The organism is Streptomyces sp. NPDC052496 (assembly GCF_040679095.1).
GTDB lineage: Bacteria > Actinomycetota > Actinomycetes > Streptomycetales > Streptomycetaceae > Streptomyces.
Genome location: NZ_JBFAUH010000042.1, coordinates 1 through 51,657, shown reverse-complemented (window position 1 = coordinate 51,657; position 51,657 = coordinate 1). Strand labels below are relative to the sequence as shown.

The following is a 51,657-nucleotide window of genomic DNA, read 5'->3' as shown; positions in this document are numbered from 1 at the left end:
ACGTGTTCGTGCACGTGACCCCGGCCGCCGACCGTGGCGGTCCGGCACCGGTGCCGGACCGTTTCCCCCGTACTAGCCCAGACGGCGTACGAGCGCGTGGTACTCGTCCCACAGCTCCTTCGGCGTGTGGTCACCGAAGGTGTTCAGGTGGTCGGGGATGAGCGCCGCCTCCTCGCGCCACACGTCCTTGTCGACGGTGAGCAGGAAGTCGAGGTCCGCGTCGGCCAGGTCGAGGCCGTCGGTGTCCAGCGACTCCTTCGTCGGCAGCACGCCGATCGGCGTCTCGACGCCCTCGGCCTTGCCGTCCAGGCGTTCGACGATCCACTTCAGCACCCGGCTGTTCTCGCCGAAGCCCGGCCACACGAAGCGGCCCGACTCGTCCTTGCGGAACCAGTTGACGTAGTAGATCTTCGGCAGCTTGGCCTGGTCCTTGTCGGCGCCGACCTTGATCCAGTGGCCCATGTAGTCGCCCATGTTGTAGCCGCAGAACGGCAGCATGGCGAACGGGTCGCGGCGCAGCTCGCCGACCTTGCCCTCGGCCGCCGCGGTCTTCTCGCTCGCCACGTTCGCGCCGAGGAAGACACCGTGCTGCCAGGTCAGCGACTCGGTCACCAGCGGTACGGCGCTGGCGCGGCGGCCGCCGAAGAGGATGGCCGAGATCGGCACGCCCTTCGGGTCCTCCCACTCGGGCGCGATGATCGGGCACTGGCCGGCCGGGACGGTGAAGCGGGCGTTGGGGTGGGCCGCCGGGGTGCCGGACTCCGGCGTCCAGTCGTTGCCCTTCCAGTCGGTCAGGTGCGCGGGCAGCTCCTCGGTCATGCCCTCCCACCACACGTCGCCGTCGTCGGTCAGCGCGACGTTGGTGAAGACCGAGTTGCCCCACATCGTCTTCATGGCGTTGGCGTTGGTGTGCTCGCCGGTGCCGGGCGCGACGCCGAAGAAGCCGGCCTCGGGGTTGATCGCGTACAGCCGGCCGTCCTCACCGAAGCGCATCCAGGCGATGTCGTCACCGATGGTCTCGACGGTCCAGCCGGAGATCGTGGGCTCCAGCATGGCCAGGTTCGTCTTGCCGCAGGCGCTCGGGAACGCGGCGGCGACGTACTTGGCCTCGCCCTGCGGCGGGGTGAGCTTGAGGATGAGCATGTGCTCGGCCAGCCAGCCCTCGTCGCGGGCCATGACGGAGGCGATGCGCAGCGCGTAACACTTCTTGCCCAGCAGGGCGTTGCCGCCGTAGCCGGAGCCGAAGGACCAGATCTCGCGGTCCTCGGGGAAGTGCGAGATGTACTTCGTGGGGTTGCACGGCCACGGCACGTCGGCCTCACCATCGGCCAGCGGGGCGCCGAGGGTGTGCACGGCCTTCACGAAGAAGCCGTCCTCGCCCAGCTCGTCCAGGACGGCCTGGCCCATCCGGGTCATGGTGCGCATCGAGACGGCGACGTACGCCGAGTCGGTGATCTCCACGCCGAGCGCGGACAGCGGGGAGCCCAGCGGGCCCATGCAGAACGGGACGACGTACATCGTCCGGCCGCGCATCGCGCCGCGGAAGATGCCCTGCTCACCGGTGAAGATGTCGCGCATCTCCGCCGGGGCCTTCCAGTGGTTGGTCGGGCCCGCGTCCTCCTCCTTCTCGGAGCAGATGAACGTGCGGTCCTCCACCCGGGCCACGTCCGAGGGGTCGGACGCGGCGTAGTACGAGTTGGGGCGCTTGATCGGGTCCAGCTTCGTGAAGGTGCCCTTCGCGACGAGCTCCTCGCACAGGCGCTCGTACTCCGCCTCCGAGCCGTCGCACCACACGACGCGGTCCGGCTGGGTGATGGCTGCGATCTCGTCGACCCAGGAGATCAGTTCCTGGTGGTTGGTCGGTACGGGGGAGGGAGCCGCGTTGTCGCGCGCCACGATCGCTCCTAGATGAGGGTTTGGTCGGACCACTGTCCGCTCGCATGCCGGCAGAGCCCGCTTGATGAAGTTGCCTGCCCCTTGGGGGCTGCGACCCGGATGCTTCGCGACCGCTCATCCGGTGCCGACCGCACTCATTTGATCATCCGGTCCCGATCGGCATCTGTCCAGAGGAGGTTCTCGTGACCGTCACCACTTCCGGACCAATCCGTAACTTACGGTCGCGTAGGTAGCATTGCGGCCATGACTTCCGCGCCCGACGCCGCCGAAAGCCGCACTTCCTCCGTGACCAGCGCGGCCGCCGACGCAGTCTCCGCGGTCGCCGCGGTGGCCGCACCACTCAAGCCCAAGCTGCGGGGCTGGCTGCACGCGGGAATGTTTCCCGCCGTCCTCATCTCCGGTGTGGTGCTCACGGCACTGGCCGACAGCACCCGCGGCCGGATCGCCTGCGCCGTCTACACCCTCTCCGCCTGCCTGCTCTTCGGCATCAGCGCCCTCTACCACCGCGGCAATTGGGGCCCGCGCACCAGCGCCCTGCTGCGGCGGCTGGATCACGCCAACATCTTCCTGATCATCGCGGGCACCTACACCCCGCTGACCATGCTGCTGGTGCCCGGCAGCCGCGGCCAGACGCTCCTGTGGGCCGTCTGGGCGGCCGCCCTCGCCGGTATCGCCTTCCGCGTCTTCTGGGTGGGCGCGCCGCGCTGGCTCTACACACCCTGCTACATCGCGATGGGCTGGGCGGCCGTCTTCTTCCTGCCCGACTTCCTGCGCAAGGGCGGCATCGCCGTCCTCGTCCTCGTCATCGTCGGCGGCGTCCTCTACAGCGCCGGCGGCATCATCTACGGCATCAAGCGCCCCAACCCCTCACCGCGGTGGTTCGGTTTCCACGAGGTCTTCCACTCCCTGACCCTGGCGGCGTTCGTCGTGCACTACGTCGGCATCTCACTGGTTGCCTATTCGCACGCCTGAGGCGCCCGGCACGGCACCCGCACCACCGGGAACGCCCTTGCCGCCACGCGAGCCGGCACCCCCGCCCCGCCGGCGCGCACTCCCCGTGCCCGTCCGTGGCCGCGGCCTCGAAGCCGCGGCCACCTGCCATGTCAGGGCCGTCACCCCGGCCAGGACCAGCGCGACCACCGCGGCCGTGCCGCCGACGAGGAACCCTCCGACGCACAGCCCCGCCGCGAAGACGGCGGACACATCAATCGCGGTACGCATACCCGCAACACCCCCTCCAGGCATCACTGACAGTGACCTTGCCCTCGTTGAAGCGTTACACACACCACTGACAGACAAGGAGATATCAAGGAACACCGCCGGACTGACACCCCTCGTGCGCCCGGGGCCGGCCGCCTCCGGCCGACAATGGCGTCCATGGCCTCAGCACAGAAACCCGCCGCTCAGCCCGGCACCCCCAGGGTCGGGCTGCGGGAGCGGAAGAAGATCCAGACCCGGCGGGCGATCCGCCGGGCCGCCTACCGGCTCTTCGAGGAGCAGGGGTACGAGGCGACCCACGCCGACCGGATCGCCGAGGCCGCCGACGTCTCCCCCAGCACGCTCTTCCGTTACTTCCCCACCAAGGAAGACATCGTGCTCACCGACGAGTACGACGCGCTCCTGGAGGAGGGGCTGCGGGCCAGGCCCGCCGGCGAGCCGATGACCGAGTCGCTGCGGCACGTGGCCGTCGATGCACTGCGCCGGCTCTCGGCCGAGGAGCGCGCCGCGCTGGTCCAGCGCGTCCGGCTCATCCAGGAGGTGCCCGCGATCCGCGGCCGTACGGCCGAGAGCACCGCGCGGCACAGCGCGATGATCAGCGCCGTACTGGCGGAACGGACCGGCCGCCACCCCGACGACCTGGAGATCCGGGTGGTCGCCACGGCGGTCCTGGCCGCCCTCCACGAAGCGCTGACGCACTGGGTCGCGGAAGACCGGCGGGACGATCTGGGGAGTGTCGTGGGGCGGGCGATGGGGGTGTTGGGGAGGGGGCTGGTGTTGTGAGGGGGCGTGTCGGGGAGGGGTTACACCCCGTCTCACTCCCTCAAGGCCCGCCCGTACGGGGCCACGCGCCCCGGCTCCCGGGCCGGTTCCCCCAGCCGCCGGGCCAGCCGGCCGCGCAACCGCGTCAGCCGCTCGATCCGGGCGTCCAGGTCGGCCAGCCGGCGGCGGGCCACCTCCGCGGCCGTACGGCAGTGTTCCGGCCCACCGCCCGCCGGGCCGTCCCCCTCGCCGTCCTGGGCACCGTCCCGTCCGGCGTCCCGGTCGCCGTCCCGCGCGAAGAAGAGCTCCGGTATGCCGTCGGGCGGCAGCGTGTCGAGGAGCGGCGCGAACGACCGGATGTCGCCCACCGTCAGTCCGGCGTCGAGCAGTTCGCGTACCGTGCGCAGCCGCCGTACGTCCTCCGGCTCGTACACCCGGTGCCCCGACGGCGTACGCCGGGCGGTCACCAGCCCCTGCTCCTCGTAATAGCGCAGTGCCCTGGCCGTCATGCCCGCCGCGGCCGCGGCGTCCCCGATGCGCATCCGGTCCTCCCCCGCCGGGGCCCGGCCGGTGGCGCCCCGCTGCGTACGTCGACTCCCTCAGACCGTACGTCGTCGGCCGCGCGCACACCGGCGGGCCCCACCCGGGGAAGACGGCTCACAACTCCACGAGTACGGCCCCCAGGTGCTGCCCCTCGACCAGCTCCCGCAGGGCGCGCGGAGCCTCCTGGATGCCGTGCAGCCGCGCGTGCGGGAAGGTGAGTGTGCCGTCCCGGAGGCCGCGCCCGAAGACCTCGTTCCACTCGGCGATCAGGTGCGGGTGGTCGTACAGCGCGACGCCGCGCAGGGTGATGCCGCGCGCCAGGAGGGACAGCGTGTCGATCTCGGTGGTGTGCCCGCCGGAGTCGGAGAGCTGCTGGGACAGCGCGCCGACGAGCGCTATCCGGGCGCCTCGGTTGGCGACCGCGATGGCCGCCTTCAGCTGCTCCCCGCCCACGTTGTCGAAGACCGCGTCGACACCGTCCGGAGCGGCCTCGCGCAGCTGCTCCTCGATCGGCCCGGCACCGCGGATCACCGCCGCGTCGTATCCCAGCTCGCCGACCAGGTGATCGGCCTTGCGCTGCGACCCCGTACTGCCGATGACCCGTCCGGCGCCGCGCAGCCGGGCGATCTGGCCGGCCAGCGACCCCACCCCGCCGGCCGCGCCGGACACGAACACGGTGTCGCCCGCGCGCACCTCGGCGCCCCGGACGACGCCCATGTAGGCGGTCGGGCCCTGCGACAGGTAGGCGGCCGGGTCGGGCAGCAGGTCCCGGTCCCTGCGGTGCGCCCCGGCGGCGTCCACCAGGGCGTACTCCCGCCAGCCGAAGTGGTGTTCCACCAGGTCGCCGGGGGCGAAGTCGGTACCGGGCGCGTCGACCACCTCGCCGACGGCCGACCCGTACAGCGGCTCCCCCGGCACGAAGGACGGCATCGGGACGGTGGTGACCTCGTCCATGAGCGTCCGCATGACGGCGGCGACGGCCATGGTGGTGTTGCGTACGAGCACCTGCCCGGGCTTCGGCTCGGGCACCGGCACCTCGGCCACCTCGAACAGGTCGTCGGTCAGTGGGCCCTTCGGGCGCCGGGTCAGGCGGACTTCGTGGTGGGTGGCGGGGAGAGCGCCGCCGGTGTGGTTCGTGCGGTTCGTCATGCCGTCACGCTAGAAGTTGACGCCCGCGTGAAGTTCAAGTCGGCTTCTGGACCTAGGCCTTCAGGCGGAGGGCGGCGCGACGGCAAGGACGGCCGGCCGGAGGAACGCGGACCAGCGGGGCCCGCAACGGGCCGGCCGCCCCGCCTCCCCTCAGCCGCCGCTGACCTTCTCCCCCAGCTCCTCCGCGTCCGTCGTCGGGCGCTCGCACGTGAAGTGGCGGCACACGTACGCGGCGGCCCGGCCGTCGACCAGCGGCCGGTCCTTCAACAGGGGCACCTCCTCCGAACCGGGCTCCCCGAAGGCGACCACCGCGCCGGGCGCGGTGCCCAGAAGGGCGGCGCGGTGCAGCGCCCGGGTGGCCGGGTCGCCGTCCGGGCCGACGACCGCGATCTCGCGCGGACCGTCCAGCGCGGCCTCGGCGACGGCCAGGCCCCACCCGACGAAGCGCGGCGCGCGGCCGCTCAGCGCCTTGACGATGCCCAGGGCGCGTTCGGCGGCCTCCCGGTGCGGGGCGCTGCCGGTCAGCGCCGCGTACGACAGGAGCGCGCCGGCGGCCGCGGTCCAGCCGGACGGCGTGGCGTTGTCGGTGGGGTCCTGCGGGCGGCGGATCAGCTGCTCGGCGTCGTCGGCCGTGTCGTAGAGGGTGCCGTCCTCGGCGGTGAAGTGGACCAGGACGGTGTCCAGGAAGAGGCCCGCGAACTCCACCCAGACGCCTTCCCCGGTGACCGAGGAGAGCGTGACGAAGCCCTCGGCGACGTCCGCGTAGTCCTCCAGGACGCCGGTGTTGGCGCCTGCCACGCCGTCGCGCGAGGTGCGGTGCAGCCGCGCCTGCCAGTCCATGTGGACGCGGACGAGCAGGTCGGCGGCGTCCGTGGCGGCCTGCACCAGGTCCGGGCGGTCGAAGTAGGCACCGGTCTCGGCGAGGGCGGCGATGGCCAGGCCGTTCCAGGCGGCGACGACCTTGTCGTCCCGGCCGGGGCGCGGCCGGCCGGCTCGGGCGGCGAGCAGGCGCTCCTTGATGCTCGCGATGCGCGCCGCGTCCACCAGGTCGTCGGTGTCGGGCAGTTGCAGGACGGAGGCGCCCTCCTCGAAGGTGCCCTCCTCCGTCACGCCGAAGTAGTGCGCGGCGACCGCGGCGTCCTTCTCCCCCAGGACGTCACGCAGCTGTCCGGGCGTCCATACGTAGTAGGCGCCTTCGGCGTGCTTGCCGCTGCCGTCGTCGGAGTCGGCGTCCAGCGCGGAGGCGAAGCCACCCTGCTCCGTACGGAGTTCACGCACCATGAACTCGGCGGTCTCGACGGCGACGCGGCGGGCCAGGTCCGATCCGGTGGCGCGCCACAGGTGCGCGTACGTGCGGCACAGCAGCGCGTTGTCGTAGAGCATCTTCTCGAAGTGCGGCACCGTCCAGGACGCGTCGACCGCGTAGCGCGCGAAACCGCCGCCGAGCTGGTCGTAGATCCCGCCGCGGGCCATCGCCTCCGCGGTCGCCTGCACCATCTGGAGGGCGGCCTCGGACCGGGTACGGGCGTGGTGGCGCAGCAGGAACTCCAGCACCATGGACGGCGGGAACTTCGGCGCCCCGCCGAATCCGCCGTGCACGGCGTCGAAGTCGCGGGTGAGCGTCAGCAGGGCGGTGGCCAGGTCCTCCGGGCCGGGCGGCACCGGATCGCCCTTGGCCAACGATTCGGAGAGCGACCGCGCGGACAGGTCGGCGACGATCCGCCCGGCGACCTCGCCCACCTCGTCCCGGCGGTCCGTCCACGCACTCCGCACCCCCTGGAGGACCTGCGGGAAGGACGGCATCCCGTGGCGCGGCGTCGGCGGGAAGTACGTACCGAAGTAGAACGGCTCGGCCTCCGGCGTCAGGAAGACCGTCATCGGCCAGCCACCCTGCCCCGTGGCGGCCTGCACGGCCTCCATGTAGACGGCGTCCACGTCGGGCCGCTCCTCGCGGTCCACCTTCACCGGCACGAAGTGCTCGTTGATCACCGCGGCGACACGCTCGTCCTCGAAACTCTCGTGCGCCATCACGTGACACCAGTGACACGCCGAATAGCCGACCGACAGCAGTACGGGGACATCGCGCCGTCGCGCTTCCTCGAAAGCCTCCGGCGCCCAAGGCCACCAGTCGACCGGATTGTCAGCGTGCTGAAGCAGATACGGCGAGGTCACACCAGCTAGCCGGTTCATACGGCCCAGCCTCTCACAAGGCCCACCACCACCGACGAGGCCCGCACGGACCCTGCCTCGCTCGGCGGAACGCTGCCGGAAGGAGCTCGCGCGTCCACCTGCTTCCGGACCGGGCTTCCCGGCATCACAGGACCGTACGCTGAGGCCGGTAGCGCTGGAGCTGTCAAGGCTCCTCGAAGGAGGTACACCATGACCGCCGAGATGGCGGCGCCGGCGTGGATGCGTACGCAGATCACCGCGGAGCAGTACGACTCCTGGCCCGAAGAGCAGTGTGCCGGCGTCGAGATCGTGGACGGGACCGCCGTGGTGCGCCCGAGCGCGCCCAAGCGGCACAACCGACTGGCCCGAATCCTGGCCAATGCCCTGGATGCCGCCGCAGGCCCGGACTGGAACGCCGACACCGGCTTCGACGTCCGTCTGCAGGACGTTCCCCTCACCAACCGCCGTCCGGACGTCGTCGTCTACCGGTCGGAGACCCTCGACCTGACGCCCACCCGGCCCGAGCACGTCCTCCTGGTCGCCGAGGTCGTTTCGCCCGGTTCGGAGACCACCGACCGGATCGTGAAGGTGGACCAGTACGCGAAGGCCGGCATCCCCTTCTACTGGAGGATCGAACAGACCGTTACCGGCGTCCCCCTCATCTGCACCTATGTCCTCGACCCCGCCACCCGGGCCTACCGGGACGGCGAGATGTTCACCGGCGTGGTCAAGGCGGCCGCGCCCTTCCCCGTCACCGTGGATCTGGCGGCCGTCTGACCGTGCCGGCCACCCCCGGACAGGCGGGACGCATGGACGGTGCTTTGTAATACACGTTGTCGTACTCTAGGTCCATGAAGCCGCCACGAGCCGGGACGACCGAGAACCTCTCCGTGTCCATGCCCACCGATCTGGTCAGTGAGCTCCGTTCCCGGGCCGGGCGCCGGGGTGTGTCCAGCTACATCACCGAAGCCGTCCGTCACCAGCTGGCGATGGACGGTCTCGCCGAGATCGTCGCCGACCACGAAGCCGAACACGGCGCGCTCACCGAGCAGGAGATCGAAGCGGCACACCAGGAGCTGTTCGGGGACGGGGACGCCCGGAGGGCGGGCCAGGACGCCGCGTGAAAGAGCCGCCGGCCCGCTCTCTGGTGCTCGATTCTCAGGCACTGTCGCTGCTGCTGGGCCATGACCGCCGGATGACCGCCCGCATCGAAGCGTCCCGCCGGGCGGGAGTCCCGGTCCTGGTGTCCGCCCTGACCGTGGTCGAGGCGGCGCACGGAAAGACGGACCTCGCGCGACTGAAGTGGGTCCTCTCCCGGCTGCGGGTCGAGCCCGTGAGTCAGGACGACGCCATGGATGCCGTACAGCTCCTGCGCGACGCCGGCGGACTGCACGGTCACAAGTACGCCATCGACGCCCTTGTCGCCGCGATGGCTGTCCGCTGCACCGCACCTGTCGTCGTGCTGACCTCCGACCGCGACGACTGGTCGAAGCTGTGCGGCGACCGCGTCACCATCAGGGACGTGTGACGGCGCAAGCCCCCCGGTGAGTGCCGGATGGCCCGCGTGGGGAGTTATCCACAGGCCTGCCGGATTTCGCGCGGAAGCGGAACACTGTGGGTACGGAAACCGATCACCGCGGGCCGGGACGGGGCGTTGCCCTGGCCTTCGGGGGCGCTGGGAGGCCGGGAGTGCCCGGGACCTGCCGGGACGCTGGGAACTGCAGGAGGGGGGAGGCATGGCGGGCTCACCGGCTGTGCTGCGTGACAGTCACCGGGCGGATGCGGAAGGGCTGCTGTCGCGAGCTGTCGAGGAAGAGGTCCGGCGCTCGGGAGGGACGCTCGACCGGGGGGTGCTGCTGGCCCGGGCGCGCGCGGTGCTGGACGAACTGGCCGGGAAGGCGTCCGAGGAGTACGGCGCGTACGTGCGCGCGCTGGACGAGTCGGCGGCCGGGCAGCGACCGCTGTCCGAGCGGCTGTCACGCAAGGAGCTGAGCACCCCGGCGGTGGCCACCGCGGTCGCGGCCGTCGCCGCCTTCGGGACGGACCTCGCGTTCGGTACGGGCCCCGGCGCGGCCCTCGGCGTCGGCGCCGCGGTGGTGGCCGCGGGCGCCGCGGCGACGGTCGTGAAGCTGACGGCGGGACACTGGCCCGCGGCCCACCGGCAGGCGGGGATGCGCGGGCAGCCGGGCGGCCCCGAACAGTTGCGGCTGCAGTGGCTCACGGCGCTGGAGGTGCGCGGCATCCGGCCGTTCCTGGACCAGCAGCGGATGCTCACCGCGGCGACGCGCGGCGGCTCCTCCGGAGCGCCCGCGGCCTCCCGCAGCAGCCGGGTGCCGCAGTTGCGCGGCGCGGACCGCAGCGCGGCGGCCCGCCAGCGGTCCGTGCTGGAGCAGTCGTTCTCGCACCTGCCGCAGCCGGAACAGCTGTTCGCGGGGCGGCGGGCGCACCTGACGCAGATCGCGCAGTGGGTGCACGCGGCCCGCGCGAGCACGGAGACCCGGCCGACGGTCGTGGTGCTGCACGGCGAGCCCGGTTCGGGGCGTACGGCGCTGGCGGTGCGGGCGGCGCACCAGCTGCGGGACCAGTTCCGCGGCGCGTGCGTGGTGGACCTGCGCGGGGACACCCCGGGCGAGACGCCGCTGCCGACGCGGGACGCGCTGCTGCATCTGCTCAACCGGCTCGGCGCGCCGCGTGAGCAGCTGCTCTTCCGGGAGCGGCCCTCCCATGAGCAGCACGTCAAGCGGCTCACGGAGCTGTACCACAAGCATCTGACGGGCCTGCCCGTGACGGTGCTGCTGGACGACGCCTCGGACCCGGAGCAGGTGCGTCTGCTGGTGCCGGACCGTTCCGACAGCCTGGTGCTGGTGACCACCCGCGCACCCATGGAGCTGCCCGGTGACCTCCCGGCGTGGGTGCACCAGCTGCCGGTGGGCGCGCTGGACTCGGCGGGCACCGAGGAGCTGCTGCGCGCGGCGGCCGACGAGTCCGAGGGCGAGACCGGACCGTACGACCACCAGTCCGTCGAGCGGATAGCGCAGCTGTGCGCAGGGCTGCCGCTGGCCCTGCGGGTGGCCGGCTCGTCACTCGGCCTCCGGTCGCCCGCCACGCTGGCGGCGGACCTGGAGGAGAGCGCCGCCCGCTGCCCGGCCGCCACCGGCCGGGCGACCCCTGCGGAGGCGGCGCTGTGGCTGCGCTACGGGGACCAGCCGGAGACGGCGCGCCGGCTGCTGCGCCGGCTGGCGCTGGTGGGACGGGCCAGCCTGGGGGCGGCCGCCGCGGCGGCGCTGCTGGGCGTGGACGTGCCGGAGGCCGAGCGGCAGCTGTCGGCGCTGGCCGCCGCGGGCCTGATCGAGCACGTACGCAGCGACCGCTACCGCCTGCACGCCCTCGTGCACCACTTCGCACACGCCCGGCTGGTGGACGAGGAGGACCCGGCCGAGCGCAGTACGGCCCAGGAGCGGCTGATCCGCAGCTACGCCGAGCTGGCGGACTCGGTGATCCGCCTGGTGGACGGCCGTACGTCCACCCGCGCCGACCGCTTCGGCTCGCACGGCTTCACCTCGCTGGACGCGGCGCTCCAGTGGCTGGACGACGAGACCAGCTTCATCACCGCCGCGCTGCGCCACGCCGACCAGGACGTGGACCAGGCGACCGTCTCGCACCTGCTGGGCGCGCTGGCGGACTACTGCCTGCTGCGCGGCGACCTGTACCGCCTCGGTGAGCTGAGCGAGCTGACCAAGGCCGCCGACCGGGGGCTGCTCGTCCGGTCCGTGCAGTGGCGCACCGGCGTCGCGGCCCGGCAGCTCGGTGAGCTGGACAAGGCCCGTACGACCCTGTCCTCCGTGGTCGACCTGTATTTCGAGGCGCAGCACCCGGTCGGGGCCGCGCGTGCCCTGCGTGACCTGGGCATCACGCTCCAGCAGCAGGGGAATCTGACGGAGGCCGCTGCCAAGCTGCGCGAGGCCCTGGAGATGCAGTCCGGCGAGGACGTACGCGGTGACCGGGCGTGGACGCTGCACGCGCTGGCGGCCGTCGAGCGTGACCGTGCGCAGGTGGCGGAGGCGCTGGCGCTGCTGCGCGAGTCGCTGGACCTGCACCGGGAGAGCGAGAGCCTGCACGGCCAGGCGTGGGCGCACTTCCAGCTCGGCCAGGTGTATCTGCGGATGGGCGAAGTGCCGGAGGCGGAGCGCGAGTTCCACGCGGCCTCGGATCTGTACGGCCGTACGCACGACGACCGCGGCGAGGCATGGGCGATGACCCAGCTGGCGCGGGCCCGGCTGGTGGACGGCGACCCGGACCCGGCGGTGGACCGGCTGCGCCAGGCCCTGCCCCTGCACCGCCGCTACGAGGACGCCCGCGGCGAAGCGTGGACGCTGTACTACCTCGGCCAGTCGCTGGAGGAGCAGGGCGACCTGGACGCGGCGCTGCGGCACCTGGAGCGGTCCCGGACGATGTTCAGCCGGATGCAGGACGGCTACGGCCTCGCCTGCGCCCGGCACCACTCCGGGCGCGTCACCCGGGACCTGCGGGCCGCGCAGACCGGCTCGCTGCGCAACAGCGGCTTCGCCCGGCAGCTCCTCCAGGACGCCCGCAAGGACTTCCAGCGGATCGGCGTCCCGCACGGGGAGGCGTGGTCCTGCCTGGAGTTGGTGATCATCGACGCGGGCAACGGGCGGACGGCGCAGGCCCTGGAGCTGGCCGACGAGGCGGCGCGGACGTTCGCCGGCTACGGCGACCGGCGCGGCGAGGACTGGGCCCGCTTCCTGCGCTGCACGCTGCTGCCGTTCGCCTCACCGGGCGGCTCGGTGGTCGGCACGGCGGTCGCCCAGGAAGAGCTGGCGCGGCTCGCGCAGGACGGGCACGCGACCCGCGACTCGAAGGTGGAGGACTGCGCGGAGACGTTCGCGCTGCTGCTGGAGCGCGGCGTGGAGCCGGAAACGGGGTGGGAGGCATGGCGGCTCGGCATGGTCCCGAACCGCCACGCGCGGGAGGTCATGGGGGTGTCCATAGCCTCGACGCCGTGACGAGGGGCGTCCCCTCGTCGCTGTGACGAGGGGCGCTCCCCTCGTCGTCATGGCGAAGGGTGTCCCTCCCGCCACAGTGACGCCGGACGGGCCGGTGGTACGACCCACCCCGCCCGGCGTCCGGGACGCGCTCAGCCCGTCTTGGGCTGCGCCTTACCCGAGGCCTGGGCCTTACCCGAGGGCTGTCCCTTCGCCTGGCTCTTCGCCGTGCTCGTGGACGCCTTCGCGCCGCCGGAGGCGGCCGGCGCCTCCGGGGTCTCCTCGAAGTCGACCTTCTTCATGTGCCGGTTCATGGACTTCATCAGCAGCCATACGGCGCCGCCGATGACCGCGAACACGATGAAGCCGAGGACGCCCGGGGTCACCTTGTCCTTGTCGAAGCTGTCGGCAAGGGTGACGAAGTGCGTCACGGCGAGGGTGCTAGTCGCGCTCATCATGGAGTCAATTGTTGCGGATGCCCGCGAAGAGGTCGTCCTCGGGGAGGGACGTGTCGACGAGCGACTTGGCGAGCTCGTACTCCTCCGTCGGCCAGACCTCCTTCTGGATGTCCATCGGCACCCGGAACCAGCCGCCGTCGGGGTCGATCTGCGTCGCGTGCGCGATCAGCGCCTTGTCGCGGATCTCGAAGAAGTCGGCACAGGGAACGTACGTGGTCAGCGTGCGCTCGCGGCGCTCGAACTCCTTCCAGCGCTCCAGCCACTCCCCGTACGGGGAATCCATGCCGCGCTCCAGCAGCGCCTCGTGCAGGGCGACGGTGCGCGGCCGGTTGAAGCCCTGGTTGTAGTAGAGCTTCTGCGGCTGCCAGGGCTCACCGGCCTCCGGGTACTTCTCCGGGTCGCCGGCCGCCTCGAAGGCCACCATCGAGATCTTGTGGGTCATGATGTGGTCGGGGTGCGGGTAGCCGCCGTTCTCGTCGTAGGTCGTGATGACCTGCGGCTTGAACTCGCGGATCAGCTTCACCAGCGGTTCGGCCGCGGCCTCGACGTCCTGGAGGGCGAAGCAGCCGTCGGGCAGCGGCGGCAGCGGGTCACCCTCGGGCAGCCCGGAGTCGACGAATCCCAGCCACTCCTGCTTGATGCCCAGGATCTCCCGGGCCTCGTCCATCTCCTTCTTGCGCACCTCGTGGATGTGCTCCTCGATGTACGGGTCACCCTGGAGCTTGGGGTTGAGGATGGAGCCGCGCTCCCCGCCCGTGCAGGTGACGACCAGCACGTCCACCCCCTCGGACACGTACTTGGCCATGGTGGCCGCGCCCTTGCTCGACTCGTCGTCGGGATGGGCGTGGACTGCCATCAGTCGCAGCTGCTCAGTCAAGACTCGATCCTCAGTGAAAGGCCGGAGAAGATGTTTCCTATAGTGACCGAAGCGCGGGGCGATTAATTCCGTAGCCCCCGGCAGGAGGAGCGATCATGACCGCGGTGCGCGAAGGGCTGCCCGACGGACGCTACGGCCGCTCCGCCGATCAACGCGCCGACCGCAAGCTGAAGATCGTCGGTGCCGTGCTGGGCGTGGCGCTGCTCGGCGTGGTCGGCTGGTCCGGCTTCTCCTACGTCTCCGGGCAGGACCTCAGCGGCCGGGTGATCACCTGGGACCGCGTCTCGGACAGCGCCGTCAAGGTGCACCTGGAAGTCGTCAAGGGCAAGGACGACACCGGTACGTGCACGCTGCGCTCGCAGGCCGAGAGCGGCGCCGAGGTGGGGCGCAAGGACGTCACCGTCGACGCGCCGAAGGAGCAGGTGGACGTCGAGGTCACGATCCGTACGACGGCGCGGGCGACCAACGCCGTACTGGTCGGCTGCACGTCCTCGGGCGGCTGACCGGCATCCGGCCGGAGACGGCCCGGAGACGGTCCGGAGGCCCACCGGAGACAGCCCGGGCGGACGACCGGCAGCCCGCGTGTCGGCGGGCTCGCCCCCGGCCGGCGCGCTGACCGGCCACGATGTGGCCCGATGACGTTCCCGGCGATTTTCCCCTTCCCCGTTTTGTGCCGGAATTGTTAGGCTCGTGGTTTCGCCCACCCGTGGAGGCGCAGCCTTCCTGGTAGGGCGTTTGATTTATCCCCAGCACCGACGAGGAGCACCTGTGACCCAGACCAGCGACAACGTCACCTGGCTGACCCAGGAGGCGTATGACCAGCTCAAGGCCGAGCTGGAGTACCTGTCTGGTCCCGCACGCGCCGAGATCACCGAGAAGATCGCGGCGGCCCGCGAGGAAGGTGACCTGAAGGAGAACGCCGGGTACCACGCGGCCAAGGAAGAGCAGGGCAAGCAGGACCTTCGGATGCGCCAGCTCAAGCAGCTGCTGGAGACGGCGAAGGTCGGCGAGGCGCCCGCCGCCACTGGTGTCGTGGCCCCCGGCACGGTCGTCACCATCGCGTTCGACGGAGACCCGGACGACACCCTGACGTTCCTGCTGGCCTCGCGGGAGTACGCGAGCTCGGAGATCGAGACCTACTCCCCGCAGTCCCCGCTGGGCTCCGGGGTGAACGGCAAGAAGATCGGCGAGACCGCCGAGTACGAGCTTCCCAACGGCAAGAAGGCCTCGGTGAAGATCCTCGAAGCCAAGCCGTACACGGGCTGAGCCACGGGCCGAGCGCCCGGCGGCCCCCGCCCACAGCCTGACGACGACCGGCCCGGAGCCCCAGCGGCTCCGGGCCGGTCGCGCGTGCGTACGGGCGTGTCCTACGGGCGCGATGCACGCGCGAGCGTACAAACGCCTCCCGCGTACGGGCGGCCCACCCGTACGCGCCTGCGTACGGAAATCCCGTACTCCCGTGCCGCGCGGGCTCCCGCCCCGGACGGCCCCGGCCTGCCCCCGCCTCAGGCCGTGGCCGACCGGTACTTGCGTACCGCGAGCGTCCGGAAGGCCACGATGATCACGACGGACCAGAGCAGCGACGCCACCACCGGATGCTGCATGGGCCAGGCGTCGGGCGCCTGGTAGTTCGGCGGAAGGTTGCCGAACAGCTGGCGGGCGGCCTGGACGGTGGCGCTGAAGGGGTTCCACTCCGCGATGTGCCGCAGGAACGTCGGCATGTTGTCGGACGGCACGAAGGCGTTCGAGATGAACGTCAGCGGGAAGAGCCAGATCAGCCCGCCCGAGGTGGCGGCTTCCGGCGTCCGTACGGACAGGCCGATCAGCGCGCCGATCCAGGAGAACGCGTAGCCGAGCAGGAGCAGCAGGGCGAAGCCCGCCACGACCTTGGCGAGGTTCTCGTGGGCGCGCCAGCCGACCAGGAAGGCGACGACGGCGAGGACCACCAGCGTCAGCGCGGTCTGCACCAGGTCCGCGAGCGTACGGCCGGTGAGGACGGCGCCGCGGGCCATCGGCAGCGAGCGGAACCGGTCGATCAGGCCCTTGTGCATGTCGTCGGCGATGCCCGCGCCCGCTCCGGCGGTGGCGAAAGTGACGGTCTGCGCGAAGATGCCCGCCATCAGGAACTCGCGGTAGGCCGCGGACGAGGTGCTGCCGCCGACGTTGATGGAGCCGCCGAAGACGTAGCTGAACAGCACCACGAACATGATCGGCTGTATCAGCCCGAAGATGACCATTTCGGGGATCCGCAGCATGCGGATCAGATTGCGCTTGGCGACGACCAGGGAGTCCCGTACGGACTGGCTGACCGCGCCGCGCCGCTTCGGTACCCCGACCCGCGGCGCGGGGTGCGTGACGGTACTCACGTGCCGGCCTCCTCGCTGTCCTGGGCCCGCTCGGGCCCGGCTTCCCGGCTCCGTTCGGGCCCGGCTTCCCGGCCCCGTTTCGACGCGCGGCGCGACGGCCGTCCCGCACGTCCGCCGCCTTGCGCGCCGTCCGCGCCGCCCGCGCCGCCCGCGCCGCCCGCGCCGTCACCGTTCTCGCCGTTGCCCTCCGCCGCCTCGGCGGCGTGGCCGGTCAGCGAGATGAACACATCGTCCAGGGTCGGCCGGCGCAGCCCGATGTCGTCGATCTCCACACCGCGTACGTCGAGTTCGCGGATGACCTCGGCGAGCAGCTTGGCGCCGCCCGTGACCGGCACCGTGATCTTGCGGGTGTGCTGTTCGACCTTGCTCTCGCCCTTGCCGAAGCCGCGCAGCACCGCGTCGGCCGTGGCGATGTGTTCGGCGGCGTGCACGACGACCTCCACCCGCTCGCCGCCCGTACGGGCCTTCAGTTCGTCGGAGGTGCCGCGGGCGATGACCTTGCCGTGGTCGACCACGCAGATGTCGTGCGCGAGGTGGTCGGCCTCTTCCAGGTACTGGGTGGTGAGCAGCAACGTCGTACCGCCGGCGACCAGTTCCTGGATGACCTCCCACAACTGCTGGCGGTTGCGCGGGTCCAGGCCGGTGGTGGGCTCGTCCATGAACATCACGGGCGGGCTGACGACCAGCGCGGCCGCCAGGTCGAGCCGGCGCCGCATGCCGCCGGAGTAGGTCTTGGCCGGCCGGTCGCCGGCGTCGGAGAGGCGGAAGCGTTCCAGGAGCTCGACGGCCCTGGCCTTCGCGTCGCGGCCGCTCATCTGGTAGAGCTGGCCGACCATCATCAGGTTCTCACGGCCCGTCAGGTACTCGTCCACGGCGGCGAACTGGCCGGACAGGCCGATGGAGCGGCGCACTTCGTCGGGGTGCTTGAGAACGTCGATCCCGGCGACGACCGCGGAGCCGCGGTCCGGCCGGAGGAGGGTGGTCAGGACCCGTACGGCGGTGGTCTTGCCCGCACCGTTCGGCCCGAGCAGTCCGAGGACGGTTCCTTCGGGGACGTCGAGATCGACCCCGTCCAGAGCCCTCACCTTGCCGAAGGTCTTCACCAGACCCTCGGCGTATATGGCGCCTGGCATGTGGTTACTCCCAAGGTATGGGTTAACTCCAGGAAAAATTTTACGTTCGCCGGATATATGGCGCATGAGGGCCACATGAGCTCTGTGAGCGGTATGCGCAACAGGAGCAATGTGCGGCGCTTCATCGGTATATACCCGACATCGGGGGTGCGCCGAACCCGCAGCACTGCCCCCCGTAGCCCGGACCATACCGTACACGCGATACATCGCGACATACGCCAGATGGCGTGTGCGGACGCGCACGGCGCCTCGGCCGCGTGCCACGGCGCACCGTCATCGCCGGTGACGACGCACGGCGACGTCACCGGCCGACCACGGCACGCGCCCGCCCTCGGCCCGTGACGGTCAGCCCATCACGGTGTAGCCCGCCGCCCGCAGGGCCGAGCTGACGTCCGTGCAGTGTTCCGGGCCCTTGGTCTCCAGGTGCAGCTCCACCTCCGCTTCCGTGAGCCCGAGCCGCGGATCGGTCCGCACATGGCTCACGTCCAGAACATTGGCGTCGACCTCCGACAGCACCGCGAGCAGCGTCGCGAGCGCCCCCGGCCGGTCCGTCAGCCGCAGCCGCAGCGACAGGTAGCGTCCCGCGGCGGCCATGCCGTGCCGCAGGATGCGCTGCATCAGCAGCGGATCGACGTTCCCCCCGGACAGCACCGCGACCACCGGCCCCTCGAAGGATCCGGGCCGCGACAGCAGCGCCGCCACCGGACTCGCCCCCGCCGGCTCCACGACCAGTTTGGCCCGCTCCAGACAGAGCAGCAGAGCGCTGGAGAGTTCGTCCTCGGACACGGTACGGACTTCGTCCACGAGATCGCCGACGATTTTGAACGGTACGTCGCCCGGCCGCCCGACCTTTATGCCGTCCGCCATCGTCGTGGGTGCCTCGATCGAGACCGGCCGCCCGGCCGCCAGCGAGGGCGGATAGGCGGCCGCGCCCGCCGCCTGCACGCCGACGATCCGCACGTCCGGCCGCAGCGCCTTGACCGCCAGCGCGATGCCCGCGGCGAGCCCGCCGCCGCCGACGCCCACGACGATCGTGCGCACCTCCGGGCACTGCTCCAGGATCTCCAGGCCGACCGTGCCCTGGCCCGCGATGATGTCCCGGTGGTCGAAGGGGTGGATGAAGACCGCGCCCGTCTCGTCGGCGTACTCCTGGGCGGCGGCCAGCGTCTCGTCCACGACCTGGCCGTCCAGCCGCACCTCGGCGCCGTACTCGCGGGTCGCGGCGACCTTCGGCAGCGGGGCGCCGACCGGCATGAAGACCGTCGAACGCACCCCGAGCAGCGAGGCCGCCAGCGCGACGCCCTGCGCGTGGTTGCCGGCGCTGGCGGCGACCACGCCGGCCGCCCGCTCCTGCGGGGACAGCCCCGCGATCCGCACGTACGCGCCACGTATCTTGAAAGAGCCGGTGCGTTGCAGGTTCTCGCACTTCAGATGCACCGGCGCGCCCACCAAAGCGGACAGGTGCCGGCTCCCCTCCAAGGCGGTGGACCGCGAGACGCCGGACAGGATCTTCTGCGCCTCCCGTACGTCCTCGACGGTCAGGGCGGCGGAGGCGGCAGCCACCGGGCCCCCGCCCGGCCCGGAAACGGAGGCGGAACCGGAACCCGACGCCGGAACCGTCCCCGCACCGGACGCCTCCGCACAAGCCGGGACCGAGCCCGGGCCGGACTGCCGGCCGGCGGCAGAAGCGGAAGCGGAATCCGAAGGGGAACCGGAGGCAGGAGTGTGCTCGTGCGGCGTGTGATCGGCCATGAAGCCCAGTCTTACAGTTCGGACGGCGGCGGGTACGCGGGGCCGCCGGACCGGTGCCACCGGGACACGTCTTTGGGCAGCCCCGGTACGGTCCGCGCCGGGGCCGCGTACTCTGTCCCCCAATCCGTACGCATCCCATGAAGCGAGCTCCCGGCCATGCCCACCTCTTCGGACATGACGACCCACACCGACCCTGCTCTTCTCGACGCGCTGCAACACCAAGTCGCCGTTTTCGCCCGCCGCGCCGAACAGAGCCGGCTCGGCGGCGTCGGCCAGGCACGCAATTCCATGGACCGTGCCGCCTATCTGCTCCTCAACCGCCTGGACAAAGAGGGCCCGATGGGGGTCAAGGCGCTGGCCGCCGGCATGGGCATCGACTCCTCGACCGTCACCCGGCAGGTCGCCCCGCTGGTCGACTCCGGCCTGGTCAACCGCGCCTCGCACCCCGAGGACGGCCGCGCCGTCGTGCTCCAGCTCTCCGAGCGCGGCCGGTCCCGGCTGGAGGAGGTACGCGCCTCGCGCCGCGCGCTGATGGCGCTGGTCACGGAGGAGTGGACGGAGGAGGAGCGGGACTCGTTCTGCAGCCTGCTGACGCGCTTCAACGCCTCCCTGTCCACGGTCACCGCGACGCTGCCGCCGGTACCGTCCAGCTCCTGAGCGGGCGGCGGTCCGGCCGCCGCGCAGCAGGAGGAACGAGGGCGGCCGGTGCTGTGCGCTCCCGGTTTTTCCCTGCCGCCTCTTGACCGCGTGCCGGGCCTGCCGTGCCATGGAGCTGTGCGAGAGCGGCGGGCAGCCCAGGAACGCCGTCGCGCCCGGGAGTTCGAGGCGTTCGTCGCGGGCGCGGCCGGCCGTCTGCTGCGCGCCGCCACGCTCCTGACCGCCGAGCCGGAAGGCCGGCCGGCCCCCGCCGCCGAGCGCCTGCTCACGCTGGCGCTGGCCCGTACGTACGCGGCCTGGGACCGGCTGCGCGGCGAGGACCCGTACGACCGCACGCGCCAGGAGATGGCCGCCCACTTCGCGCACTCCGCCTGGCGCGAACGCCTGCCCCGCGCCCTCTGCCACGGCAGGAGGCCGCCGCCCGGCGGCCTCCTGGGGCGGCTGTCCCCGCAGGAGCGGCTGGTGCTCGTCCTGCGCCTCTACGAGGGCGTGGCCGAGGAGCAGACCGCGGCACAGCTCGGACTGCCCGCCGAACGCGTCCACACGCTGTGCCTGCGGGCCGTGGGACGCATGCGCAGCAATCCTCCGGGCGGGCAGGCGGGGCAGTCGGTGCTACCGGGGGCGCCGGTGCAGTCGGTGCCACCGGTTCCGCCAGTGGCGCAGGCGGCGTCAGTGCCGCCGCCCCCGCCCGCAGAAGCAGCAGCCGCGCCATGAGCCTCCCGGACCGCAAGGAGGCCGAGGTGCGGCGGATGCTGGACGGGCCGCATCCGCCGGTCCCGCCCGACCTGGCGCTGCGCGCCGCCGCGGGCGGCCGGCGGCTGCTGGCCCACCGGCGGCTGGCGCGCCGGATGCTGTGGCTGCTGGCCGTGGCGGCGCTGACGGCGCTCCTGGTCTGGGCGGCCGTCGACCAGCCGTGGCTGCCGCCGCCGGCGCTCACCACCCCTCCACTGGAAGGGTGGTGAGCCGGCGGCCGGGCGCTCCGAGCGCCGCTGTCCCAGCGCCCGGGTGCGGCTCAGCCCGCCGTACCCGCCCTCAGGGTGCTCAGCCCAGCGCCTGCGTCAGGTCCGCGACCAGATCGTCGATCGACTCGATGCCGACCGACAGCCGTACGAGATCGTTCGGGACCTCCAGCAGCGAGCCCGCCGTCGAGGCGTGCGTCATCCGGCCCGGGTGCTCGATCAGCGACTCCACGCCGCCCAGCGACTCACCGAGGGTGAACAGCTCGGCGCGGTTGCAGACCTCCACCGCGGCCTGCTCGCCGCCGGCGACGCGGAAGGACACCATGCCGCCGAAGGAACGCATCTGCTTGGCGGCGACCTCGTGGCCGGGGTGCGTCTCCAGGCCCGGGTAGTACACCTGCGTCACCTTGTCGTGCGAGGCGAGCAGGTCGGCGATCCGGGCGGCGTTGGCGCTGTGCCGGTCCATCCGTACGGCCAGCGTCTTCAGGCCGCGCATCACCAGCCACGCGTCGAACGGCCCGGCGACCGCGCCCATGGCGTTCTGGTGGTAGGCCAGGTCGTCGCCCAGCTCGGCGTCGTCGACGACGAGCGCGCCGCCGACCACGTCCGAGTGGCCGCCCATGTACTTGGTGGTGGAGTAGACCACCACGTCGGCGCCGAGGGCCAGCGGCTGCTGGAGGTAGGGGCTGGCGAAGGTGTTGTCCACGACCAGGCGGACCCCGGCGTCGCGCGCGACGGCGGCGAGGGCGGGGATGTCCGTGATGCCGAGGAGGGGGTTGCTGGGCGTCTCCACCCAGATCGCCTTCGTACGGGGGCGGATCGCGTCCCGTACGGCCTGCGGGTCGGAGGAGTCGGCGACCGACCACTCCACACCCCACCGCTCGACGACCTTCGAGATGAGGCGGAACGTGCCGCCGTACGCGTCGTTGGGGATGACGACGTGGTCGCCGGGGACCAGGAGGGTGCGCAGCAGGCAGTCCTCGGCCGCGAGCCCGGAGGCGAAGGCCAGGCCGCGGCGGCCGCCGTCGAGGGCGGCCAGGTTCTCCTCCAGGGCGGTACGGGTCGGGTTCGCGCTGCGGCTGTACTCATAGCCGCCGCGCAGCCCGCCCACGCCGTCCTGCTTGTAGGTGGACACCTGGTAGATGGGCGGTACCACCGCGCCGGTCGCCTCGTCGGGCTCCTGACCTGCGTGAATGGCAAGGGTCTCGAAATTCTGGGGGCGCTGCTCGCGCTGATCGCTCATGTCTGCCGAGGGTAGTCGTCCACACCCGCGAACTTTTCGGAACTTTCTGGTTCGCTGGATAGTGGATACATACAAGACACAATCGCGCTCCGCCCACCGCCCTCCCACGACCGGAATCCGAGACTGACCCCATGGACGCTCTGCTGGTTCTCTTCGCCGCTGCCGCACTCGGCGGTCTCGTCCTGCTGCCCTGGCTGCGGCGCCGGCAGGCCGCGCAGCAGGCCCGGCAGGGACTGGCGGTGGCCGCCGACCCCATGGCGGGATACGGCTTCGTCCCGGCCCAGGAGCTCGACGTACGGCTGCCCGGGCCCGACCAGGAGCTGGAGGACGCTCTCGAAGAGATCCGGCGCAGCCACGACTGGCGCCCGGCCGCGCAGCTGCTGCGCGCCACCGGAGACGACTGGGAGCGCCGCTGGCAGCGCGTGCAGACACTCGCCGGGGCCGCGGCGTTCGAGCTGGCGGAGCGGCATGGGCAGGGCGGCATCTGGCTGCGTACGTGGCGTTCCGAAGCGCCCAAGGACCCCGGCGGCGCCCAGACGCACGCCCAGTTCCTCGTCATCCAGGCGCTGCGCGACCCCGGCTCGCAGGACTTCCGCATGATCCTTGAGGAGGCCCGTACGGTCTGCCACGAGGCGGCGCTGCTGGCCCCCGGCAGCCCCCTCCCGTACATCACCGAGCTGGCCGTCGCCCGCGGCCTCGGTGACCGCCGCGCGGACTACGACGCACTGTGGTCGAAGGTCGCCCAGCGCGCCCCGCACCACATGGGCGCGCATCTGGCCGCGCTGCCCTACTGGTCGCAGAAGTGGCACGGCTCCAGGGAGGAGGCCGCCGCGTTCACCGAGAGCGCCGCCGCGGCCGCGCCCGCCAAGAGCCTGCTGCCCGCCCTCCCGCTCTTCGCCGTCTACGACCACCTGCCCGAGGCCAACATGGTCCGCAGCCTCTTCCAGAGCGCGGTCGTGGAACGCGCGATGGAAGGGGCGCACTTCGCCCTGCGCGAGGCCCCGGCGGACCACCCCATGGCCCCGCACGTCCGGCACCTGCTCATCTGGTTCCTCGTGCACGCCGAGCGCTACGAGGAAGCCGTGGAACAGCTCCGCCTGGTCGACGGCCACGTCGGCGCCGTGCCGTGGTCGTACGGCAGCAGCCCCGCCGCCGAGTACGCCGCGTTCCGCGCCCTGGCGGTGGCGGGCTGGGAGCGCGGCGGCGGCACCTCGTCCGACTTCCGCCGCCAGCCGTGACCGACGGCCCGGCCGCGCGCCCATGACCACCGGGGCCCTCGGGCGCCTCGGAATGCGCCTTCCCCTCCCCGCGTTGTCCCAGCAGGCCGCCGCCGGCGCCCTCCCCGCCGACCCCTGGAGTGAGACGCCATGCTCTTCAACCGCTTCAAGAACGCCCTCCCTTCCCCGGAAGAGGCCCTGAAGGGCCGCCCCGAGCGCGACTTCACCGTCCCCGACCGGCACACGGTCCTCGGCAACCCGCTCCTCGGCCCCTACCCCGAGCACCTGCGCATCGCCGACTTCGGCCTGGGCTGCTTCTGGGGCGCCGAGCGCAAGTTCTGGCAGACCGAGGGCGTCTGGACGACGCTGGCCGGCTACCAGGGCGGCCACACCCCGAACCCCACCTACGAAGAGGTGTGCAGCGGCCTGACGGGCCACACGGAAGCGGTCCGCGTCGTCTACGACCCCGCCAAGGTCTCCTACGCCGCCCTCCTGAAGCTCTTCTGGGAGTCCCACGACCCCACCCAGGGCTTCCGCCAGGGCAACGACACCGGCACCCAGTACCGCTCCGCGATCTACACCCACTCCCCCGCCGACCAAGAAGCCGCCGAAGCCTCCCGCACCACCTACCAGTCCGTCCTCACCGCCTCCGGCCACCCCACCATCACCACCGAAATCCTCCCCGCCACCAACCGCCCCTTCTACCCGGCCGAGGCGTACCACCAGCAGTACTTGGACAAGAACCCGGCGGGTTACTGCGGGATCGGGGGAACAGGGGTCAGCTGCCCCGTCGGGGTCGCCCCGGCCGACGGCTGACGGTGGTGGGGAGTGAGGGGGAGGTAGGGGGCGCCTCGCGGGGCGGGTCAGGGGCGGTGGTGGAGGTGGGCTCGGTCGGCTGCTGCTTCGCCCTGTTCCCAGCCCGCGGCGTCGCGTACGCCTCGCATGCGGACGGCGGCGGTGTCGGGGAACAGTTCGCCGGCGGTCTCGGCCACGGCGACCTCGCGCGCGGCCAGGACCGGCAGGAGGTCCGGGGCGTCGGTGGCGGCCTCGGCGGTGGTCTCCTCGGTGGCCGCGGCCAGGCGGGTGCGGATCCGGTCGGCGTACGCGACGAGGAACGTCTGCCGGAAGTCGCGGGTACGGCGGGACCGGCCGCGGCTGTGGTGGGCGTCGCCCGCGCGGTGCATGGCGGTGGTGGCCTGGAGGAGCAGTGACGTGTAGAGCAGTTCGGCGGCCTCCAGGTCGGCTTCGAAGCCGATGAGCGTGGAGAAGCCCACGTCGCCGGACCAGACGGCCTGGCAGCGGTTGGCGGCGGCGACGGCGTCGAGCAGCAGCGCCTTCGCCTGCTCGTACGGGCCTTCTATGCCGATGCGGATGGCGGAGGGGGAGGGAGACAGGCGCGGGGAGGTGGCGCCTGTGCCGGCCCCGGCGGCGTCGAGCAGCGCCGCGTCGATGCTGTGCCGCGCCATCAGCTCCTGGGCCTTGGCCGACAGCGCCTCCGCCTCCTCCGGGTAGTCCGTCGCCTCGGCCTTGGCGAGCAGGCCGCGGATGCGGCCGAGGAGGCGCGGCTCGGCGGGAGTGCCTCCGCGTGCGGGCCGGGCGGTCGGCAGAGGGGTGATGCGGGGCAGGCGGGCGAGGACGCGCAGCGCTGCCAGGACATCGTACGTCGTCTCGAAGCGCGAGCTGCGGAGGCGGCGCGCCAGCTCTTCCAGGTAGGACGTGTCGGACGTCCACCAGGCCGCGGCTTCCACGTCGCGCAGCTGGGCCGCCCAGCGCGGCCCGCGGGCGCGCTCCGCCGCCCGGCCCGCGCGCCGTGCCTCGGCCGCCATCGCGTCCACGACGACCGCGGTGCGCGGGCCGCCGCCCGTCTCCCGCCGTACGATCCGTTCCAGGTCGGCGGGTTGCCAGCCGCCCAGCCAGCAGCGGTGTACGGAGTCCTCCGCCGCGGCCAGCAGCGCGGCGCTGACGGCTTCCGGGCCCGCGGGGGCCGCCGCCAGCATCGAGGCGCCGGCTTCCAGGGCGTCTTCGGCGGGTGTGCCGTCCTCGGCGTACCGGACGCTGCCGAGTACGGTACCGACCAGTTCACCGGCCGCGGCCCGGTCCTGCTGCCGCGGTCCGTCCTTGCGCTTGCTCACATGGTCACGATACGGAGGGCGGGCCCCTGCCGGCGCACCGGCGGGGGCCCGCCCTCGGAGCGGCGGCGGTGCGCTACTTCACGGCGCTGCCGGCCACCCACTCGTTCCAGTCCATGTTCCAGCCGTTGAGGCCGTTGTCCGGCTTGATCGTCTTGTCCGGGGAGTTGACCATGTGGACGACGTCGCCGATCAGGGAGTTCTGGTAGAACCAGGCGCCGTCCGTGCTGGGGTCGCCGGCGCCCTTGACGTCCTCCAGGCCGATGCAGCCGTGGCTGGTGTTGGCGTTGCCGAAGATGCCCTTGCCCCAGTAGTTGCCGTGCAGGAACGTGCCGGAGCTGGACAGGCGCATGGCGTGCGGCACGTCGGGGATGTCGTACTCGCCCTTGCCGTCGTTGTTGGTGAAGCCGACCGTGGAGCCGTCCATCCGGGTCTGCTGGTACTTCTCCGAGACGACCATCTTGCCGTTGTACGTCGGGTGGTCCTTGCTGCCCGCGGAGATCGGGATCGTACGGATGGTCTTGCCGTCGCGTACCACCGTCATCCGGTGGGTCTTGGCGTCCACCGTGCTGACCTGGGAGCGGCCGATCCGGAAGTTCACCTTCTTGTTCTGGACGCCCTTGACGCCCGGCGCGGCCTCCACACCGTCCAGCTTCAGGTCCACGCTGACCTCGGAGTTGGGCTTCCAGTAGTCCTTCGGGCGGAAGTCCAGGCGCTGGTCGCCGAACCAGTGGCCGACGATCTCCTGGTTGCTGCTGGACGCCACCTTGATCGCGGACTGGACGTCCTTCTTGTTCTTCACCGGCTTGTCGAAGGTGACCGACACCGGCATGCCCACGCCGACGGTCGAGCCGTCCTCCGGCGTGTAGTTGCCTATGAAGCTGTTCTTCGGGGAGACCGTGGTGAAGGTCGAGTGCTCCACCGCCTTGCGGCCCTCGGAGTCGGCGGCGTGGGCGGTGATCGTGTACTTGGTCGAGCGCTCCAGCTGCTTCTTCGGCTTCCAGGAGCTGCCGTCGGCGGCGAGCGTGCCCTCGACCGGCTTCTTGTCCTCACCGGCGGTCATCGTGACCTCGGTGAGCTTGCCGCTGTCGACGGTGACCTTGGCGGCGCTGTTGATGCCCGCGTCGGCGGACCCGTTCTTCGGCTCGATCTTGATCTTGGCTTCGGAGGCGTCCTTCGCCGCCGCCTCGTCGACCTTCTTCGTGTTGTCCTGGCCGCCACCGTCACCGCCGTCACCGCCACCGCACGCCCCGAGTGTCAGCACACCCCCGAGCAGCGCGGCAGTGGCTATCAGGCCCTTGCGACGCTTGCTGTCCGTCATCACACGATTCTCCATTGCCTTGCTGCCGAACCCGGAAACCCCCGAGCCGGGCATCGCACCGCATACCGCCGGGCGACACCTCAGGAACGTCTGTTCCGTTTCGTCCGTTCCATACGTAGGGCAGCTGTGGGAAACGCCACGCAACCCCCGCACGGCGGCGGCCGTCGTACGGGGGTCGCGGGTCAGCGGCGTCCGGCGGCCGGCCGCCTCCTCAGAAGCGGACGCGCACCCCGCCGTCCTCGGCCTCCGTCGGCTCCGCGTCCTCCGGGAGGTCGTCGTCCTCCGCGTCGTGCCCGAGGACCCACTCCGCGTCGGCGTCGTAGTCGATCTCCTCGCTGCTCCACGACGCCTGCGTCAGCTCCACCCCCGGCACGTCCTCGACCAGGTCGAAGGGGTCCACGAGGTAGGCCAGCGCCTCCGCCGGATCGGTCTGGACCGTTTCCCGCGCATGCCCGCGCTCCTCCGCGGGTAGAGAAGGGTCACCGTTGATGTGGTCGAGTGCCGCGCCGGTCAGCCGGTCCGAGTCGGCGACCTCCATGACCAGTTCGACATGGAGCCGGACAAACCGTGATGTCTCGTCATTGCTCATGTCTGGGAGCGTAAGCACCAGCCGGTCCTGACTTCCCCACGACCCGCGGCTGTCACTAACATCTGTTGTCAACGGTCAATTTGCCGAGCCCACAAGGGGGATCGTTTCCGTGCCCGTGACCGCACGTCGACCACTGCTGACCGCCGCAGCCGCGGGATCGGTACTGCTCGCCCTGTGGTTCGTACCGTCCGCGAACGCCACCGTCGAACACGGCGAACGGACGACGCACGACGCCCCCCGGTCGGCCCAGCAGGCCACCCGAACCCAGTCGCACGCCGTCGCGCAGCCCGGCCAGGACCAGCGGGAAGCCGGCAACGGCCAGGGAACGCTGCTCGCCGACACCGGCGCGTTCGACACCACGCCGTACGTCGTCGGTGGCGCCGCCTTCCTCGGCATCGGCGCCGGGCTGGTCGGCTTCTCCGTGCGCCGCACGCGCGGCGACGCGGCCTGAGCGCCGGCGCCACCGCCCCGACCTCGCAAAGAAGCGCGCAGAACCGCGCGGATCTGCGCGGCCGACGGCGGAGCGGGCCGCGCCCGCCCCGCCGGACCGCCCGCCCCGCCGGACCGCCCGTCGTCAGGCCAGCTCGCCGGTGACCTGCTCGACCGCCTCGACCAGCCGGCCGCTGCGTACGAAGTCGTACGCCGCCTCCAGGTCCGGAGCGAGGAAACGGTCCTCCCCCGGTCCCTGCACGCCCGCGGCCCGTACGGCGTCCAGCACCGCACGGGTGGCCGGTGCCGGGGTCAGGCCCTCGCGCATCTCCACCGCCCGGGTCGCCGCGTACAGCTCGACGGCGAGCACGCGGGTCAGGTTGTCCACGGCGGTCCGCAGCTTGCGCGCCGCCGACCAGCCCATCGAGACGTGGTCCTCCTGCATCGCGGAGGACGGGATGGAGTCCACCGAGGCGGGCGCGGCGAGCCGCTTCAACTCGCTGACCAGCGCCGCCTGCGTGTACTGGGCGATCATCAGGCCCGAGTCGACGCCCGGGTCGCCGGCCAGGAACGCGGGCAGGCCGTGCGAGCGGTTCTTGTCCAGCAGGCGGTCCGTACGGCGCTCCGCGATCGAGCCGAGGTCGGCCGCGGCGACGGCGAGGAAGTCCAGGACGTACGCGACCGGCGCGCCGTGGAAGTTGCCGTTCGACTCGACCCGGCCGTCCGCCAGCACCACCGGGTTGTCGACGGCGGCGGCCAGCTCCCGGCTCGCGACCAGGCGGGCGTGGTCCAGCGTGTCCCGGCCCGCGCCCGCGACCTGCGGGGCACAGCGGACGGAGTAGGCGTCCTGGACGCGCGGCGCGTCGTCCTGGTGGTGGCCGGTGAGTCCCGAACCGGCCAGGACCTTGAGCATGTTGGCGGCCGAGGCGGCCTGCCCGGGGTGCGGGCGGATGGCGTGCAGCTCGGGCGCGAGCACCTTGTCCGTACCGAGCAGCGCCTCCAGGGTGAGGGCCGCGGTGATGTCCGCCGAGGTGAAGAGGCGGGCCAGGTCGGCACAGGCCATGATCAGCATGCCGAGCATGCCGTCGGTGCCGTTCAGGAGGGCCAGGCCCTCCTTCTCGCGCAGCTCGACGGGGGCGATGCCGTGTTCGGCGAGCAGTTCACCGGCCGGCCGTACGACGCCGTCCGGGCCTTCCGCCTCGCCCTCGCCCATGAGCGTCAGCGCGCAGTGCGACAGCGGGGCGAGGTCGCCGGAGCAGCCGAGCGAGCCGTACTCGTGGACGACCGGAGTGATCCCGGCGTTGAGGATCTCGGCCATGGTGCCGACGACGAGCGGCCGGACGCCGGTGTGCCCGGAGGCCAGGGTCTTCAGGCGCAGGAACATCAGCGCGCGCACCACCTCGCGCTCCACCCGCGGCCCCATGCCGGCGGCGTGCGAGCGCACGATGTTGCGCTGGAGCTGGGCCCGCAGGTCCGGGCTGATGTGGCGGACGGCGAGGGCTCCGAAGCCCGTGGAGACGCCGTACACCGGGTCCGGCTTGGCGGCGAGGTCGTCGATGACCGCGCGGGCGGCGGCGACGGCCGCCATGGCCTCCTCGGACAGCTCGATACGGGCGGCGCCGCGGGCGACGGCGATGACGTCCTGTGCGGTCGTGCCGGACGTCCCCAGCACCACAGTGTGCATATCCATATTCAGGCACCCTAGAGACTGAATCGCTGGATGTCACCACGGGATCTTTCGGCCCGCGCACGGACGCCCGGCCACCACGGGATCTCCGGCCCGTACCCACCGCCCGGTCACCGCCGGAAGCGGCGGCGCTCCGTCGACGAGGCCCGCTCCGGCGCGTCCGCCAGGCGGACCACCGGGTCCTCCGTACCGCCCTCCCGGCCCGCCACCACGGGGCCGCGTGAGCCCGAGCCCTTGGCCCGGTACTGGGCGGCGTCCGCCAGCCGGAACAGGCGCCGGGCCGAGCGCACCGGCCCGATCGGGTCGCCGGTCGACGCGACGCCGACCGCGACGCCCTCGCCCAGCTCCAGCTCGGCCGCCCGGTCGCACAGCTCGGTGGCCACCTTGGCCACCTCGTCCGCCGACGGGCCCACCGTGAGCAGGCAGAACTCGTCGCCGCCGAGGCGGGCGGCGAGGGTGCCCGGCAGTATGGCACCGCACAGGGACAGCACCGAGCCGAATCGTTCCAGCAGCCGGTCCCCGACGGCGTGGCCGCACGAGTCGTTCACCCGCTTCAGCCCGTTCAGATCGCAGACCACCAGGCTCACCACGGCGCCGTCCCGCCGGTGCCGCTCCAGGGCCTCGTCGAGCCGCATGTCCACCGCGCGCCGGTTCGCCAGCCCGGTCAGCGCGTCCGTGAACGCCAGCCGCCGGGCCTCCGCCAGCCGCTCCGTCTGCGCGATCCCGGCCGCCGTCACCGCGGCCAGTACGGTCGCGAAGTCCGCGTCGGCGCGCGTGAAGCCCGGTTCCCCGGCCGACCGGGCCACGTACAGCTCGCCCCACGCGCGCCCGTGCAGCACGATCGGCGCGACCACGCAGCAGCCGCGCCCCCTGCGGCGCAGCGCGGCCACCCGCTGGTGGTTGTACGGCCCCTCGTCCGCCCCGTCACCGGCGGTCTCGATCCAGGCGTTCGGCTGGCCGCCCCCGGCCCACTGTTCGTGCAGAAACCCGACGATCTCCGGGAACTCGTGCACCGGATACGACTCGTCCTCGGGGTACGTCACCTCCCCCTCGGCCAGCTCCCCGACGTTGACCAGCACCTTCAGCTGCCCCAGCTCCCGCTCCCAGGCCGAGATCGCCGCGAAGGAACCCCCGAGAGCCGCCCGTACCCCCTCCGCGGCGGCCCGCACCGACTCCCGCGGGGTGTGCGCCGCCGCCATCGCCTGCGCCAGTGCCACCACGGCCCGAAGCCTGTCATCGCCCTCGCCCGTCACCGGACCTCGCATTCCGTCACCGTGAGCACTACGTGTCACTACAGCGTAGGAACGTTCCGGGGCATTCGCGCTCTCCGGCCGGGCCGGGCCTCGGGGAGGCCCGGGCCGCGGCCGTCCGGCTACTCCCCCGGCCACTCCGGGCTGCGCTTCTCGTTGAAGGCGGCCACGCCCTCGGCCCGGTCGGCGGAGAAGGCGACGCTGCGCCACGCGCCGTCCTCCACGTCCAGTCCGGTACGCAGGTCGAGGCCATGGCCGAGCCGCAGGGCGCGCTTGGCGGCGCGCAGACCGACCGGGGAGTTGCGGGCGATGCGCCCGGCGAGGGCCAGGGCTTCCCCGGTGTCCTGGCCGGCGTCCACCAGCTGGTCGACGAGCCCCAGGTCCCGGGCCTCCGCGGCCTCCACCTTCCGCCCGGTGAAGATCAGCTCGGCCGCACGGGCGGCGCCCACCCGCCGCGGCAGCAGCTGCGTACCGCCGCCACCGGGGATGACGCCCACCGACACCTCGGGCAGCCCCACCACGGCCGTACGGTCCGCCACGATCAGGTCGCACGAGAGTGCCAGCTCGAACCCGCCGCCGAGCGCGAAGCCGTGCACGGCCGCGACGGTGGGCATCGGCAGCTCCAGGACGCCGGTGTAGGCGGCCCGGGCGCGCGGCCGCTGGCGCATCAGGTCGGCGTCGCTGAAGGAGTTGCGTTCCTTCAGGTCGGCGCCCACGCAGAAGGCCCGCTCGTGGGTGGAGGTGAGCACCGTGACGCGGACGTCCCGGTCGGCGGCGAGCGCGGCGCAGGCGGCGCCGATGCTGTCCGCCATGGCCGTGGACACCGCGTTCATCGCCTTGGGCCGGTCGAGCCGCAGCTCGGCCACGTACCCATGGCGGTGTACGCCGACGAAGTCCCCGAAGCGTTGCGTGTCCATGCAGCACCCTCCCTCGTTAACGATCGTTCCGTCACCTTAACCAGGGGGCGCAAGAGGGAGCCGGGCACGGACCGGCCGCGGCGTACGGCTCAGGTACGCCGGCTCAGCAGCCACGGTTCGACGACGCCCAGCCCCCGCACGGGCCGCTGCCACATCGGCTGCAGCGCGAAGCGGTACTCGGGCAGCGGGGCCGCCCCGTCCTCCGCCGCCGCGGCGGCGGCCTTCGCGTCGGCCTCGGAGACCGGCGCCTCGCCCGTACGCCCCAGCTCCTCCGCGAACGCCTCGTCGACCAGCACCGTGTCCTTGGGAGCTATCGAGGTCAGGCGGCTGGCCAGGTTCACGGTCGTGCCGAAGACGTCGCCCATGCGCGTCGTGACCGTGCCGAACGCGATGCCGACGCGCAGCTCCGGCATCGTCTCGTCGTTGGCCATGGTCTCGATCAGGCGCAGGCCGATCTCGGCCGCGATGCCCGCGTCGTCGGCGGCGAACAGGACCTCGTCGCCGAGCGTCTTGATGAGCCGGCCGCCGTGCGCGGCGACCAGGTCGGCGGCCGTGGTCTCGAACGCCTCGACCAGTTCGCCCAGTTCCTCCTCCTCCAGGCGCCGGGTGAGCCGGGTGAAGCCGACCAGGTCGGCGAAGCCCACCGCGAGGCGCCGGTCGACCATCTCCGCGTCGTCCTGGGCCTGCACGACGCGGCCGGTGGCGGCGGCGAGCTGGCGGCGCCAGACGTAGACCAGGAACTCCTCCAGCTCGGGCAGCAGGAGTTCGACGAGGGGGTAGGTGATCTCCGTACGGGTCAGGCCGGAGTCCTGGGGCTCGGTCAGGCCCTCCAGGAAGGAGTCGATCTGCCAGTCGGCGAGGCGGGCCGTGGTCTGTCCGGTGGAGCGGGCCACCTGGACCGCCATCGCCTCGCTGAGCAGCCCGGCTTCCACCAGGCCCGCCAGCCGGCGCAGCGCCAGCACGTCGGCCTCGGTCAGCGCCTTGACCTGGCCGATGTCCGCGAAGCCCATGGCGCGCCAGAAGCGGGAGGCCAGTTCCATGGAGACGCCGGCGCTGCGGGCCGCCTGGAAGGGGGTGTAGCGGCGGTCGGCGCCGAGGATCAGCTGTTCCAGCCGGATCGCGATGGTGTCGTCGTCGGAGTCGGCCCCCGCGCCGTCGGCGGCTCCCGCCCCGTCGGCGCGCGCCGCGCCGTCCACCGGCGCCGAGTCCCCCTCAGGAGGAGCGGCCCCCGTCTCACGAGGGGCGATGTCCGCTTCGCGCGGGCCGGCGCCCGAGTCGTCGGCGGTCACCGCTCGCTCCCTGTCCGTTCCCTGCGCACTGCCCTTCCGATCACTTCTCGCTCGTTCGCCCGCTCCGCGGCGGACGGCCTCAACGATACGGCAGGTGTGCTCTGGCTCACTCTCACGCCTCGTCGCTATCGCCCCGATCGACACATAAGTGCGATTGCTACCGAGGTTTCTTGACCAGGATCTGATCGTTTCTGACCGCCATACGGACGGGAACGCCACGCGGGCGGGAAAGAGACCGAAACCGCACTCCCGCACGGCCGGTACGGCCGTTCCTCCCCCGCCCGCCGCACGCCGCTCCGCTACCCCGCCGGCCGCACGTGCACGATGTCCCCCGCGTCGACCGGCCGCTGCATGCCCTCCTCCGTGGCCAGCACCAGCCGCCCGTCACCGTCGATGGCCACCGCCTCGCCGAGCAGAGCCTGGTCGCCGGGGAGTTCGGCCCGTACGGAGCGGCCGAGCGTGGCGCATCCGGCCGCGTACGCGTCCTGGAGGCGGCAGGCCGCCGCGTCACCGCCGGCCGCGGTCCACTGCCCGTACCAGTCCTCGACCGACCGCAGGACGGCCCGCAGCAGCGGGTCGCGGTCGGTGACCTCGGCGCCGGCCAGGGCGAGCGAACCGGCGCCGGGTACGGGCAGTTCCTCGGCGCGCAGCGTGACGTTGAGGCCGATGCCGATGACCACACCGTCCCCGGCCCGCTCCGCGAGGATGCCGCCGGCCTTGCGCTCCTCGTCACCGACGGTGACCAGCAGGTCGTTGGGCCACTTCAGGGCGGTGTCCACGCCGGCGGTGCGGGCCACCGCACTGGCGGTCGCGACTCCGGCGAGCAGCGGCAGCCAGCCCCAGCGCTCCACGGGAACCCGCGGGGTGAGGTAGAAGGAGAAGAAGAGGCCGGAGCGGGGCGGCGCCGACCACCTGCGGTCCAGCCGGCCACGCGCCGCCGACTGCTCCTCGGCGACGAGGACGGCGCCCTCGGCCAGCCCTTCGGCGGCCCGCGCGGTGAGGTCGGTGTTGGTCGAACCGGTCGAGGACACGACGTCGACGCCGGTCCACAGCGAGCCGGACCGCAGCAGGGCGCGGCGCAGCGCCGTCGCGTTCAGCGGCGGCCGCTCCAGGTCGGACCAGCGCCCGCCGGAGCCCGGCGCCGCACCCGGACCCGTACCCGAAGCCGCACCCGGACCCGCACCCGAAGCCGCACCCGAGCCTGTACCCGAAGCCGCGCCCGGACCCGCCCCCGGGCCCTCCCCCTGCCCCGATCCGGCCCGCGCCGCGTCGCCGTCGCCCTGGCCCGAGCGGTCTTTGTCCTGGTTTTCCGGTGGTTGAGGCGTCATGGCCCCAGCCTAGGTGTGGTCAACGACGCAGTGCCCCTGAGCAGTCCCGCCGATACGCTACGAAGCGGTAGCCCATCCCGTTCAACCCCCGTACCACCCTCGTACGAGCACCAGTCCAGGACGAGCAGGAGCCGCATCCCGATGTCCGAGCCGGAAGCACACATCACCACCACCGCGGGCAAGCTGGCCGACCTCCAGCGCAGGATCGAGGAGGCCACCCACGCCGGCTCGGCGCGGGCCGTGGAGAAGCAGCACGCGAAGGGCAAGCTGACGGCGCGTGAGCGCGTGGAGCTGCTGCTCGACGAGGGCTCGTTCGTCGAGCTGGACGAGTTCGCGCGGCACCGTTCGACCAACTTCGGCCTGGAGAAGAACCGGCCGTACGGCGACGGCGTGGTGACCGGTTACGGCACCGTCGACGGCCGTACGGTCTGCGTCTACTCGCAGGACTTCACCATCTTCGGCGGTTCGCTGGGCGAGGTCTACGGCGAGAAGATCGTCAAGGTGATGGACTTCGCGCTGAAGAACGGCTGCCCGGTCGTCGGCATCAACGACGGCGGCGGCGCCCGCATCCAGGAGGGCGTGGCAGCGCTCGGCCTGTTCGCGGAGATCTTCCGCCGCAATGTGCACGCCTCCGGCGTCATCCCGCAGATCTCGCTGATCGTCGGCCCGTGCGCGGGCGGCGCGGTCTACTCCCCCGCCATCACCGACTTCACGGTCATGGTCGACCAGACCTCGCACATGTTCATCACCGGACCCGACGTCATCAAGACCGTCACCGGCGAGGACGTGGGCTTCGAGGAGCTGGGCGGCGCCCGGACGCACAACACCACCTCGGGCGTGGCGCACCACATGGCGGGCGACGAGAAGGACGCCATCGAGTACGTCAAGGCGCTGCTGTCCTACCTGCCGTCCAACAACCTCTCCGAGCCGCCCGCCTTCCCCGAGGAGGCGGACCTGGAGACCTCGGAGTACGACCGCGAGCTGGACACGCTGATCCCGGACTCGGCGAACCAGCCGTACGACATGCACACCGCCATCGAGCACGTCCTCGACGACGGCGAGTTCCTGGAGACGCAGGCGCTCTTCGCGCCGAACATGCTCACCGGCTTCGGCCGGGTGGAGGGCCACGCGGTCGGCATCGTCGCCAACCAGCCGATGCAGTACGCGGGCACGCTGGACATCAACGCGAGCGAGAAGGCCGCGCGGTTCGTGCGCACCTGCGACGCGTTCAACGTCCCGGTGCTGACGTTCGTGGACGTACCGGGCTTCCTGCCGGGTACGGACCAGGAATGGGACGGCATCATCCGGCGCGGCGCCAAGCTGATCTACGCGTACGCGGAGGCGACGGTTCCGCTGATCACGGTGATCACCCGCAAGGCGTTCGGCGGCGCCTACGACGTCATGGGCTCCAAGCACCTGGGCGCGGACCTGAACCTGGCCTGGCCGACCGCGCAGATCGCGGTGATGGGCGCGCAGGGCGCGGTCAACATCCTGCACCGCCGCACGCTCGCCGCGATCGAGGACCCGGCCGCGCAGGACGCCCGCCGCCAGGAGCTGATCCAGGAGTACGAGGACGCGCTGCTCAACCCGTACGTGGCGGCCGAGCGCGGCTACGTGGACGCGGTGATCATGCCGTCCGAGACCCGTCGGCACATCGTCCGCGGGCTGCGCACGCTGCGCAACAAGCGCGAGTCGCTGCCCCCGAAGAAGCACGGCAACATCCCGCTGTAGGGGCGCCCGTGCCCGTCAGCGGCGCTGTCCGCCGTTCGCCGCAAGTCCGCCAGAGCCAGGAGGTCGGTTGACCATGATCAAGGTCGTCCGGGGCAACCCCACACCCGAGGAGCTGGCCGCCGCACTGGCGGTGGTTCGCACCCGCGCGGCGGCGGCCGCGGCTGCCGCCGCCGACGCGCCCGCCACGGAGCGTACGGACGCATGGGCCGACCCGGCGTCCACGGTCCCGCGCCACCGGCTGCCGCACCCGGGCCCGCGGGCCTGGCGCACGAGCTACTGGCCGCGCTGAGGCCGGGGGCGGCTCCTGCGCAGCCGGAGTCGTTCCGGTGAAGCCGGGGCACTTCCGTTGAGCCGGGGCATTCCCGTGACGCCGGGGCCGTGCCTTGGTCATGACGTCCGACGGCGCTTGAGTACGCGTACTCAGGCGCCGTCGGCGTTCCCGGCGCAGGATCGAAGGATGCTGTGGTCCGATCCGCCCGACGAGCCTCCCGAGGAGCTGCGCCAGGTACAGGCGATGCTCCACCGGGTGGGCATCGTGCTGGCCGTGGCCGCGGTGGTGCTGATGGTCATGCTGGTCGGCGGGGTCTGAGAGCGGGGTCTGAGAGCGGGGTCTGAGAGCGGGGTCTGAGAGCGGGGCCTGGGAGCGGGGCCTGGGAGCGGGATCTGAGAGGGGGCCCGAGAGCGGAGCCCGAGGGTCCGGGCCGGCCGGACCCGCACCACGCAGCCCCCGCCGCATACGGTCACATCCGGTCCCTACGGCGACGGCCCCGGACCCGCCGCGTACCGAACCGGGCTAAGAGGACCAGGTCACACACCCCACCTGCAACCGCGACCCCCGCTTGGGACATCCTTTACCTCTGAAGGCCGCAATTCGGGCGCCTGTACGGCCGGTCCGCGCGGCACCGGGGCCGTACGGCATGGGGAGTGGAGAGCGATGAACAGGCCGCTGAGACACATAGCCGTCTTCTGCGGAGTGCTGGTGCTGGCACTGCTGGTGCGCGTCACCTGGGTCCAGTTCGTCCAGGCGGACTCACTGTCGAACGACGAGAACAACCGCCGGGTGAAGATCGAGGCCTTCTCCTATCCGCGCGGCAACATCATCGTCGGCGGCAAGCCGATCACCGGCTCGGTCGAGACGGCCGGCGACTTCAAGTACAAGCGGGTCTACAAGGACGGCCCGATGTACGCGCCGATCACCGGCTATGCCTCGCAGTCCCAGGGCAGCACGTTCCTGGAGGGCGTCTACAAGGACATCCTCAGCGGCAAGGACGACAAGCTCTTCCTCAAGCGCGCCAAGGACATCCTGACCGGCGAGAAGCCGCGCGGCGGCGACGTGCTGACGACGATCGACGAGAAGGCGCAGCGGACCGCGTACAAGAGCCTGACCGACCTCAAGGCCAAGGGCGCGGTGGTCGCCCTGGAGCCGGCCACCGGCAAGATCCTCGCGATGGCGAGCACGCCGTCCTACGACCCGTCGGTCTTCGCGGGCAGCTCCTTCAAGGAGGGCGACAAGTACACCGCCCTGATCAAGGACAAGTCCAAGCCGATGAACAACCGGGCGTCCCTGGAGATCTACCCGCCCGGCTCGACGTTCAAGATCCTCACCGCCGCCGCGGCCCTGGAACACGGCATCGTGCCGGACATCGACACCCCGGTGCAGGCCCCGGTGCCGTACACCCTGCCGCAGACGGCCACCACGGTCGGCAACGACATCGCCACCGCGCCGTGCGCGAACGCGTCCCTCAAGGTCGGTATGCAGTGGTCCTGCAACAACACCTACCTGGAGGCGGCGCACCGGCTCGGCAAGGACAAGATGCGCGAGACGGCGGAGAAGTTCGGCTTCAACCAGAAGATCTTCACGCCGGTCCGTACGGCCACCAGCGGCTACCCCGAGAAGCTGGACAAGCCGCAGACCGCGCTGACCGGCATGGGGCAGGGCAGCCTGACCAGCACGCCGCTGCAGATGGCCATGGTCGTCGCCGGGCTCGCCAACAACGGCAAGGTCATGCAGCCGTACCTGGTCGAGGAGACGCGCGGCCCCGACCTGTCGACGATCGAGAAGTTCGAGCCCAAGGAGCTGAGCCAGGCCGTCTCCGAGAGCACCGCCAAGAAGGTGCAGGAGATGATGGAGAACACCGCGGAGAACGGCACGGCGAAGAAGGCGCTGATCGACGGCGTCAAGGTCGGCGCCAAGACCGGTACCGCCCAGCACGGCGCGGACGTCCGCGACGAGCGCCCGTACGCCTGGTTCGTCTCGTACGCCAAGCAGGGCAACGGCTCGCCGGTCGCGGTCGCGGTCTTCGTCGACCCCTCGGACATGGACATCCCGCGCTCGGAGATCGCCGGTGGCAAGCTGGGCGGCCCGATCGCCAAGAAGGTCATGGAGGCCGTGCTCGACAAGTGAGCCGGCCGGCGGGGCCGGGTGCGTACAGGCAGTCGCCTGGTCGCGTTGCCGGCGGGCCGGGTGAGCAAAGGAAGTCGCCTGGTCGCGCTGCCGGCGGGGCCGGGTGAGCGAAGGCAGGGGGCGGGTGCCGGACGGTGCCCGCCCCCTGCGTATCCGCTGCGGCTCCGTACGATGGCGGTCATGACCGTTCAGCCCGGCGCCGCCGCCCGCCGTCTCGTCCTCGCCTCCCAGTCCCCCGCCCGGCTCGGCCTGCTGCGCCAGGCCGGGCTCGCGCCCGAGGTCGTCGTCAGCGGCGTGGACGAGGACGCGATCACCGCGGACTCGCCCGCCGAGCTGGCCCGGGTGCTCGCCGAGGCGAAGGCGGCCGCGGTGGCCGCCCGGCCGGAGACGGCCGGTGCCCTGGTCATCGGCTGCGACTCGGTGCTGGAGCTGGACGGGCGGGCGCTGGGCAAGCCCGCCGACGCCGAGGACGCGACCGCCCGCTGGAAGTCGATGCGCGGCCGCTCCGGCGTCCTGCAGACGGGCCACTGCGTGATCGACACGGCGGACGGGGGCCGCCGGGTGTCGGCCACCGCGTCCACCACCGTCCGCTTCGGCGAGCCGAGCGACGTGGAGATCGCCGCGTACGTGGCTTCCGGCGAACCGCTGTACGTGGCGGGCGCCTTCACCCTGGACGGCCGGTCGGCGCCGTTCATCGACGGCATCGACGGCGACCCCGGCAACGTCATCGGCCTGTCCCTGCCGCTGCTGCGGCGGCTGCTGGGGGAGCTGGATGTGGCGATCACGGATCTCTGGGCGTAGTCCGGCGGCCCGTACGCACGCTGTTCAGCGCAGCCCGAAGCACGGCTGCCACAGCCGCTCCGCCTCCGGTTCGGCCACGGTGAGCAGCGCGCACAGCGGCCCCGTCGCCCCGCCCAGCAGCCCCATGCGTTCCTCCCCCAGCGTCCGCACCTCGGGCAGCCGGTCCAGGAGGTGGCGGGCCAGCCGCGCGCGCAGGACCGTCGCGGCGGGCAGTCGCGCGTGGTGGTGGAAGGCGTCCGCGACGGCCAGGACACCTGCGGCACCGTGGCAGCAGGCGAGCAGGTCCGCCGGGTGCTCTCCGAAGAGGTGGAAGTCCTCGTCGTAGCGCTCGGCGAGACCGGTGAACGCCTTCGCCGCCCAGGCGGCCGTCGCCTCGTCGTCCAGTGCGTCGGCCGCGTTCCACAAGGCCCAGGTGACGCCCGGGTTGCCGTAGCACCACGCCTGGCGCGCGCGGGCGCCTTCGGGCGGCGCCTCGTCGAGTCCGGCGCCGTCCCAGCTGCGGATGGACCGGGCGTCGTCGAAGGACTGGCGGGCCAGCCAGTGCGTGGCGTTGCGCAGCGCGCGCCGGGTCGCCCGATTGGACCCGGTGTGCCGGACCGCGGCGGTGAGAGCGGTGACCAGGCCGGCGACACCGTGGCCCATGCCCGTGTTGATGCGGCCCTGCATCCAGTCCAGGTACGGGTGTCCGGCGTACCCGTCGGCCCGCAGCCGCGGCAGTTCCGCACCGTCGCACAGTGACGCCAAGTGGTGGACGCAGGGGGCCAGTTGCCCGCCGTCCGGGTCGGCGGCGACGCACAGGGAGAGCAGGGTGCCGGACGGTCCGGAGATCAGGTCCTGGTCGGGGAACAGGACGTTTTCGCGCCGCCACGGGCGCGCCTTCGCGACGGTCAGCAGATGGTCGCGCAACCGGTCCGCGACCTGGTGCAGTTGGGGGTGGAGGCGGGCGCCCAGCCGCAGCCCGGCGAGGGTGCCCGCCAGGCCGCCGTCGTACAGGCCGGGGTGGTTCCGGCCCCGGCCGATGCCCCGGGCCCAGACCGCCACCGCATGGCCCGCCGCGGCGGCCTCGGCGGGCTCACCGGTGGCTGCCACCAAGGCGGCCAGCGCGGGGACACCGGGGTCGCAGGGTTCGGTGCCGGGCTGCTCGCCCGTCGCCTGGCGGCGGGTCCAGACGTCCAACTGCTCAACCGCGAGGGCGCGGAGCGCCGGGGCGGTGGCGGTGAGGGAGGCGGCGGTGGCGGTGAGGGCGGTGGCTGGGTCCTCCGTGGGCGTGGTTGTGCCCGTTCGCATGCTCGTGCCCGTACGCATGCCCGTGCCCGTACTCGTACTCATGTCGGCGTCCGTCCGTCCGGGAGCGGCCGCCCGCCCGGCCGGAGCCGGACGGACGGCCTGGGTGTGTCGGTCAGCAGATGACGACGGTGGCGCAGACGACGACCGTACACAGACCACTGCAGTGGCCGGTGTCCGCTTCCGTCTCGGGCAGTTCGGTCTCGGTGATCCGGGTCTCCAGGTCACCGATGAGCTCGTCCAGGTCGGTGAGTTCGGTGCGCTCCATGGTGTCCGACATGACGATGTTCCCTTCTCTCAATGGATGGGGTCCGCCCCGGCGGCGCGCCCGCTGGGGGCGAGCGTTCCGGGGAGGTGGATTCCGCCGCGCAGGGCGGCGGCCGCGGACGCCGCGAGATCGCTGATCGCGCGGTCGTGCGGAAGTCTCAGGAGCAGTTGGGCGGCGACGGACGCGCCGTCGGAGCGGCCCCGGCCGCCGTCGCGGTGCACCCGGTCGCGCAGTACCAGTCCGTCCGGCGCGGGCAGCATCTCCTCGGCCAGCAGGTGGTCGTGGTGCGTGCCGTGGGCCTCGCCCTGCGCGAGCAGGCGGTCGACGACACGCAGCGTCGGCAGCGCCTCCAGGTCGACGGGCACGGGCTTGGTGCCCGGGCCGTAGCGCAGGAAGGCGTACCGGGGCAGTCCGGCCGTACGGCGCAGTTCCGCGAGGGCGCGCACCTTGGTCAGGTCGCTGTCGTCGGCGCGCCACAGGGCCGTACGCGGCACCCGCCAGGCGGCGGGCGAGACGACCAGCCGCCCGCCCACCGTGAGCCGGGGCAGCCGTGCGGCGCGCGGGAACGCGCCGGCCAGGCCGTCGAGCTGGACCAGGTACGCCGTGCCGGGGTGGCTCGCGGCCATCAGCAGCCGCAGCAGGACGTCGTAGGGCGGCAGAGCGCTGCGGGTCGCGTGGTGGACGGGCACGATGCGCCGGCCGTCGGCCTCCGCGACGACCCGGCCGCCGTCGCGGCGCAGCGTGATGCGGTCGAGCGGCAGGTAGCGGGCCGTGCCGCCGGGCAAGCCGGGCCCGGCGGCCGTACCGAAGTACGGCGCGGGGTCGGGGTCGCCGGTCCACCAGCTGGTGACCAGGGGGCGGCGTACGGCGTTGGCCGCGTGCTCGGCCAGCGGGGGCACCAGCACTTCGACGAAGCGCACGTCCGCCGCGCGCTCGACGGCGGCGAGGAAGGCGCGGTAGCGGCTCACGTTGTCGTAGCCACCGTGCAGGGTGTGCAGGGCGCCGGCGAAGCGCGCGTCCAGCAGGCCGGCGGGTGAGGCCGTCTCCAGGACGGCGGACGGGCCCGGGCCGGCGAGGGGCCGCAGCAGGCAGTCGACCGGCCAGGGCGGCAGGACGGCGCTGCCCGGCGGCGCCTCGAAGGTGTCCAGCAACGCGTCGGTCACGTCCACCTGCTGCTCGTCGCCGTGGGTGGCGAGGTGGGCGAGGAGGCGGGCGTATCCGGAGTGCGCGGTACGGGCCGGGTGCCAGCCCTCGTAACGGGCCGGCGCCTGCGCGGTGGGCCCGCCGTCCTGCCGCGGCGCGCCGTCGGGGTCCGCTCCGGGCCAGTGTCCGGCGAGGAGGTCACTGAGGGTGCGCGGCTGCTCGTCGAGCGCCTGCGCCTCTTCGGGGATCCGGCGTTCCGGAGAGCCGGGAGTGCCGGGTGCGTCCGGGTGGCGGTCGGCCTCGCGGAGTGCGGCCAGGCGGGCGGCGGTGCGCAGGGCGTCGCGTACGGCGCCGACGGCTGCCGCCGGGACCGTGGCCGGCCCCTCGCCCGGCCCCTCGGCCGTACGGTACGAGTCGACGAACTCCGCCTCCCCCAGCGGCTCCGTCCGCGGCAGCCGGTCCCGCTCGCGCACGGCCACCGGCGGCGTCCACGCGCTGTGCCGGCGGCGCGGGGCGGCGCAGACCTGGAGGACGCCGAGGCCGTGCAGGTGCGCGAGGAAGCCGCGCAGCACCCGGCGGGTGTCGTCCAGCGTCTGTCCGGGGCCGGTTCCGGTTCCCCTGCCGGGGCCGGAGTCAGTTCCGGTTCCCCTGCCGGGGCCGGAGTCAGTTCCGGTTCCCCTGCCGGGGCCGGTGCCGGAGGCGGTTCCCCTGCCGGTGCCGGAGCCGCCGCCGGTGGTGCCGAGCAGCGCGTCCTCGATCTCGGCGAGCGGGCGCGGCCCTTGGGCCAGCTGCGTCAGTACGGCGTCCAGGGGGCGGGTGCGGCGCAGTTCCACCTGGCGCATCCGGTCCCGTACGGACGGGTCGATCACCCAGCAGCGCACCACACCGCCGTCGCGGAAGTGCAGCGGGGCGGGGGCGAGCGGGGTCGCGGGGTCCGCTGTCGCCAGGTCGACGGTGGTCAGGCGCGTCCGGGCCACGTGGACGTTCTCCGCGGCTTCGGACGCCATCGCGGCCAGCGCCGTACCGGGGGCGAGCAGCGGGGGCGGTTCGTCCCCGCACGCGCTCGGCTCCGTACCGCCGGATCCGCCCGGTCCCGTACTGCTGGCCCCGCCCGATCCCGTACCGCCGGGTGCCGGGCAGGGATCGACCGCGACCGGCGCGACCTGGCCCACCCAGCCGCGCGGTGTGGTCTTCACCGCGGCGCGGCCGAGCGCGCGCCACAGGTAGGCGCCGCTCTTGCGCAGCCGCTTGGCGTGCCAGGACTCGCCCTGCGCCAGGCGGCGTTCGACGGTCGGTACGAGGTCGGGTGCCGCGTCGTCCAGGAAGGCCCGCATGACCGGGCCGGCGCAGGCCAGCGCCCAGCCCAGGGCGCCCACGCGTTCCGCTTCGTCCGCCACCGCGTCTTCCAGTTCCTGCCGGGTCCGGGCCAGCCGGACGTCGTTCCGGTGCACCGCGAAGGCTTCGTGCACGAGGTCTTCCGGGACGGCGGCCAGCGACTCCAGGAGGGCGCAGTCCGCCGCACCGGGAGCCGTGCCGCCGTGCAGGCGGCGGCGCAGCGCCAGGACCGCCCGGCGGTCGGCGCCGGCGAGTTCGGGATGCGGCACCACGGTGGTGCCCAGCCGTTCGGCCAGGGCACGGGCACGGTCGGCCTGCTGCCGCCGCGTACGGTCGTACGTGCCGACCCGCTCGAACAGCCGCGGGTTGCCCGCCTCCGTCCACGCCACGGCCGGCATCCCGGCGGCCCGCAGCAACGCCGTACCGCCTGGTGCGGGTGCCACGTCACCGCCTGGTGCGGGTGCCACGTCACCGCCTGGTGCGGGTGCCACGTCACCGCCTGGTGCGGGTACCGCATCACCGCCTGGTGCCGGTACCGCATCACCGCCCGGTGCCGGTACCGCATCGAAGCCGGTGCCGAGATCTGCTGCGAGACCCGCGGCGAGGTCCGCCTCCCGGCCCTTCCCTGCCTCAGCCACCGCCCGTCACCCCTGCCTCGGCCGCCCTGGACGACCCGGACGCCTCGGCCGCCCCGGCTGCCTCGGCCGCCCCGACCGCCCCGGTTACCTCTGCCGTCTCCGCCGTCTCCGCCACCTCTGCCGTCTCCACCGTCTCCGCCATCTCTGCCGTCTCCGCCGTATCCGCCACCGCCGCAGCCTTGATCACCGGGCGGTCCGTTTCCGTGCCCGGCGCGCGGACGGGGCGCGGTGCCGCCGCGGGGGCCCGGCTCATCTCGGGGGCCGCCAGGGCCGCGGTCAGCAGGGCCTGGCGCGCCACGGAGAGCCGTCCGCGGTTCCAGTGGAAGATCACGCAGTACGCGGCGGCCCGGCGCGGGCCGGTCCCCCGCGCCTCACCCGACTCGAAGTACCCGGTACGCCACTGCCGCGCGGCCGCGCCGACCGCGTCCCGGTGGGCGTCCAGGGCGGCGCGCTCGGGCGCGGGCAGTCCGGCCGTCAGCTCCTCGCGGTCGCGCCGCCAGAACGCGCGGATGCCGTCGGCGGCGCGCCGTGCGTCCTCCGCGCCGGGCCCGTGGCCGTCGGCGAGCCGCCGCCCGGTGTCGTCCCGTACGGACTCCCACACGCCGCGGTGTTCCCAGCCGACGATGCCCAGCCCGTCGAGCAGGTCGCGCAGCAGCGTCAGCGACACCCGCCAGTCCGCCACGGGCGGGGCGGCCGGGGCGATCGCTCCGGCGGCTGCCGGGCGCGCGTGGTGGTCCAGCCAGGCGAGCGAGTCCGCGGTGAAGATCCGGTGCACGTACGGCATGGCGCGCGGCCCGCCGAAGAGGTACGTCTCGGGTTCGTACACACCGCCTACGGGCGGGCCGGTCAGCTCGGCGCCGAGCCCGTCGGCACCGGCGAAACGTTTCAGCAGTGCATCGCGCAATGCGTCCCGCCCGTCCCGCGACGGCGCCTGGAAACGCAGGCGCAGGCCGGGCGGCTTGTGCATGAAGAAGAATTCCCGGACCGCGCCCGCGTCCTGGAGTTCACGGACGGTCTCCGCGAGGCGGCCGTACAGACCGCGCCGCACCCCCGCCCCCGTCTCCAGGTTCACCTGGACCCAGTCCGCCCCCGGCCCCTCGTCACGGAGCGCCGCCAGTCCGGCGGCGAGGAAGGCGCGGCGCGCTTCCGGATACGCGGGATCCTCCCGGACGACCGGCACCATGCCGAGCGCGCCGTCCCGCGCGTCCCGCACACCCCTCGCATCCCGCACGTCCCGCAGGCAGTCGGCCAGCAATTCCGCGACCGGCAGCATCCCTACCTCCTCGTCGAGGCCACACACACTCTTCGCATGGTGAACCCGGGGCGCGTGGGGCGCATGCGGAGTGGGCTCCGGTTCGGTGGCCGGCAGCCCTTGACGTCGCGAGGCAGGCGGCAAGTAACATACATACATGGATGTACGTAAGAGCGGAGCGGGAACGACGGGCGGGCCGGAGGCCGCCGAAAACGAAACCGGCGCCGCCCGGCCGGACGGCGCCAAGTCCCCCCGCCCCACCCAGGCCGACCGCAGGGCACGCACCCGCGCCGCGCTGCTCGAATCGGCCGCCCGGGGCCTGTCCCGCTACGGCTACGGCAACCTCAGGCTCGAACAGGTAGCCCAGGACGCCGGGTACACCCGCGGCGCGCTCTACCACCAGTTCACGGGCAAGCAGGAGCTGGCCCTGGCGGTGACCGAGTGGGTCCTGGACACCTGGTGGCAGGAGGTCGGCCAGTACGTCGAGCAGGAACACGACCCGGTCCGGGCGCTGCTCACCCTGGCGCGCGGCCACGCCGTGTACTGCCGGCGCGACTTCGCGCGCGTGGCGATGGCGCTGCGGCTGGAGTTCACGGGACAGGACCACCCGGTGGGGCGCGAGATCGAGAAGGGCTACCGGGTGCTCGTCGAACGCTGCACCGCTCTCGTCACCGCCGCCCGCGAGGCGGGCTCGCTCCCGGACGGCCCGCCGCCCGAAATCCTCGCGCTCGCCTTCGTCGGCGCGATCGAGGGCACCTCGATCGCCCTGTCCGGCCAGGCCCCGTACGACGCGTCACTGGTGGCCGGCGCCGCGGCCGGCGCCCTCGGACTCCCGTACGAGCCCGGCGACCACACCGAACCGCACGACACCGAGACACACGGCGCCGAGACACGCGGCACCGAAACGCACAGCACCACTCAACACCCGCATTCCCCGTGAAGGAGAGCGTCATGAAGGTCGGCATGGTGGCACACCACTACCCGCACGCCGCGCACCGCGAGGAGTTCGTCGCGCGCGTGCACCGCGTCGCCGAGGAGTTCCGGCGGACGCCGGGGTGCCTGTCGGCGGACTGCTGGCTGGCCGCGGAGGGCGGCGCGGTGGTCTCGATCGTGCAGTGGGAGTCCGAGGAGGCGTCGGCCGCATCGCTCGCCGCCGTACAGGCGGCCGCCGGACTCGACCTCGCCTACGACGAGCGGGAGGCCCGCCCGCGCGAGATCGTGCGGCTCGCGACGCCCTGAGAACCGGCCCCGCCAGGACCGGCCCCGCCAGGGCTGGCCCCGCCAGGGCTGGCCCCGTCAAGACCAATCCCGTCAGGACCGGCGCCCCCGGGGCCGGCGCCCGGAGCGCCGCGGCCGCCCGGTGTCACCCTGGCGATTGCGATGTCACGCCGCCGGAGTCACGCCGCCGCGGTCGCGGCGTGCCGGCAGTGCGTGCACAGCATGCGGCGGCCCGCCGAGTGGGCGGTGCTGCGGCCCAGGCCCGCCGTACGGTGAACCGTCCGCGGAACGGCGGCGGCGTGCGCGGCGCACGCCGCCGCACCGCAGTCCGCGCAGACGGCCAGTGCGGCGGACTCGCTGCCGAGCTGCGCACAGTCGAAGCACTGCATGGAAAAACTCCTGGTGAGCTTGGTTCCGAAACCGGAAGAGTGGAGGCCCGACCTGGGTGAACGGTGACGGGCCGCCGTACATTCCCCGAATTCCGAAGAATGTCCGGTGCGGTGACGACCGTCACCGTGTCCGGCCCGTCACCGCCTCCGGCCCGGCTCTCCGCGCGGCTGTGCGAGGCTGGGAGGCCTACGCGCGTGCCGCCCCCGGCGCACCCCGCACCCCGTACCCCGGCGCCCGCACCCACCGTGCCCCACGCCCCCGCCCCGCCCCGGAGGAAGACCGCCATGCCGCAGTCCGTCGACCGTGCCCTCGACCTGCTCGACGCGGTCGCCGGGGCGGCGGAGCCGGTGACGGCGAAGGCGCTGGCCCGTCAGCTGGACTGCGGGCTGTCCACGGTCTACGACCTGCTCGGCTCGCTGACCGAACGCGGCCACCTGGCCCGTACGGCGGCCGGTTACACCCTGGGCTACCGCGTACCGGCCCTGCACCAGGCCTTTCAGCGGCAGTTGCGGCTCGACGAGCGGGTGCACGAGGTGCTGCTGCGGCTGCGCCGCTCCTCCGGCGCCGACGTCTTCTTCAGCACGTACCGGGACGGCGAGATCGCCGTACTGGACGGCGCCGCCGGACCGGAGTCCGCCTTCTCCGTCGGCCAGGACACCGCCGCCCACGCCACTGCCCACGGCCGCGCCCTGCTGGCCTCCCTCCCGGCCGCCGCCCGCCGCCAGTACCTGGCCACCAGCGGCCTGAGCGCCCGCACCACGCGCACCATCACCACCCCGGACCGTCTGGAACGCGAACTGCGCCGGGTCCGCCGGGACGGAATCGCCGTCGAGCGCGAGGAGTCGGTGTCCGGAATGGCATGCATCGCCGTCCCCGTACCGGTACGCCCCGGCGGCCCCGGCACCCCCACCACCCTGACCGCCGTCTCAGCCGCCCTCCCCATAGCGGACTTCGCCCGCCTGCGCGCCCCACTGACCGAGGCCCTGCGGCGCGAGGTGGCGGCGCTGGGGTGAGGGGCGGCGCGCCGCTGGTGCGAGGTGCCTGCGGCCGTGCGGCGCTACGTTGGTGCCGTCACCGTGCGGGGAGCACGGTGCGTACGGGATGTGTGAGGTTCACGGGCCGCGAGCGGCCGTGGTGAGCCGCGAGGAACAGGGGGACCAAGTGACCGGCAAAGCCACAGTGGCGCAGCTGACCTACTACCCGGTCAAGGGCTGTGCGGGAGTGTCCGTGGGCACGGCGGAGGTGACGCCCGCCGGGGTCGCGCACGACCGTAGCTTCATGGTTACCGATGGGGACGGTGTCTTCCGTAGCCAGCGGCGCGATCCGCGGCTGGTGCTGATCCGGCCGGAGGTCGGCGACGGCGGTGGGCGTCTTACGCTGCGGGCGCCGGGGGTCGAGGCGTTGGAGCTGGTCGTGGACACCGCTGCCGCTCGCCGGGAAGTGCGGCTGTTCAAGGACGCCTATCAGGGGATCGATCAGGGCGGCACCGTCGCCGAGTGGCTGACGCAGGTGCTCGGTGTCCCCAGCAGGCTCGTGCGGGTGCCGCCGGAGCACGGTCGGGTGACGGACGGTCTGACGCCGGGCACCTCCGGGTACGCCGACAGTTCCGCCCTGCACATGCTGTCCCGGTCCTCGCTGGAGCTGCTGCACGCGCGGCTGGCGGAGCAGGGCGCGGCGCCGCTGCCGATGGACCGGTTCCGGCCCAACGTCGTGGTCGACGGCTGGGACGCGCCGCACACCGAGGACCGGGCGCGGCGGATCGCCGTCGGTGACACCGAGTTGGGGTACGCGAAGCTCGCCGTGCGGTGTGCCGTCACCACCGTCGACCAGGGGTCCGGCGCGCGGAAGGGGCCGGAGCCGCTGCGGACGCTGGCCGGGTACCGGCGCGTGGCGTCGGGCGGTGTGGTGTTCGGGGCGAAGTTCGCCGTACTGCGGCCGGGGAAGCTGTCGGTGGGGGACGAAGTGGCCGTCAGGTCGTGGGGCGAGCCGGAGCGGTAGCGGGGGCACCGTCGCGGCCGGTGTCCGTGCCGTACGACGTGCCGTACGCGGTCAGCGTCAGCACCAGCAGGGCGAGGACCACCATCAGCGCCGCGAACGCCGCCCAGCCGACCAGCCCGATCGCGAAGGCACCCAGCACGGCGTGCACCACGGCACAGCTGACGAGGGCGATGCGCCCGAACGTGCCCGGCGGGCGGTCGCGCAGGCCGATGCGGGCCAGCAGGACGGCGCAGCACGCCAGGTAGAGCGCGAAGACGGCGCCGAGCACCCAGGCGCCGGTGGACATCGCGCCGGGGTCGACGCCCGCCATGGACATCCGCTGCTTGTCCACGACGATGCTCAGCACCCAGTTGAGGAAGAGGATGCCGAGCGCCTCCAGCACCAGCACCACCGCCGTCACCCACGTCACCGGTCTGCGTGCCGCCACCCCGTCCACCCACTTCCCCGTCGCCTGTTACCGCGAGTACGAAAGAACACCGCGCACGCTACTCCTGAGTACCCCCCGCTCTACAAGAGCCCGGAGCCGGGTATGAGCCCGGAAACGGAGCGCGGGCCGGCGGGGCGGAGCGGGCCGCCGGCGCGCCCGGCCGGTCCTGAAGGGGCGTGGACGGGACGCGAGCGGACGCGGCGGGAAATGAGCGGGCCCGGACGCAGCCGCGGGCAAACTTTCCTTCGCCCATTCGTAGGGACTCCACAAAGAAACGGGGTGCAGGTGAACGCTCGGTGCGCGAGACCTTGCCCACATCTTGATCACCCCACCGCCCCCGGAATACGGGCCTACCCTGGGATACCAGGGGACTTCGGTCCCGTATCCGCACCGGGCACACGCTCTGTGTGGGCAAGCTCACTACCGGGAACGGGTCGGCACGCGGTGTCGCCAGTCCCTAAACTCGCGACGTCCTAATTTGTTGCGGCGAAGCGCCAAGGAGGAACCGATCGTGCGCAAGGTGCTCATCGCCAACCGAGGCGAAATCGCTGTCCGCGTGGCCCGGGCGTGCCGGGATGCCGGAATCGGGAGCGTGGCCGTCTACGCCGACCCCGACCGGGACGCCCTGCACGTGCGCGCGGCAGACGAGGCCTACGCACTGGGCGGTGACACCCCGGCCACCAGCTACCTCGACATCGCCAAGGTGCTGGGCGCCGCCGCCGACTCGGGCGCCGACGCCATCCACCCCGGTTACGGCTTCCTCTCCGAGAACGCCGAGTTCGCCCAGGCCGTCCTGGACGCCGGACTGACCTGGATCGGCCCGCCGCCGCAGGCCATCCGCGACCTGGGCGACAAGGTGGCGGCCCGTCACATCGCCCAGCGCGCCGGTGCCCCGCTGGTCGCCGGTACCCCCGACCCGGTCTCCGGCGCCGACGAGGTCGTGGCCTTCGCCGAGGAGCACGGCCTGCCGATCGCCATCAAGGCGGCCTTCGGCGGTGGCGGGCGCGGCCTGAAGGTCGCCCGCACCCTCGAAGAGGTCCCGGAGCTGTACGACTCCGCCGTCCGCGAGGCCGTCGCCGCCTTCGGCCGCGGCGAGTGCTTCGTCGAGCGCTACCTGGACCGTCCGCGGCACGTGGAGACCCAGTGCCTGGCCGACAAGCACGGCAACGTGGTCGTCGTCTCCACCCGTGACTGCTCGCTCCAGCGCCGCCACCAGAAGCTCGTCGAGGAGGCCCCCGCGCCGTTCCTGACCGAGGAGCAGAACGCGGAGCTGTACCGCGCGTCCAAGGCCATCCTCAAGGAGGCCGGTTACGAGGGCGCGGGCACCTGTGAGTTCCTGGTCGGCCAGGACGGCACCATCTCCTTCCTGGAGGTCAACACCCGCCTCCAGGTCGAGCACCCGGTCACCGAGGAGGTCACCGGCCTGGACCTGGTCCGCGAGATGTTCCGGATCGCCGACGGCGAGGAGCTGGGCTACGACGACCCGGCGGTGCGCGGCCACTCCTTCGAGTTCCGCATCAACGGCGAGGACCCGGGCCGCAACTTCCTCCCCGCCCCCGGCACGGTCACCACGTTCGAGGCCCCGGCCGGCCCGGGCGTGCGCCTGGACGCGGGCGTGGAGTCCGGCTCGGTCATCGGCCCGGCCTGGGACTCGCTGCTCGCCAAGCTGATCGTCACCGGCGCCACCCGGGAGCAGGCCCTGCAGCGGGCCGCCCGCGCGCTCGACGAGTTCACCGTGGAGGGCATGGCCACCGCCATCCCGTTCCACCGCACGGTCGTCAAGGACCCGGCGTTCGCGCCCGAGCTGACCGGCTCCGACGAGCCGTTCCGGGTGCACACCCGCTGGATCGAGACCGAGTTCGTCAACGAGATCAAGCCGTTCGCCGCGCCCGGCACGGACGAGGCCGAGGCGGACACCCGCGAGACGGTCGTCGTCGAGGTCGGCGGCAAGCGCCTGGAGGTCTCGCTGCCGTCCTCGCTGGGCATGCCGCTGGCCCGTGCCGCGGTCGCCGGGGGCGCCAAGCCCAAGCGCAAGGCGGCCAAGAAGTCCGGCTCCGCGGCCTCCGGCGACACCCTCGCCTCGCCGATGCAGGGCACCATCGTCAAGGTCGCCGTGGAGGAGGGCCAGGAGGTCGCCGAGGGTGACCTGGTCGTCGTCCTGGAGGCGATGAAGATGGAGCAGCCGCTGAACGCGCACCGCTCCGGCACGGTCAAGGGCCTGACCGCCGAGGTCGGCGCCTCGCTGTCGTCCGGCGCGGTGATCTGCGAGATCAAGGACTGACGGCCGGTACGGGAGGGACGGTACGCCGGTACCGGCCCGCCCGGCCGTCCGCGCGGGGGGGGGGGCGGGGACACGGGGGAGGGCCCGGCCCCGCCGGTCTAATCTCCTAAGGACTCGGCGTGAAGAAAAACACAGCGATGGAGAAC

48 protein-coding genes are annotated in these 51,657 nt (G+C 72.8%); 24 read left to right on the top strand and 24 right to left on the bottom strand.

Features of this window, described 5'->3' with window-relative positions; translation table 11 throughout:
- Nucleotides 1-72: 72 nt before the first annotated feature.
- The gene (locus AB0L45_RS36505) at nt 73-1,896 is read right to left on the bottom strand and encodes a phosphoenolpyruvate carboxykinase (GTP) (RefSeq protein ID WP_365847911.1); all 1,824 of its coding nucleotides are present in this window, start codon (nt 1,894-1,896) and stop codon (nt 73-75) included.
- A gap of 243 nt (nt 1,897-2,139) precedes the next feature.
- On the opposite strand from AB0L45_RS36505, the gene AB0L45_RS36500 reads away from it, so the two are divergent.
- Both AB0L45_RS36500 and AB0L45_RS36495 read left to right on the top strand, forming a co-directional pair.
- Nucleotides 2,140-2,868 carry a hemolysin III family protein gene (locus tag AB0L45_RS36500; protein ID WP_365847909.1) on the top strand — a complete coding sequence of 243 codons (729 nt, stop codon included), beginning with the start codon at nt 2,140-2,142 and terminating at the stop codon, nt 2,866-2,868.
- Between the two features lie 396 nt (nt 2,869-3,264).
- Entirely contained in the window at nt 3,265-3,897 is a 633-nt protein-coding gene (locus AB0L45_RS36495) for a TetR family transcriptional regulator (protein ID WP_365847907.1), read from the top strand.
- A gap of 32 nt (nt 3,898-3,929) precedes the next feature.
- On the opposite strand, the gene AB0L45_RS36490 is transcribed toward AB0L45_RS36495, so the two are convergent.
- The 3 genes from AB0L45_RS36490 to AB0L45_RS36480 form a co-directional block, all read right to left on the bottom strand.
- Complete coding sequence (locus AB0L45_RS36490) at nt 3,930-4,418, bottom strand: MerR family transcriptional regulator (RefSeq protein ID WP_365847905.1); 489 nt, start codon at nt 4,416-4,418, stop codon at nt 3,930-3,932.
- Nucleotides 4,419-4,533: 115 nt separating this feature from the next.
- Nucleotides 4,534-5,568 (bottom strand): NADP-dependent oxidoreductase, encoded by a 1,035-nt coding sequence (locus tag AB0L45_RS36485; protein WP_365847903.1) that lies wholly within the window; start codon nt 5,566-5,568, stop codon nt 4,534-4,536.
- A 150-nt stretch (nt 5,569-5,718) separates the two neighbouring features.
- On the bottom strand, nt 5,719-7,758 hold the full coding sequence (locus AB0L45_RS36480) for a thioredoxin domain-containing protein (protein ID WP_365847901.1): 2,040 nt from the start codon (nt 7,756-7,758) through the stop codon (nt 5,719-5,721).
- A 189-nt stretch (nt 7,759-7,947) separates the two neighbouring features.
- Between AB0L45_RS36480 and AB0L45_RS36475 the strand changes: the two genes are divergently transcribed.
- From AB0L45_RS36475 to AB0L45_RS36460, 4 genes are all read left to right on the top strand, one after another.
- Entirely contained in the window at nt 7,948-8,514 is a 567-nt protein-coding gene (locus AB0L45_RS36475; protein WP_365847899.1) for a Uma2 family endonuclease, read from the top strand.
- A gap of 74 nt (nt 8,515-8,588) precedes the next feature.
- Entirely contained in the window at nt 8,589-8,861 is a 273-nt protein-coding gene (locus AB0L45_RS36470; RefSeq protein WP_365847897.1) for a hypothetical protein, read from the top strand.
- Nucleotides 8,858-9,265, top strand: coding sequence for a PIN domain-containing protein (locus AB0L45_RS36465; protein WP_365847895.1), 408 nt, complete (start codon nt 8,858-8,860; stop codon nt 9,263-9,265). The genes AB0L45_RS36470 and AB0L45_RS36465 overlap by 4 nt, the downstream gene beginning before the upstream one ends.
- Before the next feature lie 208 nt (nt 9,266-9,473).
- The gene (locus tag AB0L45_RS36460) at nt 9,474-12,761 is read left to right on the top strand and encodes a tetratricopeptide repeat protein (protein ID WP_365847893.1); all 3,288 of its coding nucleotides are present in this window, start codon (nt 9,474-9,476) and stop codon (nt 12,759-12,761) included.
- Nucleotides 12,762-12,892: 131 nt separating this feature from the next.
- Here the strand turns inward: AB0L45_RS36460 and AB0L45_RS36455 are convergent, their stop codons facing one another.
- Both AB0L45_RS36455 and mca read right to left on the bottom strand, forming a co-directional pair.
- On the bottom strand, nt 12,893-13,198 hold the full coding sequence (locus tag AB0L45_RS36455; protein WP_365847891.1) for a hypothetical protein: 306 nt from the start codon (nt 13,196-13,198) through the stop codon (nt 12,893-12,895).
- A gap of 4 nt (nt 13,199-13,202) precedes the next feature.
- Nucleotides 13,203-14,075 (bottom strand): mycothiol conjugate amidase Mca, encoded by an 873-nt coding sequence (mca, locus tag AB0L45_RS36450; protein ID WP_365847889.1) that lies wholly within the window; start codon nt 14,073-14,075, stop codon nt 13,203-13,205.
- A gap of 95 nt (nt 14,076-14,170) precedes the next feature.
- On the opposite strand from mca, the gene AB0L45_RS36445 reads away from it, so the two are divergent.
- Together AB0L45_RS36445 and greA are read left to right on the top strand one after the other, a co-directional pair.
- A complete protein-coding gene (locus AB0L45_RS36445; protein WP_365847887.1) occupies nt 14,171-14,578 on the top strand; it encodes a DUF4307 domain-containing protein in 408 nt (135 codons plus the stop codon).
- Between the two features lie 265 nt (nt 14,579-14,843).
- Nucleotides 14,844-15,341, top strand: a complete 498-nt coding sequence (gene greA / locus AB0L45_RS36440; protein WP_365847885.1) for a transcription elongation factor GreA — start codon at nt 14,844-14,846, stop codon at nt 15,339-15,341.
- Between the two features lie 239 nt (nt 15,342-15,580).
- Here the strand turns inward: greA and AB0L45_RS36435 are convergent, their stop codons facing one another.
- The 3 genes from AB0L45_RS36435 to ilvA all read right to left on the bottom strand — a co-directional run bounded on the left by AB0L45_RS36435 (nt 15,581) and on the right by ilvA (nt 19,137).
- Nucleotides 15,581-16,441 (bottom strand): ABC transporter permease, encoded by an 861-nt coding sequence (locus AB0L45_RS36435; protein ID WP_365847883.1) that lies wholly within the window; start codon nt 16,439-16,441, stop codon nt 15,581-15,583.
- Nucleotides 16,438-17,574 carry an ATP-binding cassette domain-containing protein gene (locus tag AB0L45_RS36430; RefSeq protein WP_365847881.1) on the bottom strand — a complete coding sequence of 379 codons (1,137 nt, stop codon included), beginning with the start codon at nt 17,572-17,574 and terminating at the stop codon, nt 16,438-16,440. The genes AB0L45_RS36435 and AB0L45_RS36430 overlap by 4 nt, the downstream gene beginning before the upstream one ends.
- Nucleotides 17,575-17,919: 345 nt before the next feature.
- Nucleotides 17,920-19,137 carry a threonine ammonia-lyase gene (ilvA, locus tag AB0L45_RS36425; RefSeq protein WP_365847879.1) on the bottom strand — a complete coding sequence of 406 codons (1,218 nt, stop codon included), beginning with the start codon at nt 19,135-19,137 and terminating at the stop codon, nt 17,920-17,922.
- A gap of 345 nt (nt 19,138-19,482) precedes the next feature.
- On the opposite strand from ilvA, the gene AB0L45_RS36420 reads away from it, so the two are divergent.
- The 3 genes from AB0L45_RS36420 (at nt 19,483) to AB0L45_RS36410 (ending at nt 20,945) form a co-directional block, all read left to right on the top strand.
- On the top strand, nt 19,483-19,983 hold the full coding sequence (locus tag AB0L45_RS36420; protein ID WP_031007890.1) for a MarR family transcriptional regulator: 501 nt from the start codon (nt 19,483-19,485) through the stop codon (nt 19,981-19,983).
- A 117-nt stretch (nt 19,984-20,100) separates the two neighbouring features.
- The gene (locus tag AB0L45_RS36415) at nt 20,101-20,697 is read left to right on the top strand and encodes a sigma factor-like helix-turn-helix DNA-binding protein (RefSeq protein ID WP_365847877.1); all 597 of its coding nucleotides are present in this window, start codon (nt 20,101-20,103) and stop codon (nt 20,695-20,697) included.
- The gene (locus AB0L45_RS36410; RefSeq protein ID WP_365847876.1) at nt 20,694-20,945 is read left to right on the top strand and encodes a hypothetical protein; all 252 of its coding nucleotides are present in this window, start codon (nt 20,694-20,696) and stop codon (nt 20,943-20,945) included. The genes AB0L45_RS36415 and AB0L45_RS36410 overlap by 4 nt, the downstream gene beginning before the upstream one ends.
- 79 nt (nt 20,946-21,024) lie before the next feature.
- On the opposite strand, the gene AB0L45_RS36405 is transcribed toward AB0L45_RS36410, so the two are convergent.
- Nucleotides 21,025-22,185 carry a cystathionine gamma-synthase gene (locus tag AB0L45_RS36405; RefSeq protein ID WP_365847874.1) on the bottom strand — a complete coding sequence of 387 codons (1,161 nt, stop codon included), beginning with the start codon at nt 22,183-22,185 and terminating at the stop codon, nt 21,025-21,027.
- Nucleotides 22,186-22,316: 131 nt separating this feature from the next.
- On the opposite strand from AB0L45_RS36405, the gene AB0L45_RS36400 reads away from it, so the two are divergent.
- Both AB0L45_RS36400 and msrA read left to right on the top strand, forming a co-directional pair.
- Nucleotides 22,317-23,423 carry a hypothetical protein gene (locus tag AB0L45_RS36400; protein WP_365847872.1) on the top strand — a complete coding sequence of 369 codons (1,107 nt, stop codon included), beginning with the start codon at nt 22,317-22,319 and terminating at the stop codon, nt 23,421-23,423.
- A gap of 129 nt (nt 23,424-23,552) precedes the next feature.
- Complete coding sequence (gene msrA, locus AB0L45_RS36395; RefSeq protein WP_365847870.1) at nt 23,553-24,218, top strand: peptide-methionine (S)-S-oxide reductase MsrA; 666 nt, start codon at nt 23,553-23,555, stop codon at nt 24,216-24,218.
- Nucleotides 24,219-24,265: 47 nt separating this feature from the next.
- Here msrA and AB0L45_RS36390 read toward each other — a convergent pair whose 3' ends face one another.
- From AB0L45_RS36390 to AB0L45_RS36380, 3 genes are all read right to left on the bottom strand, one after another.
- On the bottom strand, nt 24,266-25,534 hold the full coding sequence (locus AB0L45_RS36390; RefSeq protein ID WP_365847868.1) for a DUF2786 domain-containing protein: 1,269 nt from the start codon (nt 25,532-25,534) through the stop codon (nt 24,266-24,268).
- A gap of 73 nt (nt 25,535-25,607) precedes the next feature.
- Nucleotides 25,608-26,852: an Ig-like domain-containing protein gene (locus tag AB0L45_RS36385; protein ID WP_365847866.1), complete on the bottom strand. Its 1,245-nt coding sequence runs from the start codon at nt 26,850-26,852 to the stop codon at nt 25,608-25,610.
- 211 nt (nt 26,853-27,063) lie between these two features.
- Entirely contained in the window at nt 27,064-27,441 is a 378-nt protein-coding gene (locus AB0L45_RS36380; RefSeq protein ID WP_365847864.1) for a hypothetical protein, read from the bottom strand.
- A gap of 115 nt (nt 27,442-27,556) precedes the next feature.
- On the opposite strand from AB0L45_RS36380, the gene AB0L45_RS36375 reads away from it, so the two are divergent.
- Nucleotides 27,557-27,892 carry a hypothetical protein gene (locus tag AB0L45_RS36375; RefSeq protein WP_365847862.1) on the top strand — a complete coding sequence of 112 codons (336 nt, stop codon included), beginning with the start codon at nt 27,557-27,559 and terminating at the stop codon, nt 27,890-27,892.
- A 123-nt stretch (nt 27,893-28,015) separates the two neighbouring features.
- On the opposite strand, the gene hutH is transcribed toward AB0L45_RS36375, so the two are convergent.
- From hutH to AB0L45_RS36350, 5 genes are all read right to left on the bottom strand, one after another.
- Nucleotides 28,016-29,560, bottom strand: a complete 1,545-nt coding sequence (hutH, locus tag AB0L45_RS36370; protein WP_365847860.1) for a histidine ammonia-lyase — start codon at nt 29,558-29,560, stop codon at nt 28,016-28,018.
- Nucleotides 29,561-29,667: 107 nt separating this feature from the next.
- Nucleotides 29,668-30,822, bottom strand: a complete 1,155-nt coding sequence (locus AB0L45_RS36365) for a GGDEF domain-containing protein (RefSeq protein WP_365847858.1) — start codon at nt 30,820-30,822, stop codon at nt 29,668-29,670.
- A 107-nt stretch (nt 30,823-30,929) separates the two neighbouring features.
- Nucleotides 30,930-31,724 (bottom strand): enoyl-CoA hydratase-related protein, encoded by a 795-nt coding sequence (locus AB0L45_RS36360; RefSeq protein WP_365847856.1) that lies wholly within the window; start codon nt 31,722-31,724, stop codon nt 30,930-30,932.
- 89 nt (nt 31,725-31,813) lie between these two features.
- Nucleotides 31,814-33,013: an adenylate/guanylate cyclase domain-containing protein gene (locus tag AB0L45_RS36355; RefSeq protein ID WP_365847855.1), complete on the bottom strand. Its 1,200-nt coding sequence runs from the start codon at nt 33,011-33,013 to the stop codon at nt 31,814-31,816.
- Between the two features lie 299 nt (nt 33,014-33,312).
- Nucleotides 33,313-34,341, bottom strand: coding sequence for a biotin--[acetyl-CoA-carboxylase] ligase (locus tag AB0L45_RS36350; protein WP_365847853.1), 1,029 nt, complete (start codon nt 34,339-34,341; stop codon nt 33,313-33,315).
- A 141-nt stretch (nt 34,342-34,482) separates the two neighbouring features.
- Between AB0L45_RS36350 and AB0L45_RS36345 the strand changes: the two genes are divergently transcribed.
- The 5 genes from AB0L45_RS36345 to AB0L45_RS36325 all read left to right on the top strand — a co-directional run bounded on the left by AB0L45_RS36345 (nt 34,483) and on the right by AB0L45_RS36325 (nt 39,277).
- Nucleotides 34,483-36,072 (top strand): acyl-CoA carboxylase subunit beta, encoded by a 1,590-nt coding sequence (locus tag AB0L45_RS36345; protein WP_030668323.1) that lies wholly within the window; start codon nt 34,483-34,485, stop codon nt 36,070-36,072.
- A 73-nt stretch (nt 36,073-36,145) separates the two neighbouring features.
- Nucleotides 36,146-36,361 carry an acyl-CoA carboxylase subunit epsilon gene (locus AB0L45_RS36340; protein WP_365847851.1) on the top strand — a complete coding sequence of 72 codons (216 nt, stop codon included), beginning with the start codon at nt 36,146-36,148 and terminating at the stop codon, nt 36,359-36,361.
- Between the two features lie 168 nt (nt 36,362-36,529).
- Complete coding sequence (locus tag AB0L45_RS36335) at nt 36,530-36,661, top strand: hypothetical protein (RefSeq protein WP_365847849.1); 132 nt, start codon at nt 36,530-36,532, stop codon at nt 36,659-36,661.
- A 345-nt stretch (nt 36,662-37,006) separates the two neighbouring features.
- Nucleotides 37,007-38,476: a penicillin-binding protein 2 gene (locus AB0L45_RS36330; RefSeq protein WP_365847847.1), complete on the top strand. Its 1,470-nt coding sequence runs from the start codon at nt 37,007-37,009 to the stop codon at nt 38,474-38,476.
- A gap of 180 nt (nt 38,477-38,656) precedes the next feature.
- Complete coding sequence (locus AB0L45_RS36325) at nt 38,657-39,277, top strand: nucleoside triphosphate pyrophosphatase (protein ID WP_365847846.1); 621 nt, start codon at nt 38,657-38,659, stop codon at nt 39,275-39,277.
- A 24-nt stretch (nt 39,278-39,301) separates the two neighbouring features.
- Here the strand turns inward: AB0L45_RS36325 and AB0L45_RS36320 are convergent, their stop codons facing one another.
- The 4 genes from AB0L45_RS36320 to AB0L45_RS36305 form a co-directional block, all read right to left on the bottom strand.
- Nucleotides 39,302-40,564 carry a lanthionine synthetase LanC family protein gene (locus AB0L45_RS36320; RefSeq protein WP_365847844.1) on the bottom strand — a complete coding sequence of 421 codons (1,263 nt, stop codon included), beginning with the start codon at nt 40,562-40,564 and terminating at the stop codon, nt 39,302-39,304.
- Between the two features lie 112 nt (nt 40,565-40,676).
- Nucleotides 40,677-40,841, bottom strand: a complete 165-nt coding sequence (locus tag AB0L45_RS36315; protein WP_365847842.1) for a hypothetical protein — start codon at nt 40,839-40,841, stop codon at nt 40,677-40,679.
- A 17-nt stretch (nt 40,842-40,858) separates the two neighbouring features.
- A complete protein-coding gene (locus AB0L45_RS36310) occupies nt 40,859-43,750 on the bottom strand; it encodes a lantibiotic dehydratase (protein WP_365847840.1) in 2,892 nt (963 codons plus the stop codon).
- Nucleotides 43,751-43,937: 187 nt separating this feature from the next.
- Nucleotides 43,938-45,218, bottom strand: a complete 1,281-nt coding sequence (locus tag AB0L45_RS36305; RefSeq protein WP_365847838.1) for a thiopeptide-type bacteriocin biosynthesis protein — start codon at nt 45,216-45,218, stop codon at nt 43,938-43,940.
- A 136-nt stretch (nt 45,219-45,354) separates the two neighbouring features.
- Here AB0L45_RS36305 and AB0L45_RS36300 point away from each other — a divergent pair, with 136 nt between their 5' ends.
- Complete coding sequence (locus tag AB0L45_RS36300; RefSeq protein ID WP_365847836.1) at nt 45,355-46,137, top strand: TetR/AcrR family transcriptional regulator; 783 nt, start codon at nt 45,355-45,357, stop codon at nt 46,135-46,137.
- Between the two features lie 11 nt (nt 46,138-46,148).
- Nucleotides 46,149-46,436: an antibiotic biosynthesis monooxygenase gene (locus AB0L45_RS36295; RefSeq protein ID WP_365847834.1), complete on the top strand. Its 288-nt coding sequence runs from the start codon at nt 46,149-46,151 to the stop codon at nt 46,434-46,436.
- Nucleotides 46,437-46,594: 158 nt separating this feature from the next.
- On the opposite strand, the gene AB0L45_RS36290 is transcribed toward AB0L45_RS36295, so the two are convergent.
- The gene (locus tag AB0L45_RS36290; protein ID WP_365847832.1) at nt 46,595-46,804 is read right to left on the bottom strand and encodes a DUF2180 family protein; all 210 of its coding nucleotides are present in this window, start codon (nt 46,802-46,804) and stop codon (nt 46,595-46,597) included.
- A 285-nt stretch (nt 46,805-47,089) separates the two neighbouring features.
- Between AB0L45_RS36290 and AB0L45_RS36285 the strand changes: the two genes are divergently transcribed.
- Both AB0L45_RS36285 and AB0L45_RS36280 read left to right on the top strand, forming a co-directional pair.
- Nucleotides 47,090-47,818: an IclR family transcriptional regulator C-terminal domain-containing protein gene (locus AB0L45_RS36285; protein WP_365847830.1), complete on the top strand. Its 729-nt coding sequence runs from the start codon at nt 47,090-47,092 to the stop codon at nt 47,816-47,818.
- 148 nt (nt 47,819-47,966) lie between these two features.
- Nucleotides 47,967-48,803, top strand: a complete 837-nt coding sequence (locus tag AB0L45_RS36280) for an MOSC N-terminal beta barrel domain-containing protein (protein WP_365847828.1) — start codon at nt 47,967-47,969, stop codon at nt 48,801-48,803.
- Here the strand turns inward: AB0L45_RS36280 and AB0L45_RS36275 are convergent.
- On the bottom strand, nt 48,775-49,239 hold the full coding sequence (locus AB0L45_RS36275) for a hypothetical protein (protein ID WP_365847826.1): 465 nt from the start codon (nt 49,237-49,239) through the stop codon (nt 48,775-48,777). The two genes, AB0L45_RS36280 and AB0L45_RS36275, sit on opposite strands and share 29 nt — an antisense overlap.
- Before the next feature lie 502 nt (nt 49,240-49,741).
- Here AB0L45_RS36275 and AB0L45_RS36270 point away from each other — a divergent pair.
- Nucleotides 49,742-51,511 carry a biotin carboxylase N-terminal domain-containing protein gene (locus AB0L45_RS36270; RefSeq protein ID WP_365847824.1) on the top strand — a complete coding sequence of 590 codons (1,770 nt, stop codon included), beginning with the start codon at nt 49,742-49,744 and terminating at the stop codon, nt 51,509-51,511.
- Nucleotides 51,512-51,657 lie beyond the last annotated feature (146 nt).

Bases quoted from the DNA above. Each gene is read 5' to 3' on its own strand.
- AB0L45_RS36345 (WP_030668323.1), top strand. From the start codon at position 34,483: ATGTCCGAGCCGGAAGCACACATCACCACCACCGCGGGCAAGCTGGCC.
- AB0L45_RS36495 (WP_365847907.1), top strand. From the start codon at position 3,265: ATGGCGTCCATGGCCTCAGCACAGAAACCCGCCGCTCAGCCCGGCACC.
- AB0L45_RS36500 (WP_365847909.1), top strand. From the start codon at position 2,140: ATGACTTCCGCGCCCGACGCCGCCGAAAGCCGCACTTCCTCCGTGACC.
- AB0L45_RS36460 (WP_365847893.1), top strand. From the start codon at position 9,474: ATGGCGGGCTCACCGGCTGTGCTGCGTGACAGTCACCGGGCGGATGCG.
- AB0L45_RS36420 (WP_031007890.1), top strand. From the start codon at position 19,483: ATGCCCACCTCTTCGGACATGACGACCCACACCGACCCTGCTCTTCTC.
- hutH (WP_365847860.1), bottom strand. From the start codon at position 29,560: ATGGATATGCACACTGTGGTGCTGGGGACGTCCGGCACGACCGCACAG.
- AB0L45_RS36305 (WP_365847838.1), bottom strand. From the start codon at position 45,218: ATGCTGCCGGTCGCGGAATTGCTGGCCGACTGCCTGCGGGACGTGCGG.
- AB0L45_RS36325 (WP_365847846.1), top strand. From the start codon at position 38,657: ATGACCGTTCAGCCCGGCGCCGCCGCCCGCCGTCTCGTCCTCGCCTCC.
- AB0L45_RS36455 (WP_365847891.1), bottom strand. From the start codon at position 13,198: ATGATGAGCGCGACTAGCACCCTCGCCGTGACGCACTTCGTCACCCTT.
- msrA (WP_365847870.1), top strand. From the start codon at position 23,553: ATGCTCTTCAACCGCTTCAAGAACGCCCTCCCTTCCCCGGAAGAGGCC.
- AB0L45_RS36475 (WP_365847899.1), top strand. From the start codon at position 7,948: ATGACCGCCGAGATGGCGGCGCCGGCGTGGATGCGTACGCAGATCACC.
- AB0L45_RS36300 (WP_365847836.1), top strand. From the start codon at position 45,355: ATGGATGTACGTAAGAGCGGAGCGGGAACGACGGGCGGGCCGGAGGCC.
- AB0L45_RS36315 (WP_365847842.1), bottom strand. From the start codon at position 40,841: ATGTCGGACACCATGGAGCGCACCGAACTCACCGACCTGGACGAGCTC.
- AB0L45_RS36380 (WP_365847864.1), bottom strand. From the start codon at position 27,441: ATGAGCAATGACGAGACATCACGGTTTGTCCGGCTCCATGTCGAACTG.
- AB0L45_RS36290 (WP_365847832.1), bottom strand. From the start codon at position 46,804: ATGCAGTGCTTCGACTGTGCGCAGCTCGGCAGCGAGTCCGCCGCACTG.
- AB0L45_RS36480 (WP_365847901.1), bottom strand. From the start codon at position 7,758: ATGAACCGGCTAGCTGGTGTGACCTCGCCGTATCTGCTTCAGCACGCT.
- AB0L45_RS36360 (WP_365847856.1), bottom strand. From the start codon at position 31,724: ATGGACACGCAACGCTTCGGGGACTTCGTCGGCGTACACCGCCATGGG.
- AB0L45_RS36405 (WP_365847874.1), bottom strand. From the start codon at position 22,185: ATGAGCGATCAGCGCGAGCAGCGCCCCCAGAATTTCGAGACCCTTGCC.
- AB0L45_RS36330 (WP_365847847.1), top strand. From the start codon at position 37,007: ATGAACAGGCCGCTGAGACACATAGCCGTCTTCTGCGGAGTGCTGGTG.
- AB0L45_RS36485 (WP_365847903.1), bottom strand. From the start codon at position 5,568: ATGACGAACCGCACGAACCACACCGGCGGCGCTCTCCCCGCCACCCAC.
- AB0L45_RS36430 (WP_365847881.1), bottom strand. From the start codon at position 17,574: ATGCCAGGCGCCATATACGCCGAGGGTCTGGTGAAGACCTTCGGCAAG.
- AB0L45_RS36320 (WP_365847844.1), bottom strand. From the start codon at position 40,564: ATGCGAACGGGCACAACCACGCCCACGGAGGACCCAGCCACCGCCCTC.
- AB0L45_RS36335 (WP_365847849.1), top strand. From the start codon at position 36,530: ATGCTGTGGTCCGATCCGCCCGACGAGCCTCCCGAGGAGCTGCGCCAG.
- AB0L45_RS36350 (WP_365847853.1), bottom strand. From the start codon at position 34,341: ATGACGCCTCAACCACCGGAAAACCAGGACAAAGACCGCTCGGGCCAG.
- AB0L45_RS36410 (WP_365847876.1), top strand. From the start codon at position 20,694: ATGAGCCTCCCGGACCGCAAGGAGGCCGAGGTGCGGCGGATGCTGGAC.
- AB0L45_RS36295 (WP_365847834.1), top strand. From the start codon at position 46,149: ATGAAGGTCGGCATGGTGGCACACCACTACCCGCACGCCGCGCACCGC.
- AB0L45_RS36490 (WP_365847905.1), bottom strand. From the start codon at position 4,418: ATGCGCATCGGGGACGCCGCGGCCGCGGCGGGCATGACGGCCAGGGCA.
- AB0L45_RS36340 (WP_365847851.1), top strand. From the start codon at position 36,146: ATGATCAAGGTCGTCCGGGGCAACCCCACACCCGAGGAGCTGGCCGCC.
- AB0L45_RS36365 (WP_365847858.1), bottom strand. From the start codon at position 30,822: ATGCGAGGTCCGGTGACGGGCGAGGGCGATGACAGGCTTCGGGCCGTG.
- AB0L45_RS36445 (WP_365847887.1), top strand. From the start codon at position 14,171: ATGACCGCGGTGCGCGAAGGGCTGCCCGACGGACGCTACGGCCGCTCC.
- AB0L45_RS36285 (WP_365847830.1), top strand. From the start codon at position 47,090: ATGCCGCAGTCCGTCGACCGTGCCCTCGACCTGCTCGACGCGGTCGCC.
- AB0L45_RS36470 (WP_365847897.1), top strand. From the start codon at position 8,589: ATGAAGCCGCCACGAGCCGGGACGACCGAGAACCTCTCCGTGTCCATG.
- AB0L45_RS36400 (WP_365847872.1), top strand. From the start codon at position 22,317: ATGGACGCTCTGCTGGTTCTCTTCGCCGCTGCCGCACTCGGCGGTCTC.
- AB0L45_RS36385 (WP_365847866.1), bottom strand. From the start codon at position 26,852: ATGACGGACAGCAAGCGTCGCAAGGGCCTGATAGCCACTGCCGCGCTG.